This window comes from Rhizobium sp. YTUHZ045 (assembly GCF_051124255.1).
Taxonomy (GTDB): domain Bacteria; phylum Pseudomonadota; class Alphaproteobacteria; order Rhizobiales; family Rhizobiaceae; genus Rhizobium.
This window is the reverse complement of sequence record NZ_CP101432.1, coordinates 3,750,785-3,808,059: the sequence shown is the minus strand read 5'-3', so window position 1 is coordinate 3,808,059 and position 57,275 is coordinate 3,750,785. Positions and strand designations below refer to the sequence as shown.

At 58.8% G+C, this 57,275-nt stretch carries 51 protein-coding genes and 2 pseudogenes (1 of these 53 cut by a window edge); 33 read left to right on the top strand and 20 right to left on the bottom strand.

What is annotated here, in order from left to right; genetic code table 11:
* Positions 1 to 49 precede the first annotated feature (49 nt).
* Positions 50 to 340 (top strand): BON domain-containing protein, encoded by a 291-nt coding sequence (locus NMA58_RS18765; protein WP_434711574.1) that lies wholly within the window; start codon positions 50 to 52, stop codon positions 338 to 340.
* Positions 341 to 385: 45 nt separating this feature from the next.
* On the opposite strand, the gene NMA58_RS18760 is transcribed toward NMA58_RS18765, so the two are convergent.
* Together NMA58_RS18760 and NMA58_RS18755 are read right to left on the bottom strand one after the other, a co-directional pair.
* Positions 386 to 538 (bottom strand): hypothetical protein, encoded by a 153-nt coding sequence (locus NMA58_RS18760; RefSeq protein WP_176536406.1) that lies wholly within the window; start codon positions 536 to 538, stop codon positions 386 to 388.
* A gap of 116 nt (positions 539 to 654) precedes the next feature.
* Positions 655 to 936 carry a hypothetical protein gene (locus tag NMA58_RS18755; protein WP_085779661.1) on the bottom strand — a complete coding sequence of 94 codons (282 nt, stop codon included), beginning with the start codon at positions 934 to 936 and terminating at the stop codon, positions 655 to 657.
* A 146-nt stretch (positions 937 to 1,082) separates the two neighbouring features.
* On the opposite strand from NMA58_RS18755, the gene NMA58_RS18750 reads away from it, so the two are divergent.
* Positions 1,083 to 1,607, top strand: coding sequence for a DUF2937 family protein (locus NMA58_RS18750; RefSeq protein WP_221114650.1), 525 nt, complete (start codon positions 1,083 to 1,085; stop codon positions 1,605 to 1,607).
* Positions 1,608 to 2,215: 608 nt separating this feature from the next.
* Here NMA58_RS18750 and NMA58_RS18745 read toward each other — a convergent pair.
* Positions 2,216 to 2,383: a hypothetical protein gene (locus tag NMA58_RS18745; RefSeq protein WP_434713520.1), complete on the bottom strand. Its 168-nt coding sequence runs from the start codon at positions 2,381 to 2,383 to the stop codon at positions 2,216 to 2,218.
* A 12-nt stretch (positions 2,384 to 2,395) separates the two neighbouring features.
* Positions 2,396 to 2,485: pseudogene (locus tag NMA58_RS18740) on the bottom strand (hypothetical protein); the annotation flags it as partial.
* Between the two features lie 154 nt (positions 2,486 to 2,639).
* Between NMA58_RS18740 and NMA58_RS18735 the strand changes: the two are divergent.
* The 10 genes from NMA58_RS18735 to NMA58_RS18690 all read left to right on the top strand — a co-directional run bounded on the left by NMA58_RS18735 (position 2,640) and on the right by NMA58_RS18690 (position 18,623).
* Positions 2,640 to 2,939, top strand: a complete 300-nt coding sequence (locus NMA58_RS18735; RefSeq protein ID WP_434711573.1) for a DUF6634 family protein — start codon at positions 2,640 to 2,642, stop codon at positions 2,937 to 2,939.
* A 1-nt stretch (position 2,940) separates the two neighbouring features.
* A complete protein-coding gene (locus tag NMA58_RS18730) occupies positions 2,941 to 4,794 on the top strand; it encodes an AAA family ATPase (RefSeq protein ID WP_434711572.1) in 1,854 nt (617 codons plus the stop codon).
* Between the two features lie 440 nt (positions 4,795 to 5,234).
* Complete coding sequence (locus tag NMA58_RS18725; protein WP_377265512.1) at positions 5,235 to 5,417, top strand: hypothetical protein; 183 nt, start codon at positions 5,235 to 5,237, stop codon at positions 5,415 to 5,417.
* Positions 5,418 to 5,934: 517 nt separating this feature from the next.
* Positions 5,935 to 6,192, top strand: a complete 258-nt coding sequence (locus NMA58_RS18720) for a hypothetical protein (RefSeq protein ID WP_174052588.1) — start codon at positions 5,935 to 5,937, stop codon at positions 6,190 to 6,192.
* A 208-nt stretch (positions 6,193 to 6,400) separates the two neighbouring features.
* Complete coding sequence (locus NMA58_RS18715) at positions 6,401 to 8,872, top strand: N-6 DNA methylase (RefSeq protein ID WP_434711571.1); 2,472 nt, start codon at positions 6,401 to 6,403, stop codon at positions 8,870 to 8,872.
* Entirely contained in the window at positions 8,865 to 10,178 is a 1,314-nt protein-coding gene (locus NMA58_RS18710; RefSeq protein WP_434711570.1) for a restriction endonuclease subunit S, read from the top strand. The genes NMA58_RS18715 and NMA58_RS18710 overlap by 8 nt, the downstream gene beginning before the upstream one ends.
* A 15-nt stretch (positions 10,179 to 10,193) precedes the next feature.
* Positions 10,194 to 13,460, top strand: a complete 3,267-nt coding sequence (locus NMA58_RS18705; protein WP_434711569.1) for a type I restriction endonuclease subunit R — start codon at positions 10,194 to 10,196, stop codon at positions 13,458 to 13,460.
* On the top strand, positions 13,460 to 14,212 hold the full coding sequence (locus NMA58_RS18700) for a M48 family metallopeptidase (RefSeq protein ID WP_434711568.1): 753 nt from the start codon (positions 13,460 to 13,462) through the stop codon (positions 14,210 to 14,212). Before NMA58_RS18705 ends, NMA58_RS18700 begins: the two co-directional genes overlap by 1 nt.
* Positions 14,213 to 14,539: 327 nt before the next feature.
* The gene (locus NMA58_RS18695; protein ID WP_434711567.1) at positions 14,540 to 15,340 is read left to right on the top strand and encodes a hypothetical protein; all 801 of its coding nucleotides are present in this window, start codon (positions 14,540 to 14,542) and stop codon (positions 15,338 to 15,340) included.
* The gene (locus NMA58_RS18690; RefSeq protein ID WP_434711566.1) at positions 15,333 to 18,623 is read left to right on the top strand and encodes a DEAD/DEAH box helicase; all 3,291 of its coding nucleotides are present in this window, start codon (positions 15,333 to 15,335) and stop codon (positions 18,621 to 18,623) included. Before NMA58_RS18695 ends, NMA58_RS18690 begins: the two co-directional genes overlap by 8 nt.
* A 27-nt stretch (positions 18,624 to 18,650) precedes the next feature.
* On the opposite strand, the gene NMA58_RS18685 is transcribed toward NMA58_RS18690, so the two are convergent.
* The gene (locus tag NMA58_RS18685) at positions 18,651 to 19,382 is read right to left on the bottom strand and encodes a hypothetical protein (RefSeq protein ID WP_434711565.1); all 732 of its coding nucleotides are present in this window, start codon (positions 19,380 to 19,382) and stop codon (positions 18,651 to 18,653) included.
* A gap of 698 nt (positions 19,383 to 20,080) precedes the next feature.
* On the opposite strand from NMA58_RS18685, the gene NMA58_RS18680 reads away from it, so the two are divergent.
* Positions 20,081 to 20,830, top strand: coding sequence for a hypothetical protein (locus NMA58_RS18680; RefSeq protein ID WP_434711564.1), 750 nt, complete (start codon positions 20,081 to 20,083; stop codon positions 20,828 to 20,830).
* Between the two features lie 212 nt (positions 20,831 to 21,042).
* On the opposite strand, the gene NMA58_RS18675 is transcribed toward NMA58_RS18680, so the two are convergent.
* The 3 genes from NMA58_RS18675 to NMA58_RS18665 form a co-directional block, all read right to left on the bottom strand.
* Positions 21,043 to 22,449: an argonaute/piwi family protein gene (locus NMA58_RS18675; RefSeq protein WP_434711563.1), complete on the bottom strand. Its 1,407-nt coding sequence runs from the start codon at positions 22,447 to 22,449 to the stop codon at positions 21,043 to 21,045.
* Positions 22,446 to 24,275, bottom strand: coding sequence for an SIR2 family protein (locus NMA58_RS18670; protein ID WP_434711562.1), 1,830 nt, complete (start codon positions 24,273 to 24,275; stop codon positions 22,446 to 22,448). The genes NMA58_RS18675 and NMA58_RS18670 overlap by 4 nt, the downstream gene beginning before the upstream one ends.
* Before the next feature lie 364 nt (positions 24,276 to 24,639).
* Entirely contained in the window at positions 24,640 to 25,083 is a 444-nt protein-coding gene (locus tag NMA58_RS18665) for a hypothetical protein (RefSeq protein ID WP_434711561.1), read from the bottom strand.
* Positions 25,084 to 25,586: 503 nt separating this feature from the next.
* Here NMA58_RS18665 and NMA58_RS18660 point away from each other — a divergent pair.
* From NMA58_RS18660 to NMA58_RS18645, 4 genes are all read left to right on the top strand, one after another.
* Positions 25,587 to 26,030: a hypothetical protein gene (locus NMA58_RS18660; RefSeq protein WP_434711560.1), complete on the top strand. Its 444-nt coding sequence runs from the start codon at positions 25,587 to 25,589 to the stop codon at positions 26,028 to 26,030.
* A gap of 82 nt (positions 26,031 to 26,112) precedes the next feature.
* A complete protein-coding gene (locus NMA58_RS18655) occupies positions 26,113 to 27,591 on the top strand; it encodes a hypothetical protein (protein WP_434711559.1) in 1,479 nt (492 codons plus the stop codon).
* Positions 27,592 to 27,795: 204 nt separating this feature from the next.
* Positions 27,796 to 30,747, top strand: a complete 2,952-nt coding sequence (locus NMA58_RS18650) for a VPA1269 family protein (RefSeq protein WP_434711558.1) — start codon at positions 27,796 to 27,798, stop codon at positions 30,745 to 30,747.
* Positions 30,747 to 31,427, top strand: coding sequence for a hypothetical protein (locus NMA58_RS18645; protein WP_434711557.1), 681 nt, complete (start codon positions 30,747 to 30,749; stop codon positions 31,425 to 31,427). Before NMA58_RS18650 ends, NMA58_RS18645 begins: the two co-directional genes overlap by 1 nt.
* 645 nt (positions 31,428 to 32,072) lie before the next feature.
* Here NMA58_RS18645 and NMA58_RS18640 read toward each other — a convergent pair.
* Complete coding sequence (locus tag NMA58_RS18640; protein ID WP_183705336.1) at positions 32,073 to 33,236, bottom strand: M20 aminoacylase family protein; 1,164 nt, start codon at positions 33,234 to 33,236, stop codon at positions 32,073 to 32,075.
* Between the two features lie 157 nt (positions 33,237 to 33,393).
* On the opposite strand from NMA58_RS18640, the gene NMA58_RS18635 reads away from it, so the two are divergent.
* The gene (locus NMA58_RS18635; protein WP_085779659.1) at positions 33,394 to 34,527 is read left to right on the top strand and encodes a D-alanyl-D-alanine carboxypeptidase family protein; all 1,134 of its coding nucleotides are present in this window, start codon (positions 33,394 to 33,396) and stop codon (positions 34,525 to 34,527) included.
* Between the two features lie 30 nt (positions 34,528 to 34,557).
* The gene (locus NMA58_RS18630) at positions 34,558 to 35,727 is read left to right on the top strand and encodes a CobW family GTP-binding protein (protein WP_434711556.1); all 1,170 of its coding nucleotides are present in this window, start codon (positions 34,558 to 34,560) and stop codon (positions 35,725 to 35,727) included.
* 62 nt (positions 35,728 to 35,789) lie between these two features.
* Here the strand turns inward: NMA58_RS18630 and NMA58_RS18625 are convergent, their stop codons facing one another.
* The 5 genes from NMA58_RS18625 to NMA58_RS18605 form a co-directional block, all read right to left on the bottom strand.
* A complete protein-coding gene (locus tag NMA58_RS18625; protein ID WP_434711555.1) occupies positions 35,790 to 36,014 on the bottom strand; it encodes a sulfurtransferase TusA family protein in 225 nt (74 codons plus the stop codon).
* A 5-nt stretch (positions 36,015 to 36,019) separates the two neighbouring features.
* On the bottom strand, positions 36,020 to 37,246 hold the full coding sequence (locus tag NMA58_RS18620; RefSeq protein ID WP_434711554.1) for a L,D-transpeptidase family protein: 1,227 nt from the start codon (positions 37,244 to 37,246) through the stop codon (positions 36,020 to 36,022).
* Positions 37,247 to 37,442: 196 nt separating this feature from the next.
* Positions 37,443 to 38,396, bottom strand: coding sequence for an acetyl-CoA carboxylase carboxyltransferase subunit alpha (locus tag NMA58_RS18615; protein ID WP_085779655.1), 954 nt, complete (start codon positions 38,394 to 38,396; stop codon positions 37,443 to 37,445).
* A 62-nt stretch (positions 38,397 to 38,458) separates the two neighbouring features.
* Complete coding sequence (gene xerD / locus NMA58_RS18610) at positions 38,459 to 39,412, bottom strand: site-specific tyrosine recombinase XerD (RefSeq protein ID WP_085779654.1); 954 nt, start codon at positions 39,410 to 39,412, stop codon at positions 38,459 to 38,461.
* A 5-nt stretch (positions 39,413 to 39,417) separates the two neighbouring features.
* Positions 39,418 to 39,594 (bottom strand): hypothetical protein, encoded by a 177-nt coding sequence (locus NMA58_RS18605; RefSeq protein ID WP_430959667.1) that lies wholly within the window; start codon positions 39,592 to 39,594, stop codon positions 39,418 to 39,420.
* Between the two features lie 148 nt (positions 39,595 to 39,742).
* Between NMA58_RS18605 and NMA58_RS18600 the strand changes: the two genes are divergently transcribed.
* The 3 genes from NMA58_RS18600 to NMA58_RS18590 are packed head-to-tail and all read left to right on the top strand — an operon-like array spanning position 39,743 to position 42,767.
* Positions 39,743 to 40,330: a shikimate kinase gene (locus NMA58_RS18600; RefSeq protein ID WP_085779653.1), complete on the top strand. Its 588-nt coding sequence runs from the start codon at positions 39,743 to 39,745 to the stop codon at positions 40,328 to 40,330.
* Positions 40,327 to 41,457, top strand: coding sequence for a 3-dehydroquinate synthase (gene aroB / locus NMA58_RS18595; RefSeq protein WP_430959668.1), 1,131 nt, complete (start codon positions 40,327 to 40,329; stop codon positions 41,455 to 41,457). Before NMA58_RS18600 ends, aroB begins: the two co-directional genes overlap by 4 nt.
* Positions 41,454 to 42,767: an HlyC/CorC family transporter gene (locus NMA58_RS18590; RefSeq protein WP_221138011.1), complete on the top strand. Its 1,314-nt coding sequence runs from the start codon at positions 41,454 to 41,456 to the stop codon at positions 42,765 to 42,767. Before aroB ends, NMA58_RS18590 begins: the two co-directional genes overlap by 4 nt.
* Before the next feature lie 47 nt (positions 42,768 to 42,814).
* On the opposite strand, the gene NMA58_RS18585 is transcribed toward NMA58_RS18590, so the two are convergent.
* Positions 42,815 to 43,099 carry a BolA family protein gene (locus tag NMA58_RS18585; RefSeq protein WP_176536407.1) on the bottom strand — a complete coding sequence of 95 codons (285 nt, stop codon included), beginning with the start codon at positions 43,097 to 43,099 and terminating at the stop codon, positions 42,815 to 42,817.
* A gap of 102 nt (positions 43,100 to 43,201) precedes the next feature.
* Here NMA58_RS18585 and NMA58_RS18580 point away from each other — a divergent pair, with 102 nt between their 5' ends.
* The 5 genes and pseudogenes from NMA58_RS18580 to NMA58_RS18560 all read left to right on the top strand — a co-directional run bounded on the left by NMA58_RS18580 (position 43,202) and on the right by NMA58_RS18560 (position 48,709).
* Entirely contained in the window at positions 43,202 to 43,819 is a 618-nt protein-coding gene (locus NMA58_RS18580; RefSeq protein WP_085779650.1) for a J domain-containing protein, read from the top strand.
* A gap of 309 nt (positions 43,820 to 44,128) precedes the next feature.
* Positions 44,129 to 45,121, top strand: coding sequence for a cobaltochelatase subunit CobS (gene cobS / locus NMA58_RS18575; protein WP_064805316.1), 993 nt, complete (start codon positions 44,129 to 44,131; stop codon positions 45,119 to 45,121).
* Positions 45,122 to 45,134: 13 nt separating this feature from the next.
* On the top strand, positions 45,135 to 47,036 hold the full coding sequence (gene cobT, locus NMA58_RS18570) for a cobaltochelatase subunit CobT (protein WP_434711553.1): 1,902 nt from the start codon (positions 45,135 to 45,137) through the stop codon (positions 47,034 to 47,036).
* Positions 47,037 to 47,057: 21 nt separating this feature from the next.
* The gene (locus tag NMA58_RS18565) at positions 47,058 to 48,083 is read left to right on the top strand and encodes an esterase-like activity of phytase family protein (RefSeq protein WP_434711552.1); all 1,026 of its coding nucleotides are present in this window, start codon (positions 47,058 to 47,060) and stop codon (positions 48,081 to 48,083) included.
* A gap of 58 nt (positions 48,084 to 48,141) precedes the next feature.
* A pseudogene (locus NMA58_RS18560) lies at positions 48,142 to 48,709 on the top strand (ATP-binding protein).
* A gap of 6 nt (positions 48,710 to 48,715) precedes the next feature.
* Here the strand turns inward: NMA58_RS18560 and NMA58_RS18555 are convergent.
* Both NMA58_RS18555 and rpmB read right to left on the bottom strand, forming a co-directional pair.
* Entirely contained in the window at positions 48,716 to 49,351 is a 636-nt protein-coding gene (locus NMA58_RS18555) for a queuosine precursor transporter (protein ID WP_434711551.1), read from the bottom strand.
* 109 nt (positions 49,352 to 49,460) lie between these two features.
* Positions 49,461 to 49,757, bottom strand: coding sequence for a 50S ribosomal protein L28 (gene rpmB, locus NMA58_RS18550; protein ID WP_008527777.1), 297 nt, complete (start codon positions 49,755 to 49,757; stop codon positions 49,461 to 49,463).
* A 240-nt stretch (positions 49,758 to 49,997) separates the two neighbouring features.
* On the opposite strand from rpmB, the gene NMA58_RS18545 reads away from it, so the two are divergent.
* Entirely contained in the window at positions 49,998 to 50,777 is a 780-nt protein-coding gene (locus NMA58_RS18545) for a DUF3108 domain-containing protein (protein WP_430959673.1), read from the top strand.
* A 30-nt stretch (positions 50,778 to 50,807) separates the two neighbouring features.
* Positions 50,808 to 51,698 (top strand): aromatic amino acid exporter YddG, encoded by an 891-nt coding sequence (gene yddG / locus NMA58_RS18540; protein ID WP_430959674.1) that lies wholly within the window; start codon positions 50,808 to 50,810, stop codon positions 51,696 to 51,698.
* Positions 51,699 to 51,701: 3 nt separating this feature from the next.
* On the opposite strand, the gene NMA58_RS18535 is transcribed toward yddG, so the two are convergent.
* Positions 51,702 to 52,124 (bottom strand): cupin domain-containing protein, encoded by a 423-nt coding sequence (locus tag NMA58_RS18535; protein WP_183705350.1) that lies wholly within the window; start codon positions 52,122 to 52,124, stop codon positions 51,702 to 51,704.
* Positions 52,124 to 52,894: a hydroxyacylglutathione hydrolase gene (gloB, locus tag NMA58_RS18530; protein WP_434711550.1), complete on the bottom strand. Its 771-nt coding sequence runs from the start codon at positions 52,892 to 52,894 to the stop codon at positions 52,124 to 52,126. Before gloB ends, NMA58_RS18535 begins: the two co-directional genes overlap by 1 nt.
* 53 nt (positions 52,895 to 52,947) lie before the next feature.
* Between gloB and NMA58_RS18525 the strand changes: the two genes are divergently transcribed.
* The 4 genes from NMA58_RS18525 to NMA58_RS18510 all read left to right on the top strand — a co-directional run bounded on the left by NMA58_RS18525 (position 52,948) and on the right by NMA58_RS18510 (position 56,332).
* Positions 52,948 to 53,724, top strand: coding sequence for a class I SAM-dependent methyltransferase (locus tag NMA58_RS18525; RefSeq protein WP_088390792.1), 777 nt, complete (start codon positions 52,948 to 52,950; stop codon positions 53,722 to 53,724).
* Positions 53,725 to 53,846: 122 nt separating this feature from the next.
* The gene (gene hisC, locus NMA58_RS18520) at positions 53,847 to 54,944 is read left to right on the top strand and encodes a histidinol-phosphate transaminase (RefSeq protein ID WP_176536408.1); all 1,098 of its coding nucleotides are present in this window, start codon (positions 53,847 to 53,849) and stop codon (positions 54,942 to 54,944) included.
* Positions 54,941 to 55,867 carry a prephenate/arogenate dehydrogenase family protein gene (locus tag NMA58_RS18515; protein WP_434711549.1) on the top strand — a complete coding sequence of 309 codons (927 nt, stop codon included), beginning with the start codon at positions 54,941 to 54,943 and terminating at the stop codon, positions 55,865 to 55,867. The genes hisC and NMA58_RS18515 overlap by 4 nt, the downstream gene beginning before the upstream one ends.
* Before the next feature lie 9 nt (positions 55,868 to 55,876).
* Entirely contained in the window at positions 55,877 to 56,332 is a 456-nt protein-coding gene (locus NMA58_RS18510; protein WP_434711548.1) for a GNAT family N-acetyltransferase, read from the top strand.
* Here NMA58_RS18510 and NMA58_RS18505 read toward each other — a convergent pair.
* Positions 56,329 to 57,275, bottom strand: partial view of a DUF2125 domain-containing protein gene (locus tag NMA58_RS18505; RefSeq protein ID WP_434711547.1) — the 3' portion only. It continues 70 nt past the right edge of the window; the window shows 947 of its 1,017 coding nt (coding positions 71-1,017); the start codon falls outside the window, past its right edge; it ends in the stop codon at positions 56,329 to 56,331. The genes NMA58_RS18510 and NMA58_RS18505 overlap by 4 nt on opposite strands.

The window sequence follows — 57,275 nt, the reverse complement described above, 5'->3', positions numbered from 1 at the left end:
AAACCAGGCCGATGGCGTTTCTTCTTGAGATCTTTCGGAGGAACGGAATATGGTTTTCAAAGAGCCGACATTTCACGGGCTTGCGCCCGAAGTGGAAGCGGAGATCGCCAATCGCGCATCTCTCGAGGCCACCGTCGCCAATGCATTGGCAATTGCCGGCGGCATCGATGCGTCGGATGTGGAAGTGACGATGGAGGAAGATCAGGTCGTGTTGACAGGCGCCGTCGGTACGGTCGGGGAAATCGAACGGGCAACCGCCGTCGCCCGGGCGGTCGAGGGCGTGACCGCGGTGCAGAACCGAATCCTGCTCAGCGGGTCTGCCGTCGGCAACCCACATTGATATTAGCGAAACGCCTCCCGCTTGCGAGCGCCGGCGCTCGGCTGATCAACCGGCGAAGCGCTCGACGAGGAAGGATGCGCCTTCCAGGCGATCGGTCTTCGCTGTGGCCACCGACCCCTGCGGCTGATACGCGATGGCGAGCAGCAGAGCGCTGACGGCGACATAGGCGATTGCCAAAAGAGTCATCTTGATACGCATGATGAGTTCTCCCGTTTTCGCGATAAACGCAGCCGATGTTGCGAAGTTCCTGATCAGCGGAAAGGTGAAGAGCCCGGCTGGGGAGGAGCGGCCGGGCTTTTCGTGCATGGACCGCCTTATCGGCAGATCCGGGTCTCCTTGATGATCGTATGGCCGTGACGGCGGATTCTTTCCGTCTTGGTGAAGCAATCATCGGAGACGCGGCGCATCATGTGATGGCGGTAGTAGGGCCGGTGGCGATAATAAGGGCGCTCCGAATCGCGATAATAAGGACGCTCCAAATCGCCGTAATAAGGACGCGGGTTATCGGTGGTGATAGTCACGCTTGCCGCCTGGGACGGCATGGCGGAAAGGACGGACGCTGCAGCGAGCGTGCAAGCAAGAATGAACTGTTTCATGACGAGCCTCTCTTTCTGAGTTGGTCATAGTCTCAACTCGCCGGAAGCGCCGCCGGTTCAATCACATAGCGTTACCGATTGTGTCGAAGGCAGAAACCTTTGCGGCCGCGGATCGTTAGCGCAGGAAACAGCCGGAGACCACGGACGTGGGACAGATTGCAAGGATCATCGCCCTTGTCGCCGGACTTGCCGGCGGCACGGTCTTTTCGCAAGCGCCTGAATTTGCGCAGCAATATCGCCAGCGGATCGGCGGCGCGATCGATGAGCTGCGTGTCATCGTCGAGGACTTCAACCGCCAAGCCGCCCAGCATCAGCTCGACCGCGAGCAGGCGCTGAACGCCTATGCCCAATCTTCCGACGATTTCCTGCGCGACCGCGGCGTCTCGATGCAGAGCACGATCGCGCGTTACGAAACACTGCAGTCGCAGCAATTGAAACTCAGCACCGCCGCCCCCGTCGCCAAGCCCTTCGTGCTGCTGAGTAATGCGGATGATGTGGTTTTCGCCAATACCTGGCGCGATTTCGTGCCTGGGGTGCCTATGAGCTTTGCCGGCCTCTTCTGGGGCGCAATCGGTTTTGTCGGCGGATCGGTTGTGGCGGCGTTGCTGGGACTAGGGGCACGGCGGATCATAAGAAGACGAGGAGCCTATCGTCAGGTACCGCGAGCTTGAAACGAGGCAAAGTCTTCAGCGGCGATCTACAAGACGAGATCAGTCATTCCACCCATTCCCGCAGTGGCCATATGGCTCAGCGTTTGAGAATGGTGATCCCGGCGCGATTCGAACGCGCGACCCCCAGATTAGGAATCTGATGCTCATTTAAGGGCGGTTCGGATCTTACCGAGATTTACCGGTATAGACCTAGCTGCTGCCAAAGCAAGTTCCCTGTTCGATCCCCCGTGAGGGATCGAACCCGCCGTAGGCGGAACTGATGTTCCCCGTCCCGATACGCTAAGCAGGCCATGTAAGGCGATCGATGTCACCGCAGGGGAACGGTCCCTTTGGGGCCGTTGACATCGGTCGCCGTCATGGCAGGCTGGATTACGGGAAGGAAAGAAACAAGTATGCTGGCTCTGCCAGCATTCCGTGTTTATTCGAAAGTAAGCCGGGACAAACAGCGCCTTCTCACGCAAGCAGGTCCGGCTTGCTTTTGTTCGAACGAACAGAAGAGTTCGGGCGAAGCCCTCCCATCGCCCACGTAGTGGGCACTTGACCCGAGCGCAAGCGAAGGGCTTTGACAGTCCGCGAAAGCGCCTCTGGAGGGAGGTGTCGGCGAGTGATCAGCTCTTAGGAGAAGATGGCTCGTCGCCGTAGTCATAGCTCAGAAAAGTTGTTCGGATACCCCAACCCATCCCTTCGTCACGGCGGATGAACGAAACGCCACGGGCAGTGTAGTGGCGCATCAGTTTCTCAACGCTGGCAATGCCGGCCGTGCCTGCCTCCGCCATGTGGATGGTCTTCCTGCTGATACCGGACTCCCTCGACACCTCGGTCTGTGACTGACCAAGGAGAAGCCGTGCAGCAGCGAGCAAGCGAGGTGGCGGTCTCATCAAGGATTGAGTGTCACCAATTTCGTCGAGGCGCAAATAATAGTTGACAATTACTCACTGTGCGCAAATAAGGAGTCACAGTGAGTAAAAAAGGATGCATGGTGCATAATGTAGGCCTCCTACGATCCGTGCGAATCAAACGAGGGCAAGACATTTGACCTATCAGTGGCTCGATGGCGCGACGGTACTGCGCCTGCTTAATGACCTCCGCTGCGCCGAATTGGGGGAGTTCGGAAATATCTCGATTGATGAAACCCCTGTCCTTCGCAACTACAAGCCCGTAGTCGGGAAAGCGTTTGCATTGAGTGGTGTTGTTTCCGGCCATCCCCAACTCGCGGACGGACGTGAGGTCATCACCAGTCAACTCTTCTACCTAGATGAGGACCGTGGGCTCGCGCGCACAATGAACCGCTGGTACCGCCTGTACAGCAGTGTTCGGAGCCAGGGACATTGATATGAAATTCGACAACAGCGCCTCCCGTATCCAGCAGCTTTCGAAGGATCCTGGTACGCTCCTCGCTGCCTTCGGTCTGGTTCGAGCTTTGAAAGCGGCGGACCTGTTGAAACGCAGCGCCGTTGGCTTTGTGATCTTTGTCGTTCCGAAAGGCTTTCGCACCGAAGAGTACGAAACAGCGGCATTCGCCATCTTGGGGGCCAGCCGCGGCGACTGGGTGGAGCAGCACGTGAAGGTTCGCCCCGCGAACCCTCCCAGAAAGAAGCAGAGTCCCCACAAGCGCATATCAATTTTCGACGTCAAAGGTCTGGAAGTGCTGATCGCCAGGAACATCGACGAGGTACCGAAGGACGTCCGCTTTGCAGCGGCTGCCGTGATGTTTGTGGATCGACCGACGCCGGAGCATATCAACGCTGTGCGTCACTTGTCCGGAAGAAAGCCGTTGTCTCACGAGGTGGCTGCCTTAATCGCCGCGAAGCCGCAGAATGTGCTCATGGCCGCCGTTCTCAAGCCGAACCTGATCGAAGACAGGATCAATGAAATCAATGATCTAAGTCGTCGTGAAACTGGCGGAGCGAGCCTGTTCGAACTTCCGGGGTACGACGAACTGAAGCCTTGGGCAAAAAGGCTCTTCGCAGATATCGAACGTTGGCGGGCCGGGACGCTGGCTTGGGGGCTGGTGACACGGGGAGCGCTCATATCTGGCCCGCCAGGGACGGGAAAGACCCTGTTTGCGGAAGGACTCGCTAATGCTCTACGTGTTAAGCTGATTTCAACCACTGTTGGAAGTTGGCAAGCTGAAGGGCGTCTCGACGACATGCTTGCTGCCATGAGGAAATCTTTCAGCGATGCCGACGATGGAGAGGGCTCAGTCCTTTTCATTGACGAACTCGACAGCATTGGAAGCAGGTCCGCTCGAGTCGGTCAAAATGAAATCTACTGGCGGAATGTCATCAATGAGTTTCTCTCCTTGCTGAGCAACTTGGGAGACGGCGTCGTGGTGATCGGTGCAACCAATTTTCCCGAATGGATCGATCCTGCGATTTTGCGTGACGGACGCCTCGAGAACCACTTCGAGCTCACTCTGCCAGATCAAAAGCTACGGACTGAAATTCTAAAGCATCATGCCGGTGAAAGCATGTCCTTCGAATCCTTGTTCGACATCGCAGACGACTTGAAAGGCAAGTCGGGTGCTGTCCTCGAGCGGCTCGTGCGCGACGCGCGCGAAGCTGCGCGAAATGAGGATCGGGATTTGGAGCTGCGGGATATCAGGGACCGCCTTCCTGAAAAAATGCGATACACGGGAGAGCAACAGCTCAGGCTGGCCGTTCACGAAGCCGGTCATGCGCTGGTTTCCCTTTCGCTTCAACATTCCACGAGTGCGACTATCGAGATCAAGGATAGCTTTGATCCGAACGCGACCGAGTTTATGGGCGGGATGACAAGCTACACCCTGATTGACGATTATTTTCCGACGGAAACCAGTTTGCTCAATCGCATCGCGGTCAGTTTGGCAGGCATGGCTGCTGAGGCCGCGATATTCGGAGACCGGAGCATCGGGTCGGGCGGCAATGTTGGCAGCGACATCGAGCGCGCTACGACCGTCGCGCGGCGGATGGTCGGCACCTATGGGCTTGGAAAGACGCCGACATTTCTTGGTACGCCGAGAGAGCTCGGGGATGGCCCGCTGCCCGAAAGGGTGGAAGCGGAAGTATCGGATATCGTGGCGGGACAGTGGGAGCGGGTGCTTGCGATGCTCACGAAGGAGCATGACCGTGTCTTTGCCCTCGCAGTCGATGTGGTGACCCATGGAACCTTAAGGATCGAGAGGGACAGCATTGCAGCCCCGGGTTAGTCCGGATCGCGATCTCAAGGATTCGAATGCGAATCTAGGCTGTTCGGGGACGGCCCTCAAGGCGGGGGCCCTGCGATATCAACCGGGCGGTATCAGAGTGCAGGAATCCATCAAGCGACCTTTTTGGCCCGATCCAGGATAGTTCGCGGAAAATAGGGCCGCGCGTCCTGGGCTGACATTCGGTCATCCTTCCGGGACCTTGAAAGTAGGTGTGGAGGCACAGAATTGAGTACGATTAGAATTGCTCGCCGACCGATGGAAGGGCAGGTCTTCGTTCCTGCCTTGCAACGCGTGAGGTCGAAGCCGGGGAGAAAACTCCAAGATGAACTTCGGCATCTCCTGTCGGACATTTCTTTGTTGACGTCCCCCGCGATTGCGAACGACCATTAATTGCTGGTGTCGTTGCCTCGGCACCCATGGACAAACATGAAAGGATTCGAATGTTCGAAGGTCTCAACTCCAAGGAACTGCAACGACGCGAGGACGAAATTTTCTTCAAGGCGATGGAGCGGAAATGGGCTCTGGACGCCGCTGGTGTCTCGCCAACCGACGACAAACTTTTTTGCCTTTGGAAATGGCAGTTGAGTGAGATCGAAGCCGCGAAGGCCAGTGCAGCGGCCTGAGAGTCGCTGCGGGCCGCGAGTGCGAGAAGGGCGTTGCAATGGTCTCGCCCTACATCGTCTCGACATTGTGGGCGATGTCGTCGCTGACCGCTCGTTGGATTCGTCGAATGGGTCGATTTTTCCTGTGTTGATGACGAGACACCGCAATCCGGCACCCCAACTCCCCCAAAAAAACACCAAAAGAAGACGAAAAACGCTTGCCGGCGTAGGATCAAAGCGGACACCGTCCTTCAGACGGCAAGTGTCCGACCTGGATAAACGCATCCTATCGAAGATGCCGGACAGGAGCCAAAGCTTATACATTTTGTGATGGAGACCGCAGTAAACCTTACATGAAGTTTCGAAAATCGTAGACCTCGTCTACCATCTCGGGGTTTTGCTGGATGATGTCGGCGAAGGCCTTCGAATAGCCGAGAGTTATAGAGCTCTTAAGAAGCCAGACGAGTAGAATTCCGGCGACGAACCTCCTCAGCCTGCGATAGTGGTTCGGAAGCTGCGGCGATGATGGAGGTGTATGGTGACTGGCAAGCTATCAGGAGAGAATAGGCGAAAACTCTTGCGAAACTTGGCTCTTTCCACTCAAACAGTGGCCGCCTGCGGCCATGCGATGCGGGTGACGGTAGCTGATATGCTTCAGGATTTTGAGAACATCCGCGCCGTGGCGGCGTCGGATGCACAAGCATTGCGTCTTTGTGAGGCTCTTGAGCGAGCAATAGAAGACAACACTGTGCAAAACCGGCAAGTCTTTCAGATACTGGGCCTGGATATCGCGTAGGCTGCAGCGCAGTCGTGGCCTGCCCCTTCGGGTGGTCCGGTCGGAATGTTGGCCTGTTGGCCACCGCTGTAGCGGGTCCGGACGATGAGGCCTCAACTGACTACCTTGGTCTTCGATGTCGATCAAACAACGATAGGGCAGACGAATCATTGTTGTTCGTGCGATGCAGGATGCGCAGATTGCATGCGAACAGTGATGAGAAACGTAAATGCCTTTGACCCTGGCTCAGCTTGAGCGCCATCTGTTCAGCGCAGCAGACATTCTTCGCGGCAAAATGGACGCGTCGGAGTTCAAAGAGTACATCTTCGGGATGCTGTTTCTGAAGAGGTGCTCCGACGTCTTCGAGCAGGCACGGTTGGAAGTTATCGAGAAGCGCGTGTCCAGTGGCGTTTCGCCAGAGCGCGCTGCGAAGGACGCGGAAAACAAGGTCTGGTACGGACGTAGCGGAACCTTCTGGGTTCCGCCTCAATCCAGGTTCGAATTCCTCGTCAACGAAGCCCATGAAAATATTGGCGACACGCTGAACAAAGCCCTAGGTGGGATAGAGTCCGAGAACATTGCGCTCGAAGGTGTTCTTGACCACATCGATTTCACCCGGAAGGTCGGCCAGAGCAAAATCAGCGACCTGAAACTTCGCCAGTTGATTACGCATTTTGGCGAGATCCGCCTTCGTAACGAAGACTTCGAATTTCCGGATCTCCTTGGGGCGGCTTACGAATATCTCATCGGAGACTTTGCGGATTCAGCCGGAAAGAAGGGTGGCGAATTCTACACACCGCGTTCTGTTGTGCGGATGATGGTTCGGCTCCTGAAGCCCTCGCTCGAACATGACATCTACGATCCGTGCTGTGGTTCCGGCGGGATGCTGATTGCCGCCAAGGAATACATCGACGAGCATGGTCAGGACGGACGCAAGGCCAACCTCTTTGGTCAAGAGAACGCAGGCACAGTCTGGTCTATCGCCAAAATGAATATGCTGCTGCACGGGATCAACAGCGCTGATCTCCGGAACGAGGACACCCTGGCCGAGCCTCAACACGTCGAGAACGGTGAGCTTCTGCGGTTCGACCGTATCCTGACGAATCCCCCCTTCTCGATCACGTGGGGCACGAAGGACAAGGATCGGGCAGGCAACCCAACCTGGCAGCCGAAGTTCCGCGAACGCTTCTTCCACGAGGTTCCGCTCGGCTCCAAGAAGGCCGATCTCATGTTCCTGCAGCACATGCTTCATGTGACTCGTGACGGCGGCATGATCGCCACCGTCATGCCGCACGGCGTGCTGTTTCGTGGTGGGGACGAAGGCAAGATCAGGAAAAAGATAATCGAGAATGATCAGATCGAAGCGGTCATCGGCCTCGGTCCGCAGCTCTTCTACGGCACCGGTATCCCGGCATGTGTGATCGTCCTGCGTCAGCGTGTTCATAACGGCCCGAACCTCGTCTCGGGTAAACCAAAGGAACGACAAGGCAAGGTGCTCTTCATCAATGCCGACCGCGAGTATCTCGAGGGACGTGCGCAGAACCACCTGCTGCCCGAGCATATCGAGAAGATCGCCACGACCTTCGAGGAGTACCGGGAAATCCCTGGATTCTCGGCCATCGTCGAAATCAAGACCCTAAAAGAGAACGACTGGAACCTGAATATCCGCCGCTACGCCGATAACGCACCACCGCCGGAGCCGCATGACGTGCGCGCCCATCTCTTGGGCGGCATCCCCAAGGCCGAGGTCAAGGCAAAGGCCAGCCTGTTCGTCTCCCACGGCCTGGATCCAATGGATCTGCTTGTCGCTCGCGATGACCGCTATCTGGACTTCGCGCAAGGTCTTGATGCCAAGGCCGACCTGAAACCTGCTGTCGAAACCAATGCCGGATTGCTGGCCCGCGAGGCGGAGGTCAAGGACAGGTTCAACTCATGGTGGGCCGCCCATCAGGCGAATATCGTCGCTTTGGCAAATGCCAATGATCCAGCGGCGCTAATTACGCTGCGCGACGGACTTCTGTCCAGCTTCTCGGAGACGTTCGAGAGTCTCGGTGTGCTGGACCCGTTCACCGTGCGCGGGATCATCGCGCAATTCTGGAACCAGTCGCGGTTCGACTTCCTCACCCTCATGGCCCGCGACACTACAGGCGTGGTTGATGCCTGGCGCATCTCGATCGTCACAGCACTTGAGGAGAAGGGGAAAAGGGAAAACCCGCTGGATCACAAGCTGGTCACCTTCCTGATGGGCAGCTTCGTGGCCGATATTGCCGAGCTTGAAGCCCGCAAGGCCGGGTTGGATGCACAGATCAAGGCCGCCACTGCCACGCCCGATGAAGGCGAGGAGAACGAAGAGGAGGTCGACGCCGATCCGGTGGATGAGGCACAGATCAGGCTGTGGAAGAAGGAACTGAGCGAGGTCAAGAAAAGCCTCAAGGCCAAGCACGCCCAGTTCACCGCCGAGATCAACAGGTCGGTTGACGGCCTCACGCCGGAGGAGGCCGGCGACCTGCTGCTGAAGATCCTGCATGACGACATGGAAAAGATCCTGGCCCGATATATTACGGTCCAGCGCGGCCAGATCGTGGCGGCGTTCGAGAACTGGTGGGAGAAGTATCGCGTAACCTTGACCCAGATCGAGGGCGCACGGGCCGAGGTGACCGAGAGACTGGCCGGGTTCCTGAAGGGATTGGGTTATGTCTGAGGGGAAGCACGCGCAACTTGGCGACCTTGTTAGCTCGCCACAATCGGGTGTCAGCGTTAATTCCGAAGATCGCCCGCATCGGGCTGGAGAGATTGGCGTTCTGAAAACCAGCGCAGTATATGCCGGGCAGTTCCGTCCAGGTGAGAATAAAGCCGTATTGCCGGGTGAGCGCGACCGTGTCCGCGTCCCTGTGGTGAAAGGCTCGATCATCATCAGCAGGATGAACACGCCGGAGTTCGTCGGAGCATCATGCTACGTGGATCAGAACCACGACACGCTTTTTCTGCCTGACAGACTGTGGCGTGTCCTCCCTAAGGATGGCGCCAGCACAAACATGCGCTGGCTTTCTTACGTGCTGCTTTCAGATCAATTTCGGCGTCACGTGGATACTTATGCGACCGGCACCAGTGGCTCGATGAAGAACCTTTCGAAAGCCAACCTATTGGGATTCGAGTTCGCGTCACCGCCGCAAGATCATCAATCCAAAATCGCCGAAATTCTCGACACGCTGGATGAGGCGATCCGGGGGACCGAGGCGGTGGTGGCCAAGTTGAAGGCGATAAAGCAGGGGCTGCTGCATGACCTGCTGACCCGCGGCATCGACGCAAACGGAGACCTCCGCCCCCCTCACACCGAGTCCCCCCACCTGTACAAGGAAACCCTGCTCGGCTGGCGGCCGAAGGAGTGGGATGTGGAAAGCTTGGGAGACGCGTCGGAGAGCATCATTGACGGCCCATTCGGGTCAAATTTGAAAACCGAGCATTACGTTGAAGAGCCGGGTGTTCGAGTGGTGCGCCTCCAAAACATTCAAGACGGTTATTTCGATGACACGGAGAAAGCCTACATTCGGGAAAGCCACGCAGCAAAACTTGCCCGGAATGAAGTTGTGCCCGGCGACGTGTTGATTGCATCGCTCGGTGACGACGGGCATCCGGTGGGGCGGTCCTGTCGTTATCCGTTCGAATACCCCTCTGCCATCAACAAAGCAGACTGTTTTCGCTTTCGCGGAAAACCCTGTTGCCGCAATGGTTTCGTTACTCTGTTCCTCAACGGCGAGATCGCAAGAAGACAGGCCCGAGGATATGAGCAAGGCGTCACAATGAAACGTATCAACCTCGGCAACCTCCGAAAGATCAAGATTTGGCTACCCAAACCCGCGGAACAAGAAGCGATTGAACAAAGGGCCGAAGCAGCGAACGCATCGCATTCAGAATGGTTGAGTGAGCTAGTCAAACTCCGCCTTCAGAAATCCGGCCTGATGGACGACCTGCTAACTGGCCGTGTCGCTGTCACTCCGCTTTTGTAACCGGAAGATCTGCCCATGGGTCACGAATACATCGATGTCGAAAAGCCGTTCATCGACCAATGCGTCAGCATGGGCTGGCAGGCGCAGACTGGCAACAAGGATGACGCGAGCCTGACCGGACGCACTAGCTTCAAGCAAGTCATTCAAGAGACGAACCTGCGCGAGCGGCTGCGCGCCATCAACCCCGGCCCGGATGGTCAGCCCTGGCTCGACGATGTACGCCTCTCCGAGGCAGTCAGCGCGCTGACGCGCCACGGCCAGCGCGGGTTGATGGAGGCGAACCAGGCGGTGACGGACCTGCTACTCAAGGGGCTGACAGTCGAGGGCCTGCCCGGTTGGGACGGCGGGCGCGGCCAAACTATCCGCTACATCGACTGGTCCACCCCCACGGCAAATACCTTCACCATTGCCAACCAGTTCCGCGTCGACTGCCCGCCTGGCCATGATGTGGGCAAGGGCTTCATCACCCCCGACATAGTGATGCTCGTGAACGGCATCCCACTTGTCGTAGTAGAGGCCAAGAGCCCAGGCATCCCAGAGCCCCTAGCCGAGGCGGTCAAGCAGTTGCGCCGCTATCACAACGCCCGAAAGGCCGCACTTGAAGTGGAGGAAAACGAGGGCGCCCCCGCGCTCTTCGGCTCGGTCCAGCTATTGATCGCCACCAGTTTCGATGAGGCCCGTGTGGGCTGCATCGGCGCGGGGCTGGAACATTACGGACAGTGGAAGACGGTCGTCGGGCCGGATGGCACAGGATCCGAGGCCGATGTGGCGTCAGATTTAGGAAAAAACGCGCTTTCGGAGCAGGAACGCCTTGTCGCCGGCGTGCTACGCCCTGCGCATCTGCTGGATCTCCTGAGGCACTTCTTGCTGTTCATGCAGGTCGGCGGGCAAACCATTAAGACAGTGTGTCGATACCAGCAATACCGTGCCGTGAACCGTGCTGTCGAGCGGTTGCGGACGGGCAAGACACGATTGCAGGATGGCGAATACGACCGCCGAGGCGGCATCGTGTGGCATACCCAAGGCTCGGGCAAGAGCCTCACCATGGTGTTCATGATCCGCAAGATGCGCACCAACCTCGACCTACGGAAGTTCAAGGTGATCGTCGTCACCGACCGACGCGACCTACAACGGCAGTTGTCGGAAACGGCGGCGCTCTCGGGGGATGTGGTCGAGCTGGCGACAGACGCGGGAGCGCTTAGAAAATTGGCGCGGCGCAAGGGGCCAGGCCTGGTCTTTGCCACGATCCAGAAGTATCGGACGGACGAGGATGTGCCCGAGGTTACAAGGGGACCCGCCTTCGAGGTGCTCAACGAGGATGAAACGATCCTTGTCGTGGTTGATGAGGCTCACCGCACGCAAGCAGGTGATCTACACGCAAACCTGCTGGCTGCCCTGCCAAACTGCGCTCGGATCGGCTTCACCGGCACACCCATCATCATGGGTGAGAAGAAACGCACAACTCAGATCTTCGGTGATTTTATTGACAGGTACACCATCAAGGAAGCGGAGGCGGACGGCGCCACGGTGCCAGTTCTTTACGAGGGGCGCACGGCAGAAGGTGCGGTAAAGGATGGCGCTACGCTCGACGATCTTTTTGAGGACATGTTCCAAGAGCGTAGCGAGGAAGAACTGGAGGCGATCCGCAAGAAGTACGCGACCAAAGGCAACATCCTCGAAGCGCCCGCAATGATTGCCGAAAAGGCACGCGATATGCTTCGACATTACGTGACCAACATCTTGCCGAACGGGTACAAGGCTCAGGTGGTAGCCTATAGCCGGACTGCCGTCGTGCGGTACCATGCGGCTTTTCTCGAAGCACTCGACGAATTGCTGGCCGAATCCACAGCGCTCTCCGATCATGAGAAGGCCTTGGATGACGAGGCGCTTTGTAAAAAACCGCCTCGGCTTCAAGCTCTCGTGCAGGCTTGGCGTTACCGCGACACTCTGGCGCGGATCGAGTTCGCCGCCGTCATGTCCGGAGGCAATAACGATGATGCGGGTTGGAAGCAATGGACTGATGGAAGCACGCAGGAGGTGCGGATAAAGCGCTTCAAGAAGCCGCTGCTCCACGCTGATCCTTCCAAAACGGATCCCTTGGCATTCCTTATTGTGAAATCAATGCTGCTGACCGGGTTCGACGCCCCAATTGAGGGGGTGATGTATCTTGACCGCTCAATCCGGGAGGCCGAGCTTTTGCAGGCAATCGCCCGCGTGAACCGGACTGGCCATGGAAAGACCTGCGGCATCGTCGTCGATTACTTCGGCGTTGCCCACCATCTGAAGGCAGCTCTCGCGGCCTATTCCGATGAAGAGGTCGATGGTGCTCTTGTCAGTCTGAATGACCAGATACCCATTCTTCGAGATCGCCATATTCGTGTGGTGGACATCTTCCGACGTGCGGGTCTCGATGATCTAGCGGACGATGAAATATGTCTGAATGTCCTCGCGACCGAAAAGGCGCGCGCCGAGTTTTCTGTGAAACTGAAGGATTTCTTGAAGTCTCTGGAGATCGTTCTTCCCAGGCCTGAAGGCTTGCCTTTTGTTAAGGACGCGAAACGACTTGCCTATATCTATGCACGGGCGAGAAACCGATATCGGGATATTGTGCCGATCGGATCTGACGTCGGGGCAAAAGTACGGAAGCTCATTGATGACCACGTGATCTCGCTAGGGATCAATCCAAAGATCCCGCCCGTCCAGTTGACGGATGCTGAATTCGAGCACCAAGTTGGCCAGGCATCCGGCAGTCGTGCGAAGGCTTCCGAAATGGAACATGCTATCCGTTCTCATATTAGGAAAAATCTCGACACAGACCCTGTCCGTTTCAAGCGAATGTCTGAACGACTTAACCAGATCCTTCGTAGCCTGGGACAACAGTGGGAGGAAATAGTCCAACAACTGCAAACGATCATCGACGAATTGCGCTCAGGCAGCAACCCTGACAATGATCATCCATCGGACGTCCCTGCCGTTTACCTTCCGTTTCTTCGGACCGCGCTGGACGCTTTTACCAGAGACCAGAACATTTCGGACGCTGAGCTCCAAGCAATCCACCGGATGACTATCGAAGTTGTGGATCGAGTTATCGAAGAAATCCGCGCAAACCGGTCAATTTGGAACTCGTTCAAGATGGCCGATCAAGAGAATCTGCGCTCGGAGATATTCGAGATCATATTCGACAAACAACTGCCTGGCGTTGGAGTTGGCGACGCTGAACGCCTTGCAGATCAAATTCTGCAGCAGGCCAAGGCCAACGATGACATCCTCCGGAGCGTCTGATGCCATTGCTTCCGCTTTCACCTGTTCGAACCGGAGGGAAGTTAGCCCGTTCGTCGGGTCATACGCTGCAAATCGATGGGCTGATCTTCGAAGTTCACCGAAGCGACAGGCGCAAGACACTGCAGATTACGGTAGAGCGGTCCGGAGAGCTCTCGATCACTGCTCCCACCAGAGTACCGGAGAAGGACTTGGCGTCTTTCGTTGAAGAAAAGCTGCTGTGGATCCACACCAAAATCGAAGAGAAAGCGCGACTGCAAAAACGCGCTCCGATCAAGGAATTTGTGAATGGTGAGGGCTTCCTGTATCTCGGCAAGAGTCACCGCCTCCGGCTAGTCGAGAACCAGCTCGTCGATCTTTGTTTGAAGAATGGCCGCTTCTGCCTCCGCGCCTCCTCAGCTCACCGCGCTAGAGATGTCTTCATCGCATGGTACACAAGGCGTGCTCTGAAATGGTTCTCGCAGCAGGTCGCTGAACATGCCAACCGGATGGGTGTCCAAGTAAACGAAGTTAAGGTTCAAGATCTCGGCTTCAGGTGGGGATCGTTCAGCGCCGACGGGAGGGTTTCGTTTCACTGGAAAGCGATCTTGTTGCCTCCAAGGATTGCGCAATACGTGATGATTCATGAGCTTGCTCATGCGCACCACCCAGACCATTCGGCTAGTTTCTGGACTAAGGTCGAGCAACACCTGCCCGATTGGCGAACTCGGAAATCCTGGCTGGCGGAAAACGGAATTCAAGTTGAAGGACTGTAAGCTCCGCATGCGGACCATCCGAATCGGTGCGGGTGCTCGAGAGGGCAAGTCCTCCATCCGCAGATAATAGCCAAGGCGAACTCAATGCGCGGCTCTGCTAAATTGTTGCGATAAGCAGCTATAAAGTCGCTCGGATGTCAGATTCTAGGTCACCATTCAGGAAAACTCGATGCAATTGAATCCGGTCGCCATTGCGTTGAACGCTTCACTCAGCAATAGCTTTGTAACTCAACCTACAGAAGTGATTCCTGATCAAATCTGCAGTCGAAGTCGCTGTTTTAGTGAAGCTTTCGGGTAAAATGAACGGGAGCCTGCGGGCCAAACTGCATGAGTTTAATTTTGACACCGGTCTCGCACGGAGATCTCTGCCATGGAAATAGATGGGAAGTTGATGACCTCGATCTTCTTGTCGAACGCGTCGCCCGTGTGGCGATGGGTCAGTACCGACATGTGTCCAGGATTCTCAATGGCTTGAACGTTGCTGCCCCGAAAGGATCGAAAGTTCACGCAGAGAATGCCATCCAGAAGATGCAAGTTGCGAAGAACGGGGATCCCTGGCAACGCGATGGATGGATCTTTCAAATCATATCGTGGATCGCCGCAAGCCAGCAGAAGGCGGGCAAGGCCATTCTGAAGCCGCCGCACATTTTCCATGCGCACAAAGGATTCGACGGCATTCAACTAGAGATTACCGACGATGGCCAATCGGTGATCGCACTCATCATATTCGAAGACAAGGCGACCGATAATCCAAGAGCCACCATTCGGGAGGATGTATGGCCAGGAATCGTTAGTATGGAGGCTGGCGAAAGGGTCGCTGAACTCACGCACGAGGCGGCCGGTCTCTTGGAAGCGCAGCAACACGTCTATCCTGGCATGGATATCGACGGCGCGGTCGATCGGATTATCTGGCAGGAAGCGCGTCGGTATCGCGTCAGTATCACTACGGGCAATACGCACAAGACAGAGAATGCTCGCGCAGGCCTTTTTGCAGACTATGACACGACTGCGGCTGGAGACACGCTTCGTCGACAAGCAGAGACAATGCATTTCGACGACTTAAGGGCCTGGATGGCTGCCTTCGCTGCCCAAGTGATCATCAAGCTGGAAGAGTTGGGGAATGTTTGATCCAATCACATCCGCAATCATTGCCTCGGCGCCGGCATTGTCAGGTCTCAACCTCGGAGACCTTCCCAAGCGATTGACACAGGCCTTCTCCGAAATCGTTGCCGCTCGTATCGAGCTTCGGGGCGAGAAACGGGACGAGCCGCCGGAAGCGCTTGTACAAACCATTCGCGAGATGCAGCGGCTTGCGTCGGCCCACGAGAGCTACGTCGCCCTCTTGCCGGATCGCGATAACAGATCTGCGGCAGCCTTCGTCGCCGCGTCTGCACATCAGGTTTGCCTTTTGGGAACATACAAGCCCGATGGTTACGTGTCGTACCTAGATGGCGCCAGCCTCTCCGCAGAGGTATGCGCGAGCTTACTGTTCCTGATTGCTGAGGCGCATGCGGACGCTGCGGAATGCGCGAAGCGGATATCTGCACCTACGGATCCTGAACGTGCTGTCGAGGCGTCTCTGTTGAACGCAATCCGATGGCTTTGCATAGGTCGAGTGCATCTGGTCGCTGCCATCACGGTTCCCGAACTTCCGATCTACGCGGAGTCCAGCGATACAGCCGTCAGTGCGCTCTACCTCGAACTTTTGAAGGGTATCAAGAATCTTGCTCTGCGTATCCAGCGCAGAGCGGATCTACCCTTGGAGGTGGGCGGTATCGAACCGTCGGTGAACTTCTTCAACCGTGTAAAGCAGCTCAGCATCGGGCAGCTTGATGACATCTTCGGGACCGGCGATCCGGTCTTCAGCCTTTTCCCGGGGCCACTGCATCTTGCGAACCTTCTCCTCGCGGTCGATCGCGACCTCATCGGTTCCGCTCTGAGCCGCATTCCGACCCCCGATCAAGTCCCCGACCAGGATTGGTGGCGAATCGTAAAGCGCATGTCAGGGGGGCGACCTTTCTTGTGGCGTAACCACAGGGACGCGATCGATAGCGGCTATCTCAATAAGGGCGTCTCTGCTGCAATCAGCTTTCCGACCGGAGGCGGCAAATCGACACTGTCTGAGTTGAAGATCGCCACGGCGCTGTTGCGGGAAGAGAAGGTCGTATTTCTGGCGCCAACCCACGCGCTCGTGGACCAGACTGCTAGATCGCTGCAAAAAACCTTCAAGACTTTCGACTTCGAAATTTTTGGCGACGTTGCCGATGATAGTTCGGATGGGTTGATCGAGCTGCCGGAAGCAATCGTCACGACACCGGAGCGGTGCCTCATGCTGCTGACCACGCAGCCCGAAGCCTTTAAGGATCTTGGGCTTGTGGTGTTCGATGAGTGTCATCTTCTCCACCCCCGCGATGCCGAGAAGAGCCGGCGCAGCGTTGACGCCATGCTCGCGCTATTGAACCTGTCTCTCGTTGCGCCGAATGCTGATTTCCTTCTCCTCTCGGCTATGATGAAAAACACGGAGGAGATCGCAAGTTGGGTGGGCGATCTGACGGGGCGAGATTGCCTGGCTCTTAACCTTGCGTGGAAGCCTACCCGTCAAGTCCGTGGCACCGTAGTTTACGCAGCTAAGCGTATCAACGAGCTCAACGAGACGCTGACCGAGGCCCGCGCAAACCTTTCGAACGTGAACGCGCCCAAAGCGGTTACCGACACTCTTACCGCGCGGCCATTCGGTTTCTTCGGCTTGCTGCAAACATGGGCTACGCGAGACCGGAGGGACTATGCGTTGCTCCCCCTTCTGGCCGATGAGCATGCTCTATCAACGGGAACAACGAAGAAGCGGAAGACCTGGTATCTTACGCCGAACGGAAATCACACCAGCACTCTTATCGCTGCTGCTGCAGCGGAAGCCGATTTAAAGACACTTGTGTTTGTCCAATCCGTTGTACTTGCGGAATCTGCTGTGAGGGAGTTCCGCGAATTGGACACTCGCCCTCCGGTAACGCTTACCGAAGCGGAACTGGATCATTACCGTATCGCCTCCGAAGAGATGGGCGGTGCAGGATACTGTTACATCAGCGTTGATGAACATGGGAATTATTCAGGCGGTGCCGCGGGGCACCATTCGCTTCTGCTTCGCGACGAGCGCTTGCTGCACGAGTCCCTGTTCAGGCGGGCTGACGGTCTCAAGGTTCTATTCGCAACCTCGACTCTGGCCCAAGGCATGAACCTTCCTAGCGAGCTGGTGATCATAGCTGGAGATAGCCGTTTCGATCCCGAGAAGGAGAAGTTGGCTCAACTAGAGGCACATGAACTTCTGAATGCGGCAGGACGCGCTGGCAGGGCGGGGGAGAATTCTCAGGGTATGGTCCTGGTCGTACCCAGCAAGGTCGTGGAATTTGACGAGGAAAAAGGCCTTATCAACGCCCATTGGATGACGCTGCAGTCGATTTTTTCACAAAGCGATCAATGCCTTGAAATCGATGATCCCACCACGGTACTTCTCGACCGCATTCAGGCGGGAACTTGGGGCGACGCCATGTCCACCTACTTCGTGAGCAGGCTTCCACCCGCGGACGAAGATGGCAGCGACGGCAGGCTTCGGAATGTACTCAATAAATCGCTCGCGGCGTTCAAGGCGCGTCAACGCGGAGACGAGCAATGGATGGAGGATCGGATCAGCGCGGTTTTCTCAGCGCGAAACCAGATCCCGGTTGCTGCAGAGGATGGGTGGCTAGACAGGGTTTCTGGTTTGACGGGTGTCGGAATCGAATCCTTGCGCCAGATCGCCGCCGCCTTCGAGCCGGTCGAGACATTCGCGTCGACTGACGCGGCTATCTCGACACTGCTGAAATGGTTGATGGCCGACCCCAAGAGACTGTTCGAGGTTATGCGGCCGGAAAACGTGGACGACTTCTTCGGAGTCGCCTTCGGCAAACTCAGCATTGAAGCGAAGGCTACACACGCTTTGCCAATAATATGGGAGTGCCTCGGGGTCTGGATGAGCGGTGCCCCCCTAAAGGACATCGAGGCGAAATACCCCGGCGGCGATTCCACTCGTTGCAAGCATGCCCGGCACTTCGTCCTTCGAATGGTTCCGGATCTGGCGTTCTTTGCAGGACTGCCGGCCCGGCTCTCTGCCGCACGTCAGACAGACAAAGGCGAAGAGGAAGCCTTGTCGATCGTCCTCAGTACGCTGGGATCAGCGGTTCGCGAGGGATGCGATAGTCCGGAGGCATTGGCGGTGCGGATGATCTCAGCGCGTCGAACGACTTCACGGGTCGCCGCGCGCGCGGAGTTTGACCTACTTAACGCGTACTTTCCAGCAGGATCCTGGAACGAGACTTTCGAGAAGACGCAAGAGCGCGCTCGCAACGCGAGAGTTCTTCGAGGCTTTATGGGATCCTAGCGAAGTCCGATTTTACCTCGCAAACGATCAAGCCGCTTCCGGGGCGGCCCTTAGAATGGCGATAGCATCGCGATATTTATCGGCAGAGATCCAATCCGGGCTTCTCCTTTCGATGATGGTGAAAATTTCGTCGTCTGATGCCGTTCTGATGCCATGGAGGACATTGTTAAGAAAGTAGTTCTCGTGACCGCCGGTCTGGCACAACATGGCTCTGGCGATAGCCTCCGGGCTGGGCGGGACTTTTTCCGGAACCGTGGCTGTCGCGAGCAGTAGGTCAAGCTCTGCCGCGGCGCCGCCCTCGGTCACAGGCCACGGAATGTTCAAGTATCCATTGCTGCCCACAACCGCGAGAGACTTCGTCCCCATCTTCTTGAAGTATGCCTGCCATGACTCGGCAAGGCCCCCGTTCGACGCGCCCTCTCGGAAGAGTACTCCGACGCTGCCCCAACCTGAGCCTAGTGCTCCCGTCTTCGCTTTCGGCGCTTCGGCTTTCCAGAGTGCGGAAGCCTCGGCGACAAGGTCGTCAATCGTGGCAACATCGCGTCGGCAAGGCACAAGTATCCCAGTACCCTGAGGACCTTCGGATCGTAGAACCATCGTGAACGTGTTGGATCTGCTCGAGGAAATCCTTCCATAGTCGATGGGAACGTGGACTCTTATGGCATTGGTAAGATCAAGTCGATCATCTCGCCACCTCTTTCGCCCCTCCGTCTCGTCGTCCCAGAGGAGCGAGCCGATGATCAGAATACCGCATTTCATACCAAGCGCCGCCCCATTCGATCCATGTATGCTCTCCAAGTGTAACGTGCCGCATGGTTCGCCGCCAGGTCGGCTCAGTTAGAGCCCTGCCTGCCGCATAAGCTCTGCCAATGCTTCTCCGCACGACATCCCCGTTTCGTCGCAGTATGCCTTGAGCCTGTTGATTACAGAGATCGGAGCCCTCACGTAGGCGGTGTCGAAAGGCTCGTCGCTTTTTCGACGCCCGCTCAATCGCTCGACTGGTTCACGGCTGACAAAGCCGGCGCGACCAGCGGCCTTGTCGGACGTCTCTCGATCCCCAGGAATCCTGTTGCCTCTTGCGCGGTTCGAATCCTGAAAGATCCAGCTTCCCTTTATTGAACCCCAAGTCTTTGGCCATCAAGCCGTTGGGGCAATGATCTGAGTGGGCCGCTAATGGATCCTTGAAAGACAATCGCAGCTCCAATTTGCGCAAGGATTCAAGTGTCAACAATTAAACCACATACCCAAGAATCATAGATAAGTCAATGTTTTTATTGTATTATGCACTGAACATGAAAATTGCGTCGCCCAGCTTTCAAGGCTAATCGTTTCAGCAGCAGACCGGTTTGCTGGCCGCGAAAGCGGTGAAATTTACGGACGGCCGAAAAGGCGACTGGAAAGGCCGCGCGCACGTCGCCCGGCGTAGATCGACACGTCCGCCCACACATGGAGGGAATATGAACACGCTTCGCGACCATCTTTTCACTGGAAGTCCCATGTCTAAATACGAGTTTGCAATAAGATTCCTAGCTGAGGGAGCGGCAGCCCCAAGCGGCGGCATCTATTCCGCGGGAACACTGATTATGGCACAAGCGCTCTTCAACTCGGTCCCGCCCGACACTCTCATCAGGATGGGAGGAGCCTCCACTGCGGACGACGCTCGCATCTTCCGCACGATCAGCAGACGACGACGCGGGAAATTCAAAGAAATGGATCGCGATGGAAGTGGACCATGGCCACATCACCCATCTGGAGTTCGCGATTTCCTGGCTCGTGAGGTCGTGAGGTACGTGGAGGAAATCCGGACACGGCTGATGTCAGAGAGATGTGCCGCGGGATTCCCTGATCATGAACATATGTTTGTCACGTCTGGAGTAGACTCATCTGAGATCGCCGCTCCGTACTCTGTGTCAATCCTCGACGGGGAGTTTCGCCGAGCGCTCGGCGTGATGGAAAACCTATACCCGGAATCCTACCTCCGCCATAAGGAGGAATTGTCTTCGGTTGACCGGCTGGTTTCCTTCTTGCGATGGACCATCACCCCAAGCGGGCGGGTAATCGACGATCCTCTGAACGATGTGCAAGCTTCGCTGCTGCTTTACACCAATTCACCCATCCGGATCGAGGCAGGGGATGCCATGCGATACATCGACGAGATAACTAATGCGCACATGGTGAAGGGAAAGCTTCCGGGACTGGGCGGTTGACCTCTGAAGCCGAGCCACTCGAGCAATTCGACAATAACACGTTCACCGTGCTTCTAGCGGCAGCGTCTCTGGCCTTGCCCCCAAGTTTTATCCAGTTTTGAGTTCGCTCCAGCGGTTGGGTTGCTGTTTTCGGAGCGGTAGCGGCGGGTTGCGGTGCGGAGCCACGCAGTTTAGGTGCTACCTTGAGAGTTAGCTGTTGCGGTGCCGTGCAGTTACATGAAGTTCCTGAAATCGTAGACCTCATCAACCATCTCAGGATTCTGCTGGATGATGTCGGCGAAGGCCTTTGAATAACCGAGGGTTACAGGTAACTTCTTGTATAGGGTGTTGTTGTTCCAATCCATCTTCGTCAGACCAAGGATGCCGTAACACGTGTCATGCCAGCCACCTTCTCCGGAAAAACGCCGGACGAGTACTGGCGAAGGAGTGGGCTTCAAAGAGCCCTCCTTGTAGACGTCTCTAGTCGGGCCCTCAGTGTGGACGCCCTTAACACTGCCCTGTGTCCAGAGCAGAGCTTCATTCGGACTGATGGGAACGTATGTGCCGCGTCCAACCGGATAGCCGGAACTATTTCCACCCTGATCGAAGCGGACACCCTGCCAGGAGACGTTCTTGACGATCTGCACGAGTTCCACGTCAGTGCCGTCACGGAAGCTGTCGAGTGCACCAAGAATCTCTTCCTCTTTGAACTCGGTGTTCTTGTGGATCGTTATCCGCGAGGGCGACTTCCCAAAATGGGCATTCTGATAGATCTCCAAGCTTCGTGAAAGCACGGCCTGCATTTCGACATAAGATAGGTAAGGATTCTTCTTGGAGTCCTGGGTAAACTCCCGTGTGTCGTAGGCTACGAACCGGAATCCCGTGCCGTCGGGGTCAAATACCTGGCTGCAACACGTGGTGTACTGGTTACCCGAGTGGTCGGTCTTCATCGCATAGCTGATCCCGACGAACGCCTCGTTGGGGTTCAACCCGACCAGCTTCCACGGAACGCCCCCTGCCTTTGCATACATTGCCACGCTCAATCCCCAGAGTACGTTGGCCCGGCAACCGCGTTCGAAGCTATTCTGCCTGACGATCTGAATCGGGATGTCCGATGGGGCGCAGTAGGCCTTTAGATAGTCGTGAAAGTTGAAGTTCTCGCCCTCGAAGCAGGCAGCCCAAGTCGGAGGAAGATAAACGAGCGCGACATCGAAACTGCTTCGAAGTATACGCAATCTCGCGACGCACTGGAAAAGCTCAGCGGCTAGACGAACCTTGTCACCCCGCCGTGCATGATCGTCCAAGGCATCCGGAAACGAGAGGACAAGCCGGGGGTCCTCGGCCGCGATGGGTATCCGCATGAGTTCTGCGAACCCGGGATAATCCGGATAATAGTTCTTTGCCTCCCTGGGCTTGGCAGGGCGCTGCAATTCCAAGACCAGACTGCGGAGCCTCTTGAGGTCACCGGAGGGCGCCAGCAGGGCTATTCTCAAGGAATTGGGGGCGCCATAGCGCAGTCCGTACGGCCCATGCTGCAGCAACCCCATTAAAGGATGCTTGTGTTGGCCGTCGCTGGCAAACACAAGGGTTGGCTCTGGAACCGTAAAGTAGTCGCTTACTTGGGAAGACAGCTTGGTCATCGGGCGGAACTCATCGCGAAGGCCGTCCGACTGCCTATTTGAAAAGTCGGATTTTCAGCCGAGGTGCCGGAGATGAACGGTCGGACCTCGAGTGTCACATTGCGCTCGGTTGTGCCCAATGCAACCTCAGTCCAAGCGTTGAGTAACTGATTGTGGACTCCATTGAAACGCTTAGCCTTTCGACCCTCGAGAAACTCGGTCGCTACCCTGCGAGCATGAGGAGGCCAGATCCAGACATCCGGTTCGAGAAGAAGCCAGGTCCGCCCGTCCCTAGCGTCCAAGGATACCCGAAGCGCTTCGGCCCACGACACCGGCGCGGCCTCCGGATGGTCGTCGACAGGACTTAAAAGGCCGGGGATTCGCCCGGAGACCTTGCCTACAATTCGCTGCAGCGGTGCAAGCGCACCCACATCGACAGCGTGGGTGTCTGCGATGAGGAATCCTGCCGATGGTTTCAAGCGTGGGATCAGGGGCTTGCCCGCGGCGAGCGACAGGGTGATCGCTTCCTCGAAGAATGCCTTGTAGTGCAGGTTTTCATTGGAATGGAAATCGGGCGGAACGGTCGCCTTCGAGATACCCTTCAGCCTCTTTCCGAAGGCTTGCCGAATGTCAGCCTCCTCGCCCCAGCACCATACGGCATCTGCCTTGGTGACGATGATGTCGCGGCGGTAATCGGCAATGATCGTCCGCAAGCTCCTCCAATCCATCATCTCGTCGAGATCAAGCTGCAGGCAGCGATCCGGAAGTGTAATGGGCAGGGCATTAAGCCTCAGGATCGGCTTCTTGTTTCCGGCCTGCGGCATTGGGATACTGACACTCGATATCCGCGCCTTACGGACCTTGGCGTCGATAGCTGCAGGCCGTCCATCGATATTGCGCCAGATGCGAGACATCAGAGCATCGAAGGTCTCGATTTCCACGAACTCGGCCTTCACCCCAGCCGACCTTGCCTTTGTCAACAAGGACTCGACGGACGGATGAGGTGGCGAGCCCTTAAGTCCGGTCCAATAGAGACCGTGCGGGAACGGTGTCGGAGCTTCGAGGACCTTCGACAACAACGACATGACACTTGCGTCGCGTCCGCTGTAACCAGCGACAACAAGGCCGAAGCGCGATCCCGCTGCCAGCAAGGATTTGGAGAGATTTTCGTTTTGGGTTGCGAGGTCGACGCTCAGGTTCTTCAGGCTTTCGAACCGGAAATCCCCATGAAGCTTGCAGTAGAACGGAAACTCCTCATTGTGGATCGCATTCAGGGCTGATCTGGTTCCCTCGAGGGAGTAGGCTTGCAGCGATGCACCGCCGACCTCGGCGATGGCCTTTTCCACCACGCTATCGAAGTTGGTCGTGAAGACCGCCCGGGTCAATCCTGCGGCCATTAGGCCGCCAAGGACGCGGTTTCCCACGGAAAGTGTGACTTTATCTTCCGAAAGGATACTCTTCAGATAGTTCCTCTGCCGTTCGCGGTCGTCGCCGAAGATCTTCTCAAAATAGGTCGTGTATTCCTCGTCTGCCCATAGGGGTGGAAAGCCCTGCGAGTCCAAGAAGGCTTGGATACGTGTCCGCACCGCCTCGTTCTGGATATCCTGTGGGGAGACGTCGCGGTCTTGTTCGAGGCGATAGTACCGTCGTTTCAGATCCCAGATCACGTCGCCCGCTGTCGGAAGGCCCGCCGTTCTTGATGTCCCGGCTCCCAAGAACCACGCGAACTGCGCCGGACGTTCGCAGAAGATGGATATGAACTCAGACTGAAGCATCGAACCCTCGCTCAAGCGGTACCCATCGCCGCTGTCGGACAGAATCGCTCTCACCTGGGCGAAGATTGCCATAACTACGGCGTCCCGGGTGAGTGATCGAATCTCATATCGGTGCCAATTGCGCGGATAACCACATGAATTGTCAAATCGTGGGCTCCGTGCAATCTGGCGACCGCCAAGTGAAGGACGTCCGCAAGGATTCAATCCTTTTGTACGAATCCTTGGAGTTCGCAATTCGTACAATTTTAGTGACAAGGCAAGGACTGAATCCTTGAATTCTACGTTTCTTGTTCGAAGGAAGTCTCGTAGACCGATGGGAAGGTCGAGCACTGGCTGAACATGGGCGTAGTCGAGATCGACTGTCAGACCACAATAGAGAGCATGACCACTGCTCGTCGCTAGGTGGCGGCTGGTGCTGCAGCCAAATCTAAGAGCTCTAATCGAGGGCTATGTAGCCTTCATCGCCAACCCGGCGGAACTCGTCCTTGGCTCTGTTCAGATAGATGCGGATCAGTTCCACGGGCTTTTCGTTGTCAATGACAAAGCCCATCTCGTCCATCTTCTGCTTGATCGCCCGTTGCGTCATTGGGCGCCCGGCCTCACGAAGGATAGTCCTCGCCGTCTCGCGGATACGATGGGCGGCACTATTGTTTTCGTCGTCCACCGAGGTTTTCTGCTTTTTTGGATGGCGACGACTGGGTCCAGTTGTGGGCTGGCTGTCGACATTCATTTCGTCGATCACTCGCTTGAGGCTGTCGATATGCTCAACCTTCTTCGCGATTTCGCGTTCCTGCTCCAGGCAAACAGCCCTCAGCGACCCGAGCACCATTTGCTGCTCATGCAGTTGAGCTTCGAGTGCTTTCAACACTGTACGAAGCATCTCTTTTGGCTCGTGAGGCAAAATCCAGTCCGTGTCCGAAAATTGGTTTGTTTATGTCCGCGCTTGCGGCTATGGTCCCTAAGCGATTCGGTCAAGCAAGTGTCGAGTGAGTACGCAGCAACGTACTCACCCGAGCGATCCGGCTCCCAAACCCGTTTAAGAAAGGAGGCCGTATGCATCCCATTTAGCACCATCAGCCCCCACGCGCCATCTTTTTCCGGACAAAGCTGAACGATCGTTTGCAGATGCCCTAAGCATCTGCAAACGCTGGATTCACTGGGATATTCCGTGCGAGTTCGCGCCGCTGCAACGCCTCATGGCGTCGCCGTGACGGTCCGACCTGTGCGATATCGCCTCTTTGTCCGAATCAGCGGCACTCGGCTCTCGGGCCAAGAGATCAGTTTCAAACACAGATCCGGAGACACCGCATCGCGCGACGCGCCGCGGAGTGACGCTGTTCGCGTCCAAGGCAACTCGGACTTCTACGCAACAATGGAGATGAGATGAACAACGAAGATGAAGACCAAACCCGACGTCCAGACGGCATCGACAAACCCTGTCCGAAATGCGTAGAGGCGCCCGAATTTATAGGGACGACGTCCCGCACCTATGAGTTGTCGCCGGCTCAAGAGCGCTGGCTAACCGCTAAGCTCGAACACCTGTGGGAAGAAAGTGGAGCCCTAGAAGACCCGGCCTCAACTTCCACCTCGGACAAGAAACGGTCGGTGCGATGGATGCCCTTGCTCCGACAGGGAGAGGAAGCGGCGACAAGGGAACCTGCACAAGTCTACAATCGTAAAAGTGTGGTCGGGTCGGCTGCCAGTGAGCATGGACATAAGGATCGAGCTGGTAAAGACGGCTTGGCGTCACCGGGAGTGGCGCGGACAATTTTGCGCTTACTGAAAGGCAACGACATCAGTTCGGACGCTACCAATGACGAACAATAGGTCTAGCTCTTCACTGAATTTTAGAACACTCGAGCGCGGACGCTTTCATCTCATTGTACGGCAGAGTGTACGGGAGGACGGCATGCGGGTAAAACGGCCCGTCTTGTATCTGGCGATCCCCGACGCCACGGGTATCAGGATCTCGCGGTATCAGCCACTCCTGGACTACTACGCTGACCACGCGGCCATGTCGTTCAAGTGGATGCATAACGCAGCCCGCGCCATGGGAACGCTGGTCGACCATTCCCTCTCGGTTGCCGAATCCCCGGACTATCATATCTGGAAAGCACAAGGGGTCTTGCAGCGGCGGCTACTGCGCGGCCTGGCCAGATCCTTGGTGAACGGGACTATGCAGCTTGCGCCCAACGGTCGGGTCGTTGACGCCACCAAGCTTTATTGGAACGGACTCGGAAAAGGTCAAGCGAAGGTCCTGCTATCGGCGCTAACGCTCCACTTCAGATGGCTCCGCGACGACCCGGCTGCGTCAAGTTGGGTGCAAGCTGCCGCTACTGATGCGACGGCGACCATCCCAAGCGTTGCCCTTGGGCTTGCGATGGAACTGGCGATACGCAAGCAAAACTCGCTCCTTACTCACCTGAAGGGTACGAAAAAGGAGCCGTCTCATGCCTTTCCCGGCGTGATACGCCGAGCAGCGAAGGTCATCGATGCGGTTCCCGCATTCCCGTCCAAATACGTTGCTCCCTTCCTCCATCGGGCGTTCATCGACGAGGCTGGAGATGGAGACGAAGCAGCCCAGATCGTGTCGCATCTGATTTTCGCGCTCGGGATTCGCGCGAGCGAGGCCTTTCACCTCTATGCGACGGACATCCAGTTCATCCGGGACGATGCCTTCATCTTCTTTCATCATCCAGAGTCCGGGAAGATAAATAGAGCCGGTACTGAAATCACGCGCACCGATTACCTCCGTGATTTCGGCTTCATCCCGCGCAATCTCGACGAGGGAAGCCCCTTTAAAGCAGGGTGGAAAGGCATGGCGGGCGACGATGTGGGAACGCCCGGCTTTTTCCTGCCGATCGGGTCGCTTCGACGCCGAACTTCAATGCTTCTCAAGCGGTACCTCCTCATAACACGCCCGGCGATAATGGCGAGACGACCAGCATCGGCCGGAGATCATCCGTTTCTACTTGTGACTGCTCGACGACACGACACACCGCACGGTGTCGGGGTGGGCGATCCATACACGATGTCCGCCTTCGATTATATGTGGACCCAGGCGATCAACCGGCTCGGCAAGCGCTACGACGATCCACAGATGCTCGCCCCAGAAAAGGAACGCGGTACGACGAAACACGGTGGGCGGCATTTCTACGGCAGGTTTTTGCATTCTCTGGGGGTGGAGGGGCCGATAATCCAGCGTTGCATGCATCATGCGTCCCTCAAGTCGCACCACGTCTACACGCGCCTGACGGCATTCGAGATCAACTACTTGCTCCAAGAGGTGATGGAGAGGCCGTCGTCGTCAAAATCGAAATTCAGCGACATGCGGATGGCCTTCATGGCGCAATTCGATGACCCGGCGTTCTTCACACAGCAACGCTGATCGGAGCCAACTAATGCAAGCGAAACCAAGCGAAGGACTGCCAATGAGGGGGCGCCTGGATGGGCGGTGCATGCACCACACAACACTCAAGTTGCAGCAGCTCTACACGCGGCTAACGGTCGCCGAGATAGAAGACCTGCTCCGAGAGGCGATGGAACGGACATCGTCCAAATCGAGTGTAGACGCCCGGAGCGAGGAAGACTGATGACCTTTTTTACCAGCAAGAACGGCGAAGAGATCTACCTTAATCTTGAAAGAGACGACTTAAGGGACGGCGAGAAGGTCTTTCAGCCGAAAATTATGAGTGCGCTTGATTTGGTAAAGTCGGCGGGAGCAACTAAACGCATCACCGCGGAATATCTTGTGGCGGCCGATGAAATCTATGATGCTGGCGTTTGCATATCTCCCTTCGCGATATTCGAGCTCCCCCTGCATAGAGAACTCTGCAAACACTTCAACGACTTATCGGAAATCGGGTGGGAACTTCGCGAGGCGCTTGATGCTGCCGGCGCGTTTGCTTTCCTGGACGGGGTAAACAACCGTGCCACATCGCAGGGGACTGTCGAGCGAATTTTAGCGGTGTTCAGCGTTTCCGCATCGGGACTAACCTCGATCGAGGAAATGCCGTTGGAGTTCGTCCATGCGGTTGTCGATTTCTTCCGGTCGCCTGATGGGCTCAGTTGGAATCAACAGATCCTGGGAAAAGGAGGGGTAGCCGCTCAGTGTATACTGAACGTCGTTGCTGGCCTGGCCAAGATATTCAACGAGGGCTCGCTCCTTCAAAAAGGGCGAAAACATCGTGCTCCCTCGGTAAAAACACCGATGAGTTGGCACGGTTTTCAATATTCGACCGATATCCTCGATCGGGAAATGTTGCATTTCTTTGACGAGTTCCGTGAAGAGACACGGATGAGGCCTGCTTTGGCTCAGTCCGCAGCATTGAACTTGACAGCATACCTCCGAGAAAATTTTCCAACCGAGACAATTCGTCGAGTTGCGGCGACGGCAGCGCGTCCGGAGACTTTTGTCTCGTTCATGAAGAGAAAAGGCGACGGCAAGGCAACAAGGAACATGCTCACCACGGTGAGAGCGGCGAGAAAGCTTTCGGTAAGCATTAGCGAACAGCTTGGTGACACTGGCGGCAAGACAATCTTCGACCTTGTCACCGCGAAGGAGGTCGCCAGACTCGAAGCTGAGGTCAAGAAAATTAAAAAGCCGAGTAGTAGTCGGTCCCGGCCGCTGCCCGAAAAGCTTATACCGCTGATGAGAGAGATCCTGGAAGAAGGCGGAAGCGGGTGGCCAGGGGAAAACTTCCGCGTGGATGTTCAAGTTGATGGCACGTTGCGAAACATCTACTGCCCTGTGATCCCGTCGCTTTTCCAAGTCATGCTTGAGCTCCCGCTACGCATGGGGCAGATCCGTCGTCTGGACAGTGGCGAGGGCGATAGCAGAATTTTTGATGGCGACACCCTGAAGTGGAAGCATAATTCGGGACCACTTTCCGGTTACTGGGCCGATCGCGCCGGGGAAGCGGCGGACGGCTTTCCGACCAGAGGGTACGCGATTGAAATCGAAGATGAGATCAAGCCGATCACCGGTGTCTGGGTGAACACAAACAAGACCGGAAAACCATTCGCCGTTCCATGGCACATTCCGAAAGTGTTCAAGATCCTCTCGGACCTCCGAAAGTGGCAGGCTCGATACAATCCGATCACTGCTCCGATCGGTCCCGAAATATATCTGGATGCGCCTCAGCACTATTCTGACGCGACGAAAGAAGAGATGCCGGAGATTTTTCCGCTCAGCCGCCTATTCCCAAACAAATACTGGCCGACCCCTGGACGCACCGTAACGCGTTCCGAACTCGATCACGCTTGGTGCTCACTGCTATACGAAATCGAGAAAAGATATAACCAGCGACATCCCGCAAACCATTTAACCTTGGTCGATATCCATCCGAAGGCCAACCAGCCCTATCGACCAAGATACAATATCCACGGTCTCCGCGTGCGCGGACTAACGAACCTACGACGCGGAGGGATGCCGCTCGATTTGCTGAGCAAGTTCATAGCCGGACACGCCAGCCTCTTGATGACGATTTACTACACCGAGCCACATGCATCGGAGGTGGCCGACGAGGTCGAGAGGGCTGCCGCCCGGTCACTTGCCCAGCGCGATTTCATCGACGATCTTCGGCGCTGGGAAATCGAGGAGGCGAGAAAGAATACGGTTTCCCTTTCGCCAAATGCAGTGCGGAACGCAATTGAATCAGAATCGCAAATGCAATTTATCAACGTCGCCATCGGCGTCTGTCCATTTGACGGCAGCCGGTGCAGCGACGGCGGCGCAGTCAGCCGAAAGGACGAAGGAGACGGGACCTCGAAGACTGTCTACGAACCTGTGGAACCGCGCAACTGTGTCATGTGCCGGCATTTCATTTCTGGGCCACCATGGCTCAACGAACTCACGGAGTATGGCACGAAGCTGTGTGCGCGTCGCCGCGATCTCGCCCGGGAAGAGGCGAGGCTTAACCAGATCGCAGGTGAACGACATGACGCCCACCTGGCCGGCCTGCTAACGGCGGATGCTTTTGACAATGAATGTGATGACCACGGCGCTGAAATACAGAAGGTCAAAAATGAACAGGAAGTGGTCGAAAATTCGATCTTCAACATCGAACTCCTATGCAATGCGAGCGTGAAGTTGCTTGACCAGAACCCCAATCAGGACGTTGGCATCATGCTGGTCGCGAATGCCCGATCTTCGGTAGTGGAATTCAAGGAAGTGTCGGAGTTCGAGCAGGCTGTCCGCATTACTGCTGCGGGCCGTGTGCATCGAATTCTTGGTGATGACCGCATCGAGGCTCGCCGTGACGAGTGGATTGCCCAGATGTTGTTCAATAGTGGAATCACCCCTCCTCAGTTGTTGACGCATGTGAGCCCCGAGCATCGTCGGCGGGCGTTGGACCAATATGCGCTTTATGCGAACGCGCGAATTCAAGCCGATGCGATAGATAGGCTGATTGATGGAACCCTGCGCCTGCACGACTTAGGAGTTGAGGATCAGGTGCGAAAACTTATCGATACGGCTCTTTCCGATCCGATCACATTCGGAAGCTTGCCGGGCGGAAAAACCGGTCTGCTGGAGAGCGTTTGATGGCAAGTCGCATCGGAGCCATCATCGCCATTGCTGATAGGAAGTCTGAAAGCCTTCTTGAATCCTTGCCCGACGAAAGTCGGGCAAGGTCAAACATTGAAGGCATAAACAGTATCTGTCGAAGCTTGCTACAACGGCGGACTCCCATTCTTCCGACCGCGAAGGTCGTGTCGGAGGAAGGGAGGAAGCATAACCCCTACTTCCCGCTAGAGCGGACGATCTACAACTCCTACCAACAGCCGCTGAGAATTTGGAGGAAAGCCTATCACGATGTCATGAATATCGACGCCGATCCGGCGATGTCTGTGGACGAGGTCGCCAAGATCGACACTTCGGTGATGACACCATCGATGAGTAACCTCGTCGATCACCTGAAGGCGATAGTTGCCGAAGTGACGCAGCGAAACAACGTACTCAAAAAGATCATCGACGAAGGCGTTCCAGTTCAAGCTGCCGATGCTCCGGAATCGCCAGATGCGGACGAGGTCATGAACGCACTCGGAATCTGGCTTCGAGACGCTGTAGATGGTCCTTTCAAGCTCGATGAAATCGGGCTGCGCGTCACAGCGAAGACGCCGCCCGGGACACGCGTGATGAGTGCCACGCTATTCGGTGCCCTGAAGAAGTTCACCGACGATCACGAACGTATCCGGAAAACGAGAAAAGCTCGAGAGCGATGATTTTCGCGGTTCAAGCTTTCCCATCGGCCCACCAAACTGACCAATTCTGCTGAAACTAAAAAAAGGGACTTACAGGCTCGGCTCAATCGGCAGAGGGAGTACGCCCCAATGCCAATCTACACAGGAAATGGTGTCCACGAGAGGATTCGAACCTCCGACCCCAGGATTCATACCACTTCGACTTTCGCCGCCGCTTCCGCGTTCGTGGTCTGGACTGTCCCTTCACCATGAGCACGAATGCTTTTAGGTGCTGCCCGTCCAGTCTCTACACACTTCCCTGAATTTCTTCAGGGCTTGGCTCGGGATTGGCATGCTGGAAGCCCAGCGAAGCGTTCCCCGACTTTGAGCAGTTAGATTGTAAGAGTTTCCTAATACAACCCCCAATTGAGGAATCCTGTGCTCTATCCTGCTGAGCTACGTGGACTTCTTCCTGTGTTTGCGGAGCCGTCGTAACTCATACCTCCGCAAATTTCAATCCGACCTCGTCGGTAAGTTTACTGGCTCCACGTTCCAGCGCGACGCAGGCCCATTTGCGCCAACAGGTAAAAATCCTCCCCTAGAAGGTGCTCTATCCTGCTGAGCTACGGGACCACTTGGATGCCATGCATACAAAAGGCTTGGCGCGAAGCCAAGCCTTAATTCTTGTCAAAGCCCGAGGCGTTGTTCGGCAAGGCGCACCCAGTAGGAGATGCCGTGGGCGATGGCTTCGTCGTTGAAGTCGTAGGCCGGGTTGTGGAGGCCGGCGCTGTCGCCGTTGCCGATGAAGATGAAGGCGCCGGGACGGGCGTTCAGCATATAGGAGAAGTCCTCGCCGCCCATCATCGGATCGATTTCGGCATTGACGTTTGCTTCGCCGGCAATGGCGCTCGCAGTGGCGACCGCGTGCTCGGTCTCATCGGGATGGTTGACGGTGACGGGATAGTTGCGGTTGAAGCTGATTTCGGCCTCGGCCCCATGAGCCGCGACCAGGCCCTCGATGATCTGCCGAAAGCGCGTCTCGGCAAGTGTGCGCATCTCAGGGTCGAGGGTGCGAACGGTGCCGGCGAAGGTCGCATCGTTCGGGATGACGTTATGGGCGAAACCGGCATTGAACTTGGTCACCGAAACGACGACCGAGCGGATCGGATCGGCAGTGCGCGAGGCGATCATCTGCAGGTTGTTGACGATCTGGGCGGCGATGGCGATCGGGTCGATCGTCCGGTGCGGCTGGGCGGCGTGGCCGCCGCGGCCCTTGATGGTGACGGTGAATTCGTCGGTTGCCGCCATGATGGCGCCCTTGCGGATCGCAAACTGTCCCACAGGCAGGCCCGGCAGGTTGTGCATGCCGTAGACTTCTTCGATCCCGAAGCGCTCCATCATGCCATCCTTGACCATCAGATTGCCGCCGCCGCCGCCTTCTTCGGCGGGCTGGAAGATGACGGCGACATTACCATTGAAATTGCGGGTTTCGGCGAGATATTTCGCGGCGCCGAGCAGCATGGCGGTGTGGCCGTCATGTCCGCAGGCATGCATCTTGCCCGGCGTCTTCGAAGCCCAGGGCTTACCGGTGATCTCAGTCAGCGGCAGGGCATCCATGTCGGCGCGCAGGCCGATCGTGCGGCGGCCTTCGCCCTTGCCCTTGATTAGTCCGACGACGCCGGTGCGGCCGATGCCGGTGACGATCTCGTCAACCCCGAAATCCTTGAGTTTCTCAGTGACGAAAGCGGCCGTGTTTTCCACCGCGAAAAGAAGCTCGGGCCGGGCATGGATATGGCGGCGCCATTCGGCGACTTCGTCCTGCAATTCGGCGGCTCTGTTCAAAATCGGCATCTTGGCGTTCCTGTTATCAAATTCCGACAATCGTTCGTCGCTTCAAATGGGCGTGAGGCCCGTGCAATTACTTCGTCAATGACCTTTGCCATGTCATAGCCATATAGGCTAGATAGATGAAGGTTGCGAGATTTTCCGGACATCTGAAGGACGAACCGTGTCGACGAGCCACTTCCGTTTGTTTGCCGCCATGCGGCCGTTTCGTTTCATGGTTGCGGCGACTGCCGCTTTTGTCGCTTCCGTTTCGCTCGTCCAGGCCAATCCGCATATTCTCGTCGACGTGCAGACAGGCCGCGTTCTCGAACACGAAGAAGCCTTCCGAAAGTGGTATCCGGCCTCACTCACCAAGCTGATGACCGTCTATACCGTCTTCGATGCGATCCGCGCCGGCCAGATCAGCCTCGATACGCCCATCGTCATGAGCAAGCGCGCCGCCGCGCAGCCGGCCGCTAAGATGTATTTCAAGCCGGGCCAGAAGCTGACGCTCGACAGTGCCTTGAAGATCCTGATGGTGAAATCGGCCAACGATATTGCTGTCGCGGTCGCAGAAGCCGTCGGCGGTACGCAGGAAGGTTTCGTGACCCGGATGAACGGCGAGGCGCTGAAGCTCGGCATGACGGATTCGCATTTCGTCAATCCGAACGGCCTGCCGGGCAAGGGGCAATATACGACGGCGCGCGACCTGGCGGTGCTGACGGTGGCGCTGCGTCGCGAGTTTCCGCAATATGCCAGCTATTTCGCACTTGAAGGCTTCACCACCGGCCAGCAGAACGTGCCGAACCTCAATATGCTGATCGGCCGCTTCGCCGGTGCCGACGGCATGAAGACCGGCTTCATCTGCGCATCGGGCTTCAACCAGATCGGTTCGGCGACGCGCAACGGCCGTACGCTTGTTTCCGTCGTGCTCGGCACGGACAGTCTCGCGGCGCGTGCCGATGCGACGGCGAATCTGTTGCAGAAGGGCTTTACCACCCAGTTTCCCGGCAATGAGACGCTGGGTTCGCTAAAGCCTTACGGACCAGGGCAAGACCAGGTGACCGACATTACAGCCGATATATGCAGCGCCAAGGGCGCCAAGATACGCAGCGAAACGCGAGACGAGGTCGGCCGCATGAAGGTGCACTCGCCCTACATTCTGGAAATGGACCACGACCCGCAATTCGTCTTCGCCGGCCTCATTCCGGGGCAGGACCCGCAGCCGTCTCAGCAGCCGGAAAAGGTGGCGACCGGCGATACGGCTGGCGGCATCGCCAACGTGCCGGTGCCGCTGCCGCGCCCGACCGCGTTTTGAGACAAGATGGGCTTCTAAGGTAAGGCAGATATGAGCGCGTTTAACGACAGGATTCCGGTCACCATCCTGACCGGCTTTCTCGGCGCCGGCAAATCGACGCTGCTGAACCGCATCCTCAAAGATCCTGACATGAAGGATGCGGCTGTCATCATCAATGAATTCGGCGATGTCGGCATCGACCATCTGCTGGTCGAAAGTTCCGGCGATTCGATCATCGAATTGTCCGACGGCTGCCTCTGCTGCACGGTGCGCGGCGAGCTTGTGGATACGCTGGCGAACCTGATGGACGCCGTCCAGACGGGCCGCGTCAAGCCGGTGAAGCGCGTCGTCATCGAAACGACCGGTCTTGCCGATCCCGCGCCCGTCATGCAGGCAATCATGGGCAATCCGGTCATCGCCACAAATTTCGAACTCGACGGCGTCGTGACGGTCGTCGATGCGGTCAATGGGCTGCAGACGCTCGACAATCACGAAGAAGCGCGCAGGCAGGCTGCGGTTGCAGACCGGCTGATCGTCTCGAAGAGGTCGATGGCCGGCGCAACGGCGGAGCTGGAACAGCGCCTGCGGACGCTCAATCCGCGCGCGGCGATGATGGATGCCGACGGCGCCGAGGCCGGCGGCGCCGCGCTCCTGGTGAACGGTCTCTACGACCCGGCAACGAAGATCGCCGATGTCGGGCGCTGGCTGCAGGACGAGGATGCGCATGAGGCGCATCATCATGATCATGACCACGATCACGATGGCCATCACCATCATCGTGATGACCACGGCCACCACCATCATGATCATGCGCAGCAGGATCCGCACGACGTCAATCGTCACGATGCCTCGATCCGGTCTTTCTCCATCGTCGAAGAAAAGCCGATTGATCCGATGGCGCTCGAAATGTTCGTCGATCTCCTGCGCTCGGCCCATGGCGAAAAGCTGTTGCGGATGAAGGCGATCGTATCCGTCTCCGACCGACCGGAACGGCCGCTGGTGCTGCAGGGCGTCCAGAGCATCTTTCACCCGCCGGTGCGGCTGCCGGCGTGGCCGAATCCGCAAGACCGGCGCACGCGCATGGTGCTGATCACTAAGGATCTGCCCGAAGCTTTCGTGAAGGATCTTTTCGACGCCTTCCTCGGCAAGCCGCGGATCGACACACCGGATCGTCAGGCGCTGTCCGACAATCCACTCGCCATTCCGGGTTTGCGCATCTAAAGGCGCGCCGCGTCGTTCTTATCGAGTCCGATTTTTCAGGCTGCTACGTCAAGTGAGATGTTTTACCGCTTGCGGATCAGGAAGCGGTGGCCGTCTTCGGTCTTTTCCGTCGCGACCAGTTCGTGACCGTCCTCATTGCAGAAATGCGGCATATCGATCACTGCCATCGGATCGCTGGTATCGACGAGGACGAGCGTGCCGCTTGTCATGGCGGCAAGCTTCCGGCGCGTCTTCATCACGGGGAGTGGGCATTTTAGGCCGCGGAGATCGTAGAGAACGGGGTTCAAGCCGTTCAGTTCCGCGCCCAGAATTTCCAGAACGGCTTCTTTGCCGCGGCGTCTGCCGTCTCCTGCGGCTCGGGCGCGGTATAGGCGAGCGGGTTCGGCATCGGCACCGGCACGACCGCAGGCGTTGCGGCGGCGACGGTCGTTGCCTGCGGCTGGGCCGGCGTTGCGGGTGTGGCGCCGGCCGCGGAGTTGGCGGTGAGGCTCTGCGTCGTGCGCTTGGCCATCAGGTCCTCGAGTTCGGCGACCTTGACCATGCGGCCGGCTTCCAGCGAGGTGCCTGTCGGCGCGAAAGCGAGTTCGCGGCCCTTGCGCAGCTTGGCGACCACGGCCTTGCGCTCGGCTTCGGACGGGTCGTACCAGGCCATGCCGTCATATTTGCTCATCGCCTTGGCATAGTCGGCGTCATAGGTCTTGCCGTAGGAGGCAAGGGCTGCCGTCAGCGCCGGCGGCGTCGACATGGCAGGGCATTTGCCGGCGGCGTTGAAGGCGCCGCCATCGGTTGCCTGCTGGTTGAAGACATATTTCTTCTCGCAGACGTTCACCTCCGGCGGGCGCTTCGTCACTTCGAAATTGTCGTAGCCGACCTTCAGCATCTTCCAGAAGTCATAGTTCGGGTCGAGGCGATGCTTGACCATGTTTTCCGCCGTCATGCGGAACGGGAAGGCCTGCAGTTGCACGGTCGACTGGCCGCCCTTGAAGGCGTCACGGGCAAAGGCATAGATCTCCAGCACCTGCTGGTCGGTCATCGAATAGCAGCCGGATGACGAGCAGGCGCCGTGGATCATCAGATCGGAACCGGTGCGGCCGTTCACTGCGTCGTAGCGGTTCGGGAAGCCGGTGTTGATCGCCAGATAATATTTGGAATTCGGGTTCAGGTTGGCGCGGGTCAGCTCGTAGAAGCCTTCCGGCGCCTGCCGGTCGCCGGTCCTGACCTTCGGACCGAGGCGGCCGGACCAGGCGCAGATCTTGTAATCGGCGATCTTGTCAAAACGGTTGTCGGTCTTCGCTTTCCAGATCTCCATTGCACCTTCTTCCTTGAAGATGCGGATCATGATGGGCGAATTGCGGTCCATGCCCTTAGCGGCCATGGCGTTGAGGATATGGGGAGGGAGCGGCTGTTCGACCTTGTTCTTGACCTTGGAAAGATCGACCTGCGCCACTTCCAGCGTATCGTTGCAGCCGGCGAGAGCCAGCGCCATGACGGAAACATAGGCAAAATGACGTATGCGCATCCAAACTAGCCCATAAAGATAGTGCGACCCGGTCCGCCTATGGAGTTCGGGCATTGGAGGGAATCATAGGCGGCTTATACTTTATAAAACCTTACCAGCCTATGACGTGCCTCGAACATCCCCGCAAGCGCGAATGTTACAGATAATATCAATGTGGCCAAGATTTGGCCCCAATCGCTGAAAAGCGCAACTTGTCTTAGAGGTTGCGGCCCATATTGAGGAATTTCTGACGCCGCTCATTGCGCAGCTGTTCGCCGGAACGCGATGCCATTTCGCCGAGCGCATTGGCGATCACGTCGCCGGTTGCGGCGATCACGCTATCGGGATCGCGATGGGCGCCGCCGAGCGGCTCGGAAATGATGCCGTCGATGACGCCGAGCGATTTCAGGTCTTCGGCGGTGATCTTCATGTTGGTCGCCGCTTCCCGGGCGCGGGTCGAATCGCGCCAGAGGATGGAGGCCGCCCCTTCCGGCGAAATGACGCTGTAGATCGAATGCTCGAGCATATAGACCCTGTTGCCGGTGGCAATTGCGATCGCGCCGCCCGAGCCGCCCTCGCCGATGACGACGGAAACGAGGGGAACCTTGACGCCGAGACACATTTCCGTCGAGCGGGCAATCGCCTCGGCCTGGCCGCGCTCCTCGGCGCCGACGCCGGGATAGGCGCCTGCCGTATCCACCAGCGAAATGACAGGCAGGCCGAAACGGTCAGCCATTTCAAGGATGCGGATCGCCTTGCGGTAGCCTTCCGGCCGGGGGCTGCCGAAATTGTGCTTCAGGCGAGTCTTGGTGTCGTTGCCCTTTTCCTGACCGATGACGGCGACCGGCTGGCCGCGGAAGCGGGCAAGGCCCGCCTGGATCGCGGCATCCTCGGAAAACTTGCGGTCGCCGGCAAGCGGGGTGAATTCCTGAAACAGCGTCTTGGCGTAATCCACGAAATGCGGGCGCTGCGGGTGGCGGGCGACCTGCGTCTTCTGCCAGGCATTGAGCTTGGAATAGATTTCGACGATCGCTTCGCGGACGCGAACCTCCAGCCTGCCGATCTCATCGGTGGTGTCGATGCTCTCGTCTTCCATTGCGAGCTTCTTCAGCTCGATGATCTTGCCTTCGAGGTCGGAGATCGGCTTTTCGAAGTCGAGATAATTGTGCATGAGGTGCGTTTCCGTTCCTTGTGCCCGGGGCGTTTTCCTGGCTCCGCCCCTTGTCGCCGGTCCTATTCGTGCTTTTTCGCCTGTTTGGCAAGGGGGTGATGCATCTGGACGAGCTGCTGCAGCCGCTCTTCGAGGACATGCGTATAGATCTGTGTGGTCGAAATGTCCGAATGGCCGAGGAGTTCCTGCACGACGCGCAGATCGGCGCCGTTGGCAAGCAGGTGGCTGGCAAAGGCGTGGCGCATGACGTGCGGCGAGATCAGCGACGGCGTCAGGCCGGCGCGGATCGCCAGGTTCTTGAGGTCGCGCGCGAAAACCTGGCGCGGCAGGTATCCCTCCTTGGAGGCGGCAGGAAAGAGCCAAGGGCTTTCCTGCGGCTCCTTCGCCGCGGCGGTCTCGGTCGCCAGTAGGCGCCCATACGATTTCAGGGCCGCGATCGCGGAGTGCGACAGCGGCACCAGCCGCTCCTTGTTGCCCTTGCCGCGGATCATCAGGAAACGGCCCTCCTGGTCAAGTACGCGGGCCGGTAGCGAGACGAGTTCGCTGACGCGCATGCCGGTGGCATAGAGCAGTTCCAACAGCGCCAGCATGCGCAGGCGCTGCAACTGGCCCGGAGCCGGATCGTCGGCCTCGGCCTGCGCTTGCGACAGCAGCCTGCCGACCTCCTCGACCCCCATCGTCTTCGGCAGCGGACGCCCCTTCTTCGGCGCATCGAGAACGCCTGTGGGGTCGTCGGTCCGCAGGCCCTCGGCATAGAGGAACTTGTAGAATTGCCGCATCGCGGCGAGCCGGCGTGCTTGCGAGGAGGGCTTGAAGCCCTGGCGGGCGAGCGAGGCGAGATAGGCGGCCAGGTCGGCGGAACCGGCTTCGGTCAACCTTATGCTGCGGCCGTTCAGGAAAGCGCTGACATCGTCGAGGTCGCGCTGGTAGGATTGCAGGGTGTTGGCGGCAGCGCCACGTTCGGCGCTCATCATTTCCAGGAAGGACTCCACGTGGACGCGGCTTAGATCCATCATCTCACTCACTTCCCGGTCGTGCCGATTGTGCCCGTCGCCGGCGGGTTGACCCGCTCGGAGGGAAGACGAATCGTCACGTCGCGCGGCTCGGGCTCGACGAAGGTCACGAGCGCCCACATCGCTCCGTAAACCGTCCCGGCGAGGATCGCGCAGAAGAACAGGAAACGGAACAGGGTCGGCATCCGGCAACTCCTTCATGCTGTGCTTCTGTTATAAGAAGCGTATTCGCAAGTGCAAGAAGCGCCATTCGAGCCATGATTCCCTTGTCCGCGACTTGACGCTCCACCTGCATTTGTCGATACGGTTTGCAAACAAAGTGTGAATGGACCGATGAGTGAACCACTGCTGACCGTTGCTGACAGCCTGAAAGACAGAGCTCGCGCTGCGCTCGGTTCACGCAATCTGATCCTCGTCGGCCTGATGGGCGCCGGGAAATCCTCCGTCGGGCGCATCGTCGCCAGCCAACTCGGCATTCCCTTCATCGACAGCGATCATGAGATCGAGCGGGTGTCGCGCATGACCATTGCCGAACTTTTCGCAGCCTATGGCGAGGAAGAGTTCCGGGCGCTGGAAACGCGAGTGATGAAGCGGCTCCTGAAGAGCGGACCGCGCGTCGTCTCCACCGGCGGCGGCGCCTTCATCAATGACCGCACCCGCAGGCATATAAAAAAGGGCGGGCTGTCGATCTGGCTGAAGGCTGATCTCGACGTGCTTTGGGAGCGGGTCAACAAGCGTGACACGCGGCCGCTGCTCAAGACCGAAAATCCCAAGCAGACCCTCGAAAATCTGATGAAGGCGCGTTACCCGATCTATGCGCAGGCAGACCTCACCATACTCTCGCGTGATGTGCGCAAGGAAATCATGGCGGACGAGGTGCTGAAGGCCGTGGTCGAACAGAAAGAAAGTGCAGCGTCATGAATGCGATAAGCTCCACCTCATCAGTCCAGACGGTGCATGTGCCGCTCGGCGAGCGCGCCTATGACATCCTGATCGGGCCAGGGCTGATTGCGCGGGCCGGCGCCGAGATCGCCTCGCGTCTCAAAGGCCGCAAGGCGGCCATCATCACCGACGAAAACGTCGCTCCGCTCTATCTCGAGGCCGTCGTCGCGAGCCTCAATGCGGCAGGTATCGTCTCGGCCGAGGTCGTGCTGCCGCCCGGCGAAAAGACGAAGAGCTTCGAACATCTCATTGATGTCTGCGACAAGGTGCTCGAAGCCAGGGTCGAGCGCAACGACTGCGTGATCGCGCTCGGCGGCGGCGTCATCGGTGACCTCTCGGGTTTTGCCGCCGGCATCGTCCGCCGCGGCGTGCGCTTCGTGCAAGTGCCGACTTCGCTGCTGGCGCAGGTCGATTCCTCCGTCGGCGGCAAGACCGGCATCAATTCTCGCCACGGCAAGAACCTGATCGGCGTCTTCCATCAGCCGGACCTGGTCCTGGCCGATACGGATGTGCTGAATACGCTGAGCGGGCGGGAATTCCGCGCAGGCTACGCCGAGGTCGCAAAGTATGGGCTGATCGACAAGCCGGATTTCTTTGCCTGGCTGGAAGCGAACTGGAAGTCGGTGTTTACGGGCGGCTCGGCCCGCATCGAGGCCATCGCTGCCAGCTGCCAGGCGAAAGCCGATGTCGTCGTTGCCGACGAGCGGGAAACCGGCCAGCGGGCGCTGCTCAATCTCGGCCATACGTTCGGGCATGCGCTGGAAGCGGCGACCGCTTATGACAGCCGCCGCCTGGTGCACGGTGAGGGCGTGTCGATCGGCATGGTGCTGGCGCATGAATTTTCCGCACGAATGAACTTTGCGAGCCCGGACGATGCGCAGCGCGTCGAGCGGCATCTGAAGGAAGTCGGCCTGCCGACCCGCATGGCGGATATCATGGGCGAGCTGCCGCCGGCTGAATCGCTGATGGATGCGATCGCGCAGGACAAAAAGGTCAAGAGCGGCAAGCTCACCTTCATCCTGACGCGCGGCATCGGTCAGTCCTTCGTCGCCGACGATGTTCCGGCATCCGAAGTGCTCAGTTTTCTCCGGGAAAAACATCCTTGACGACGATCGAAGGCGCTTTGGCGTTTCTTGCGACCTACTGGCCGGAGATCCTTTCGATCACGGCGCTCGTGCTGACGTCCGCCTTTTTCTCCGGCACGGAGACGGCGCTCACCGCCGTTTCGCGCAGCCGCATTCATACGCTTGAGGTCAACGGCGATGAACGCGCCGGCCTCGTCAGGCAGTTGATCGAACGGCGCGACCGGCTGATCGGTACGCTGCTGATCGGCAACAATCTTGCCAACATCCTCTCTTCCTCGATCGCCACCAGCCTTTTTCTCGGGCTGTTCGGCAGTTCGGGTGTGGCGCTGGCGACGCTCGCCATGACCATCATCCTCGTCATCTTCGCGGAGGTGCTGCCGAAGAGCTGGGCGATCTCGGCGCCGGAACGCTTCGCGCTCGCCGTCGCATTTCCCACCAGATTGTTCGTCGCCATCGTCGGCCCGGTGTCCTCCTTCGTCAATGCGGTTGTGCGACAGATCCTGGCGCTGTTCGGCATCAATCTTTCGCGGGAAGTTTCGATGCTGACGGCGCATGAGGAGCTGCGCGGCGCCGTCGATCTGCTGCACCGCGAGGGATCGGTGGTGAAGGCCGACCGCGATCGCCTCGGCGGCGTGCTCGACCTCAGCCAGCTGGAGCTATCAGACATCATGGTCCACCGCACCAAGATGCGGGCGATCAATGCCGACGATCCGCCGGAAGCGGTGGTGCGCGCCATTCTTGAAAGTCCCTATACGCGCATGCCGTTGTGGCGCGGCACGATCGACAACATCATCGGCGTCGTCCACGCCAAGGATCTTCTGCGGGCACTGGCCGAGCCGAACATGGAGCCGCAGAATCTCGATATCGTGAAGATCGCGCAGAAGCCGTGGTTCGTGCCCGACAGCACCAATCTTGAGGACCAGCTCAACGCTTTTCTGCGCCGCAAGCAGCATTTCGCCGTCGTCGTCGACGAATATGGCGAGGTGCAGGGCATCGTCACGCTGGAGGATATTCTCGAGGAAATCGTCGGCGACATTTCCGACGAGCACGATATCGAGATGCAGGGCGTGCGTCAGGAAGCGGACGGCTCTGTCGTCGTCGATGGCAGCGTGCCGATCCGCGATCTCAACCGCGCGCTCGACTGGAACCTGCCCGACGAGGAGGCGACGACCATCGCCGGCCTCGTCATCCATGAATCGATGACCATCCCGGAAGAGCGTCAGGCTTTTACCTTCTACGGCAAACGTTTCGTCGTGATGAAGCGGGAGAAGAACCGCATCACCAAGCTGCGCATCCGCCCCGCGCAGGAAGACGACACAAAACCGGTGTGATCCGGTTGGATTGCCTGCGCCTTATACCCATATAGGCTGCTGTGCCGCTACCAGCGGGTGGGTTCACCAGGTGCCGCTGGTTCGACGGCCAGCGCGTGCAGGCCGGCATCGAGCTCCGGTTTCAACAGATCGGTGATCGCCCGGTGGCGCGCCAGGCGGGAGAGGCCGGCAAATTTAGTCGAAACGATCCTCACCCGCATGTGGGTTTCGCCGGTGCCCGTGATGTCAGGCTGGTGGCCGGCATGCAGATGGCTTTCGTCGATGACGCTCAAGCGTTCGGGCGCGAAGGCTTCGATAAGTTTTTCTTCGATGCGGGTCCGCAGGGTCATCATCCGGTCTTGCTGCTTCGCGAAAAGGGTTCCCACCAAGCCAGCAACATTCCCATTTGTCAATTCTTGTTGTCGCCTCGCGACAGCCCCATAATTAGCGCCGCCATGAGACTTGATTCAAAATACTTCGATCGCATCCGCACACGCCGCAAACGCGAGCAGGAGACAGAGCAGGCGCCGCCTACCTGTCAATGGGACGGCTGCGATAAGAAAGGTGCGCATCGCGCTCCTGTCGGACGCAATGCGGAAGGCCAGTTCTTTTTGTTCTGCTTCGAGCACGTCAAGGAATACAATAAGGGCTATAATTATTTCTCCGGCCTTTCGGACGGCGAGATCGCGCGCTACCAGAAAGAGGCGATCACCGGCCATCGACCGACATGGACCGTCGGCGTCAATAAGTCGGCCAAGGACAGCCCGTTGCATTCCGAGGTGCGCTCCGGCGCCTACTCGCGCGTTCGCGATCCCTTCGGCTTCGTCAAGGAAGGCGGCAAGGGCAGCGGGCCGCGCTTTCCCCAGGCGCGCAAGCTGAAATCGCTCGAAAGCAAAGCCTTCGACACGATGGGTCTCCACGCCAATGCGACCTCGGCGGAGATCAAGAGCCGCTACAAGGAGCTGGTCAAGAAGCACCATCCGGATGCCAATGGCGGCGACCGCGGCTCGGAAGAGCGTTTCCGCGCCGTCATCCAGGCGTATCAATTGTTGAAGCAGAACGGTTTTTGTTAATTCCCGTCCTTGCTCTTGGGCTTCAATCGGGTATGGTCCAAATCGGCTGAGGCCGCAGGCAAACGCGGCTCCTATCTGCGTGTTTTCCCGACATCGCCTCGGCCGACCTTCCGGACGCGGCGTTTCTTGTCCGGGACTCTTTCAAGAATGCTCGCACGCGGTCATCATCCCGCCGAGGTTTCGTTTCAGTCCCGGAGAAGTATCGCCGACGTTCCGACCTGGACGGGCGCGGAATAAAATCGCGGCGTCACGGTTGCGACATGGCCTGAGACAGTTTGGCCGGGTGGCTTCACCCGCCTTGGAGACATGATGAGCAAGATCGACCTCGATATTTCAGAACTGCCCGACACTACCGTTTCGGTCCGCGAGACCTTCGGCATCGATTCCGACATCCGCGTTCCTGCCTACAGCAAGGGTGACGCCTATGTGCCGGATCTCGATCCCGACTACCTGTTCGACCGCGAGACGACGCTCGCCATTCTCGCAGGCTTCGCGCATAACCGCCGCGTGATGATCTCCGGCTATCACGGCACGGGCAAATCCTCGCATATCGAGCAGGTGGCGGCGCGCATCAACTGGCCCTGCGTGCGCATCAACCTCGACAGCCATGTCAGCCGTATCGATCTCGTCGGCAAAGACGCGATCGTCGTCAAGGACGGGCTGCAGGTCACCGAGTTCAAGGACGGCATCCTGCCTTGGGCCTATCAGCACAATGTCGCGCTCGTCTTCGACGAATATGATGCCGGCCGTCCCGACGTGATGTTCGTCATTCAGCGCGTCCTGGAATCGTCAGGCCGCCTGACACTGCTCGACCAGAGCCGCGTCATCCGGCCGCACCCGGCCTTCCGTCTGTTTGCGACCGCGAACACCATCGGCCTCGGTGACACCACCGGCCTCTATCACGGCACGCAGCAGATCAACCAGGCACAGATGGACCGCTGGTCGATCGTGACGACGCTGAACTACCTGCCGCATGATCACGAAGTGAATATCGTCGCCGCCAAGGTGAAGAGCTTCGGCAAGGACAGGGAAGGGCGTGAGATCGTCTCGAAGATGGTCCGCGTCGCCGATCTCACGCGCGCCGCCTTCATGAACGGCGATCTTTCGACCGTCATGAGCCCGCGCACGGTCATCACCTGGGCCGAGAATGCCGAAATCTTCGGCGATCTCGCCTTTGCCTTCCGCGTCACCTTCCTCAACAAGTGCGACGAGTTGGAGCGCCCGCTGGTCGCCGAGCACTATCAGCGCGCCTTCGGCGTGGAGCTGAAGGAAAGTGCTGCCAACATCGTCCTCGGAGCCTGAGGCCCGACCGATCATGGCAGCTCGCGGTGACAATTCGAAAGCAAAGCCCGGTGCGCCCGTCGACGTCGAGCCGTTGCGCCGGGCGATATCCGGCTGCGTCCGCTCGATCGCCGGCGACGGCGATGTCGAGGTGACCTTCGCCAACGAACGGCCTGGTATGACCGGCGAGCGCATCCGGCTGCCGGAGCTTTCCAAACGGCCGACGGCGCATGAGCTGGCGGTCACCCGCGGGCTAGGCGATTCCATGGCATTGCGCCTCGCCTGCCATGACGAGAAGATGCATACGACAATGGCGCCGCAGGGCTCCGACGCCCGGGCGATCTTCGATGCGGTCGAGCAGGCGCGTGTCGAATCGATCGGGACGCTGCGCATGGAGGGCGTGGCGGCGAACCTGCGTTCCATGACGGAAGAGAAATATGCCAAGGCGAATTTCACCGGCATCGAGCGCCAGGAAGACGCGCCGATCGGCGAAGCCGTCGCCATGATGGTGCGCGAGAAGCTGACCGGCCAGCGTCCGCCCGCCTCCGCCGGCAAGGTGCTCGATCTCTGGCGCGGTTTCATCGAAGACAAGGCGGGGGCTGAACTCGGTAACCTGTCGGGTGCGATAAACGACCAGCAGGCCTTCGCCAAGGTCGTCCGCAACATGCTGTCGGCGATGGAAATGGCCGAGGAGTATGGCGACGACGACAGCGAAGCTGACAATGACGATCAGTCGGAGCAGGAAGACCAGCCGAGCGGCGAGGAGCAGGACCAGGACGAGGTCGACGAGGATGCCGGCACCGATGCCGCCCCGGTCGAGGACAGCGAGGTTTCCGACGAGCAGATGGAGGACGGCGAGACTGAAGGCGCCGAAATCTCCGACGACGACATGATGGAAGAGGGCGAGGACGATTCGGAAACGCCTGGCGAGACCCGCCGCCCGAATACGCCTTTTGCCGATTTCAACGAAAAGGTCGATTATCACGTCTATACCGAAGAGTTCGACGAGATCATCACCGCTGAGGAACTCTGCGACGCCGCCGAGCTGGAGCGCCTGCGCGCCTTTCTCGACAAGCAACTGGCGCATCTGCAGGGCGCGGTCGGGCGCTTGGCCAACCGGCTGCAGCGCCGCCTGATGGCACAGCAGAACCGCTCCTGGGATTTCGATCTGGAGGAGGGCTATCTTGATACGGCGCGGCTACAGCGCATCATCATCGACCCGATGCAGCCGCTCTCCTTCAAGATGGAGCGGGACACGCAGTTCCGCGATACGGTCGTCACCCTGCTCATCGACAATTCCGGCTCCATGCGCGGCAGGCCGATCACGGTAGCCGCTACCTGCGCCGACATTCTCGCCCGCACGCTGGAGCGCTGCGGCGTTAAGGTCGAGATTCTCGGCTTCACCACGAAAGCCTGGAAGGGCGGGCAGTCGCGTGAAACCTGGCTTGCCGGCGGCAAGCCGCAGACGCCGGGTCGTCTCAACGACCTTCGCCACATTGTCTACAAATCGGCCGACGCGCCGTGGCGGCGGGCACGCGCCAATCTCGGGCTGATGATGCGCGAAGGCCTGCTCAAGGAAAACATCGACGGCGAGGCGCTGATCTGGGCGCATAACCGCCTGCTCGCCCGCCGTGAACAGCGCCGCATTCTGATGATGATCTCGGACGGCGCGCCGGTCGACGATTCGACGCTGTCCGTCAATCCGGGCAATTATCTCGAGCGGCATCTGCGCGCCGTCATCGAGCAGATCGAGACGCGCTCGCCCGTCGAACTGCTGGCAATCGGCATCGGTCACGATGTAACGCGCTACTATCGCCGCGCCGTGACGATCGTCGATGCGGACGAGCTTGCAGGCGCGATGACCGAACAGCTCGCCTCGCTCTTCGAAGATCAATCCGCCCAGCCTCGCGGCGGCCGGTTACGCCGTGCCGGCTGACGCGGGAAGGAAACATATCGAATGATGGTCAAGCGCCTGTGCCGCGCGGCATCGATCTCGCTCTGCCTGGTAGGGGGAGCTTCCGCGGCGATGGCCGGCGACGAAATACCCATAATTAGCCGGCAAATTACCGATTACAGGATCGGATCGTCGGAGACGACGTTCGGCTCGCTGGAATTCCTCGGCGGGCTGGAGATGGTTTCCAGCCGAGCGTTGTTCGGCTCGCTTTCCTCCATCCGTTTCCGTCAGGACCAGAAACACTTCATCGTCGTGCTCGATACCGGCCAGTGGCTGACCGGCAGCATCGAGCGCGATGCGAGGGGCAGGCTTTCAGGCCTTTCTCAGGTCGAGATCACCCCGATGAAGAACCGCGCCGGCCGCAGCCTCGAGGGCAAGGGCTATATGGATGCCGAGGGCGTGGCGCTCGATGGCGACCGGATATTGGTCTCTTTCGAGCAAAATCATCGCGTCGACGTTTATCCCGATCCCGGCTTTGCCGCATCGCGCGCGACCGCTACCCTGCCGATCCTCATCTCGCGCAAGATGCTGAGCGACAATCGCGGTATCGAAACCATAGCCGTGGCACCCGCCTCCAGTCCGTTGAAGAGCGGCGTGGTCATCGTCTCCGAGCGCGGTCTCGACAGCGAGGGCAATCGGATGGCGGCTATTCTCAGCGGCCCGCTGAAAGGGCTGTTCTCGATCAAACGCGATGGCAGCTTCGACGTCACCGACGGTGCTTTCCTGCCGGACGGCGACCTGCTGCTCCTGGAGCGGCGCTTCAACATGGCCGAAGGCATCGGCATGCGGCTTCGGCGCATCAAAGGCGCCGATATCCGGCCGCAGGCCGTCGTTGATGGCGAGTTGCTGCTCGAAGGCAATTTCAACTCGCAGATCGACAATATGGAAGGGCTTGACGTGTTTCAGGCCGCCGACGGCACGACCCATATCATCATGGTGTCGGACGACAACCATTCGATCCTGCAGCGCAATCTGATGCTGGAATTCCGGCTCTCCGATAGCCGCATGCTCAGCGCGGCGTCAGATTGACGTCACATGTCCCGGCTATGCCATTGTTGCGTCGAGAGCAGCTTTCGGAGGGACAATCATGGTGCATATTCATATCATGGGTGCATCCGGTTCCGGCACGACTTCGCTCGGTCATACGCTTGCCGAACGGCTCGATATCGCCCATCTCGATACTGACGATTTCTTCTGGCTGCCGACCGACCCGCCATTCACGACGCCGCGTGACGCCGACGAACGCATTCGGCTGCTGCTTGCAGAAGCGGCACGGCATGACGGCTGGGGTCCTCTCCGGATCGGCGCTGAAATGGGCGAGGCCGATCGAGCCGTTCTATGATCTGATCGTGTTTCTCAGGATCGAGCCGGAGCTGCGGATGGCGCGGATCCGCGCGCGGGAGATTGCCCGCTACGGAGACAGGATCGGGCCTGGCGGTGACATGGAAATCAAAAGCGGGGAATTCATGGAATGGGCGGCAAGTTACGACACGGCCGGTCCGGAACGCCGCAGTCTTGCAGCGCATGAGCAATGGCTAGAAACGCAGACGGCCCCGGTCCTGCGGCTTGATTCGTCACGAGAGATCGATGATCTGGCTGCAGAGGTTCTGCTGCATCCCGCAATCGCCGCCGGCGCGGTCCGGCAGCGCCGTTGAAAGGCTTTAGCTGACGCGTGCGGGCTGCATCGGCCGCAGCACGTTCATCAGCGCGCCATAAGGCAGCAGCATCACGAGGCCGACGATCATCTTGACGGCGAAATCGCCGATCGCCCAGGAAATCCAGCGCGGGGCCTCTATGGCGAAGATGCCGAGGACAGGAGCTGCTTCGAGCGCAAAGGGCTCGTTCGGGCCGAGGAAGACGAAAAACGCGGCAAAGGACAACGAGAAGAACATCACCGTGTCGAGCGCCGAGCCGATCAGCGAGCCCAAGAGCGGCGCGCGCCACCAGGCCTGGCGGCGAAGGCGGTTGAAGACGGCGATATCGAGCAACTGACCGGCGAGATAGGCCGAGCCGGAGGCGATGGCGATGCGGTGCACCGAGGTGAAGAAGGACAGCGTCACGCCGACGACGAAGCCGGCAAAAACGACCTTGCGGGCTGCCCGCGGGCCGAACTGACGATTGGTCAGATCGGTGATCAGGAAGGCGATCGGATAGGAGAAGGCGCCCCAGGTCAGGATGTCGGCCAAGTTGATGCCCGCGACTTCGGCGTTCAGCGGAAACTGGACGAGGAAGTTGGAGGCGACGACGACAAGCGTCATCAGTGCGACATAGGCAAGCGTATAGCGGGTCTTCAGCATTTTTTTATCCTGGGTGATGCCACCAGTTGGAGTGCCTAGGCAAAGCAAAAGGCTTGTCCGGCATCATCCGTTCAAGCCTTTTGAAGCCGTATGAAAGAAGGTCAGAAGCTTACGCAGCAGCGGCTTCGGCGGTCTTCTTGACGATCTGACGGCGCAGCAGGCGCGCGCGCATCGACAGTTCGTTTTCGCTTGCCTTGATCAGGAAGGCATCGAGGCCGCCACGATGTTCGACGGAGCGAAGAGCCGCAGCCGAAACGCGAAGACGATAACGCTGGTTGAGAGCGTCGGAAATCAGCGTTACCTGGCACAGGTTCGGCAGGAACCGGCGCTTGGTCTTGTTGTTGGCATGGCTGACATTGTTACCAGTCAGGACGGCCTTGCCGGTCAATTCGCACACGCGGGACATTGAACACCTATTCTTGTTTTTCTCGGGCCATCGAATTGCTATCCCCGGCAAAACCGGGCTCGCAATCCAACAGGCATGATTGGAAAGTTGCGGTTCTATAGTCAGAGAGGCTGCGCGCGTCAAGCCAAACCTTGGCCTTTCCCGCAATTCTGTCAAAAAGCTGCTGTTTTCTTCTCTTTACGGCAGGAGTATAGAGCGTTCGGCAGGGCTGCCGGCGCGCGGCAAGACAAGGCTTCACTCATGGCTCATTCGGGCAGACGCATTTTCATTTCGGCCATCGCCGCACTCCTTGCCATACCGGCATCGGCGGCCGAAATCCAGCATCAGACCGTCTATCGGGTGACGCTTGCCGGCCTGCCGATCGCGCGTGCGGCGTTTCTGACGCAGATCGAGGACGATCACTCTTACAAGATTGCCGGCGATATCAAATCCGCCGGGCTTGCCGATCTCGTCAAGACGATCTCGGCAAAGACCAGCGTCACCGGCGTCGTCCGTAACGATCGGCTGCAGGCGCTGAAATATTCGCTCTATTACAAGAGCGGCAAGAAGGCCCGCGTCTACGAGGTCAGCTACCGCAACGGTAACATCATCTCGGCAACGACGACGCCGCCGCCGAAACGGCCGAAGAACTGGATCGACGTCACGCCGGGCGACATGCGTTCGGTGCTCGATCCGATCTCGGGCCTTGTTTTCACCGGGGATACCAAGGTCTGCGCGCAGACGCTGCCGATCTTCGACGGTGAGACGCGCATGGACCTCGTGCTTTCGCCGAAAGGCGACGAGGATTTTTCGACCGACGGCTTCAAGGGCAAGGCGGTCGTCTGCGGCGTGCGCTTCGTGCCGCGCTCCGGCTACAAAAAAGGCCGCAAGGACATCGACTATCTCAGCAAGAGCGACCGCATGGAGATCTGGTTTGCCAAGTCGGAGGCGGCCAATGTATATGCTCCGGTCTATGTGCGCATTCCCACGGAATATGGAATGGTGACGATCACTGCCGTCAAATATGGCAGTGTCAGCTGACGGAGCTTTCGCCTCCGTGAAGGGGGACAGGTGAAGCTTCGTGCGACGGTGGTCGGTTTTACGGCTATTCTGATGTGGTCGTTCCTGGCACTGCTGACGGCCGGCTCCGGAAAGATGCCGCCCTTCCAGCTTTCGGCCGTCTGCTTTGCGATCGGCAGCATTCCCGGCCTCGTCATGCTTGTCCTCAATCCGGCGCGGCTGGCGTTGCTGAAGCAGCCGCCAAAGGTCTGGATAACCGGTATTGCAGGCTTGTTCGGCTATCATTTCCTCTATTTTACCGCGCTCAGGAACGCGCCGGCGGTGGAGGCGGGACTGATCGCCTATCTCTGGCCGCTCTTGATCGTGGTCGGCTCAGCGCTGCTGCCGGGCGAACGGTTGCGCTGGTATCACGTGGCGGGCGCGCTTGCCGGGCTTTGCGGCACCTTCCTGATCGTCGGCCGCAACGGCATCGATTTCGACGGCGCCTACGCGATCGGTTATGGGGCTGCCTTCCTCTGCGCCTTCACATGGTCGGGCTATTCGCTGCTGACCAGGCGTTTCGACGCCGTCTCCACAGATGTCGTCACCGGTTTCTGCCTTGCAACCTCCATCCTGTCCTTCTTCAGCCATCTCTGCCTGGAGGCGACCGTCTGGCCGGAAACCAGCCTCGAATGGGCCGCCGTCGTCGGGCTCGGCCTCTTCCCGGTCGGGGCGGCTTTCTATGCCTGGGATTACGGCGTCAAGAATGGCGATATCCAGATTCTCGGCGCGGCAAGTTATGCCGCGCCGCTGCTTTCGACGCTCATCCTGACGTTGTTCGGATTTGCCGAGCCGAGCTGGCGCATTGCTCTCGCCTGCCTGCTCGTCACCGGTGGAGCGGTGCTCGCCGCCCAGGAAATGTTCCGCCGCAAAATTCCGGCGCAATCTGCGGCAGCGGAGTAGCCCTCAGTCGCCCGGCTTCCAATCCGCCGGCGCCATCTCAAAGCTCGAAAATTCGAAGCCGGGCGAGACAGTGCAGCCGACCAGGGTGAAGTCGCCGAGCGGTTCGGCCGATTGCCACCAATTGGCGGGGATGATTGCCTGCGGCCGCTCGCCGGCGGCAAGGTCTGTTCCGAGCGTCAGGGTTTCGCTTGTCATCCCGTCCTGCGAGCGGTGCAGCGCCAGCGGCGCACCCGCGTGATAATGCCAGACCTCGACCGCGTCATGGACGCGATGCCAGTGCGAACGCTGTCCTTTTGTCAGCAGATAATAGATCGCCGTCGAATGGCCGCGCTCTCCACCCGCCGTGTCGCGGAACGTCTGCACGTACCAGCCGCCTTCGGGATGCGGCTGCATGCCGAGCTCGCGAATGATCTTCTCAGGCGACATCAGAAATTGTCCTTGCGCTTGCGGATCTCGGCAAAGACCTCCTCATTCGTCTTGCCTTCCATGATCAGATTGCGGCGGATCGCGGGATCGGCGGCGCGCAGAAACGGGTTGGTTTCCTTTTCCAGCCCGAGCGTCGTGGGGATGGTGAATTTGCCTTCGGCGCGCCGAGCTTCGATCTCGGCAGCGCGGCTTTTCAGGCGCTCATTGTCGGGATCGACCGTCAGTGCGAAGCGGGCGTTGGACAATGTATATTCGTGGCCGAAATAGACAGCGGTCTCGTCCGGCAGCACCGCGAGCTTCTGCAGGGAATGCCACATGTCGGCGGCGGGGCGTTCGAAAAGGCGGCCGCAGCCGAGGGCAAACAGGGTGTCGGCGGCAAAGAGCAGCTTGTCGTCGACGAAGTGATAGCAGATGTGACCGGCGGTGTGACCGGGGGTCTCAATGACCTTGACCGTGTGATCGCCGAAAAGAAAGCTGTCGCCATCGGCCATCGTTCGGTCGAGACCGGGAATGGCGATGGCCTCGTTGATCGGGCCGATGATCTCGCAGCCGAACTGCTCCTTCAGCGTCAGGTTTGCGGCGACATGATCGGTGTGGTGATGCGTGGTGAAGATGTGGGTGATCTTCCAGCCGCGCCGTGTTGCCGCTTCCAGGATCGGCGCCTCCTCCGGCGCATCGATCGACGCGGTAAATGCTGTCTCCGGATCGTGCACGAGCACGCCGAAATTGTCGGTGCGGCAGAGAAAAACGTCTAATTCCAAAGGTTTCATCTTCAAACAATCCCTTGTCCCACGACTCTCGCGGGAATGTAGAGACTCCGGCCTTGAAGTCCAACCGCCCGCTGATAACATTTATCGCGATGCACGCGGATATCGTCGACCTACGTCAGTTCTACCACTCCGACCTCGGGCGTCTTGCCGAGCAGTCGATCGCCATGGCGCTCTCGTCGCTCTGGGTGCGCCTGCCACAGGAGCGTCTCGTCGGGCTCGGTTATGCCGTGCCGTTCCTCGATCGCTTCCAGGCCGATACCGAACGCACCTTCGCCTTTATGCCGGCCGGACAGGGGGCGGTGAACTGGCCGATGGGCTCGCTGTCGTCGACGACGCTGATTTTCGATGAGGAACTACCGCTGCCGGATTCCTCGATCGACCGGGTGCTGATGGTGCATTCGCTCGAGTTCGCGGAAAGCCCGCGCGAGACGCTGAAAGAGCTTTGGCGGGTGCTGGCACCGGGCGGGCGGCTTGTTATCGTGGTGCCGAACCGGCGCGGGGTCTGGGCCCGCATGGAACACACGCCCTTCGGCTCGGGCCGGCCCTATTCCCGCGGTCAGCTGACGCATCTGCTGCGCGAGACGAATTTCACGCCGGGTGCGACCGCCGAAGCGTTGTTTTTTCCGCCCTCGAAACTCAGAACCATCCTGCGCCTTCGCCGCGCCTTCGAGCGGATCGGCCGCACTTTATGGCCAGCCTTTTCGGGTGTCATCATCGTCGAGGCGCAGAAGCGGCTCTATCAGGGGTTGCCGGTCGCCGCCCGCGCCTCCCGCCGTGTCTTCGTGCCCGTTCTCGCGCCGCATGGCGTACCGACCACACGCAACAGCTGAAGAGCGTGGGACATTCTCCGGTTGCTTGTGTCACGCCCATGCCTCTCGACAACAATCACATTCCGCTTTAATGCCACTTGGTCATTTTCCGGAAAATCCAAGGTCGACCCATGAGCGTTGAGATGAGCAAGCCCGTTCCGCGTCCCGGTATTCTCGATATCGCATCCTATGTGCCGGGCAAGGAACATGCGCCGGGTGTCGCCCGCGTTTACAAGCTCTCCTCCAACGAGACGCCGCTCGGCGCCAGCCCGAAGGCGATAGAGGCCGTCAAGGCAGCTGCCGACAATCTGGGACGTTATCCCGACGGGCAGGCGGTCGAACTGCGCGAGGCGATCGCCGCTGTACATGGCCTCAATCCGGCAAACATCCTCTGCGGCAATGGTTCCGACGAGCTGCTCGGCCTGTTGTGCCATGTCTATCTGGGGGCCGGTGACGAAGGCATCATCACCGAGCACGGCTTCCTTGTCTACAAGATCCAGATCATGGGCACGGGCGCCATGCCCGTCATCGTCAAGGAGAAGGACTATACCGTCGACGTCGACGCGATCCTGGCGGCGGTGACGGAAAGGACGAAGATCGTCTTCATCGCCAATCCCGGCAATCCCACCGGTACATACGTTCCCGTCAGCGAGATTCGCCGCCTGCAGGCCGGCCTGCCTAAGCATGTCGTCCTCGTGCTCGATGCGGCCTATGCCGAATATGTACGCCGCAACGATTATGAAGCCGGCATCGAGGTCGTATCGTCCAGTTCCAACGTAGTGATGACCCGCACCTTTTCGAAAGCCTACGGTCTTGCGGCTCTGCGCGTGGGCTGGATGTATGCGCCAGTGGAGATCGTCGACGCCGTGAACCGCGTACGCGCTCCGTTCAACCTGAATGCGGCCGCGATCGCCGCCGGTGCCGCGGCCATCCGCGACCAGGCCTTCGTCCAGCAGGCCGTCTCTTTCAACCAGATGTGGGTGGAGACGCTCACGGAGGCTCTCGAAGCGATCGGGCTGAAAGTGACGCCGTCCGTCGCCAATTTCGTCCTTATCCACTTCCCCGACATCGATGGAAAGCGCGCGGCCGATGCCGACGAGCTTTTGACGAGCCGCGGTTATATTCTCCGCGCCGTGCGCAGCTACGGCTTTTCCAATGCGCTGCGCATGAGCATCGGTCCGGAAGAGGCCAATCGCGGCGTCATTGCCACGCTGCGTGAGTTCATGGGACGGCAGGCATGAGCGTGCTGTTCGATCGCATCGCGCTGATCGGCATCGGCCTGATTGGCTCTTCGCTCGCCCACGACATAAGGCGGCTCGGGCTTACCAAGGAGATCGTCGTTGCGACACGCAGCGCCGAGACGTTGAAGCGCGCCGAAGAACTCGGTCTCGGCGACCGCTATACGACCTCTTCGGCCGATGCTGTTCCAGATGCCGACCTCATCATCGTTTCGGTTCCGGTCGGCGCTTCGGAAAGCGTGGCGAAGGAAATCGCCGGCAATCTCAAGCCCGGCGCTATCGTCACCGATGTCGGTTCCACCAAAGCATCCGTCATCGCGCAGATGCAGCCGCATATGCCCGACAATGTGCATTTCATCCCCGGCCATCCGCTGGCCGGCACGGAAAAATCCGGCCCGGATGCCGGTTTCCCCGGCCTCTTCGAAGGCCGCTGGTGCATCTTCACGCCGGTTGCCGGCACCGACGAGACGGCGCTGAAGCGGCTGCGCGGCTTCTGGGAAGCGGTCGGATCGAAGGTCGACGAGATGGATGCGGAGCATCACGACAAGGTGCTCGCGATCGTTTCGCACCTGCCGCATATCATCGCCTACAACATCGTCGGCACCGCCGACGATCTGGAGACGGTGACGGAGTCCGAGGTCATCAAATATTCGGCCTCCGGCTTTCGCGATTTCACCCGTCTTGCCGCTTCCGACCCGACGATGTGGCGCGACGTCTGCCTGCACAATCGCGATGCGATCCTCGAAATGCTGGCGCGCTTCTCAGAAGATCTCGCCTATCTGCAGCGCGCGATCCGCTGGGGTGAAGGCGACAAGATTTTTGAACTCTTCACCCGCACGCGCGCCATTCGCCGCTCGATCATCCAGGCCGGCCAGGATGTCGACGCCCCCGATTTCGGCCGCCCCCACGCGCTGGATAAGAAGTAGACTCTCGCGATGGTGGAGGTGGCGAGCGCAAGTCAGGCGGATATCGACTGGCTGGCTCGCGAGGATGCCACTGCAGGCAAGGTGTGGGTATCGCGATGCGTCGCGCTTGGCGAATATCTCGTTGCCAGGGAGGCCGGCGAGATCGTCGGCTTCCTGCGCTTCTCCCGCTTCTGGGGCAGGGTTCCCTATATGGAGATGATCCGCGTTCTGCCCGGCCATCGCCGGTCGGGCGTCGGCACCGCGCTGTTTCTCGCCTGGGAAAGAGCCATGCGCGGCGAGGGCGCTCGGCTGCTGATGACGTCGAGCGAATGCGATGAGAGCCGGCCGCAGGACTGGCATCGGCGTAACGGATTTACAGAAACCGGTGCGATCGAGCTGCCTGGTCTGCAATCGGTGCCTGAGGTTTTTTTCATCAAGCGGATTGATTACGGCCTTCCCAGCACTCTAGCCCCGGAAAAGCCTTAGATCGGTGGGATCTGACCGAGCGGAATGAAGCCGCTGACGGTGGCATTGCCGCGATCGACGACGAGATCGACTGAGACCTTGTCTCTACCGCCGGCCAGCGCCTTCAGCATCTTCGTCGCCGTGTTGACGGTCGGAGCAAGATCCGGGAAAGCCTGTTTCAGGCTGTCGCCCCAGGGGCCGAGCCGTTCAATTTCCAGCTTGAACTTCCCGGAGAGAAAGCCTCGCTCGTCGAAGGAAAACGGGCCGGTGAGCGTCATCACCTTGCCGTCGCCGATGTCGGCAACGATGCGACGCAGTTCGCCGGCAGAACCATTGAGGCCGTTCGGGTCGCTGCCGTCGATCAGGCCGGCCTTGCCGGCAATCGTGAGATCGATGCTGGCAGAGAGTTTCGGGAAGAGGTGCGGCCAGTCCTTGATCGCGGTGTTCGCATCCTGCAAGGAGATCGCGCCGTCGAGATCGGCGCCGTTCTGGCGCAGGTGAATTTCGGTGCGAGCCGCGTCGAAGCTGATGGTCTGGCCGGTATAGGAGGAGACCGCCGTCGCCTTCAGGCCCTCGATGACAGTCGAGCTGCGATCGATGCCCTGCAGCCTTGTCGTCAGGCTCGCCTGCAGATTCGTCCACTGAGCCGAGACCGAAAGGCCGTTTGTGGTGCGGATTTCGGCCGGTGAATCGAGCTCCCAGACGATATGGCTTGGCGCGTAGACCTGCGCGGCGGAGCGCAATGCGCCGAAGGTGGCGGAGACGCCATTGACATTGTCGTCGACGTCCACCTTGGAGCAGAACAGACCGATGCGGAAAGGATAGCCGCGGAATTCGATATCGGAGCATTCGCCGGTGACGCCGGCCTGATCGCGCGGCGCGATTGCTTTCAGCACCGTCGTTTTCAAGGCCGATGCGGCATAGAACCAGCCGCCGGTATAAAGCGCGATCACCAGGAGGATGC

Excerpts from the sequence above, each read along its gene's own strand:
- NMA58_RS18585 (WP_176536407.1), bottom strand. The coding sequence starts at position 43,099 with ATGATGACCCTGCGGACCCGCATCGAAGAAAAACTTATCGAAGCCTTC.
- gloB (WP_434711550.1), bottom strand. The coding sequence starts at position 52,894 with ATGAAACCTTTGGAATTAGACGTTTTTCTCTGCCGCACCGACAATTTC.
- NMA58_RS18630 (WP_434711556.1), top strand. The coding sequence starts at position 34,558 with ATGAGCGCGTTTAACGACAGGATTCCGGTCACCATCCTGACCGGCTTT.
- NMA58_RS18660 (WP_434711560.1), top strand. The coding sequence starts at position 25,587 with ATGAACAACGAAGATGAAGACCAAACCCGACGTCCAGACGGCATCGAC.
- NMA58_RS18620 (WP_434711554.1), bottom strand. The coding sequence starts at position 37,246 with ATGCGCATACGTCATTTTGCCTATGTTTCCGTCATGGCGCTGGCTCTC.
- NMA58_RS18600 (WP_085779653.1), top strand. The coding sequence starts at position 39,743 with ATGAGTGAACCACTGCTGACCGTTGCTGACAGCCTGAAAGACAGAGCT.
- NMA58_RS18730 (WP_434711572.1), top strand. The coding sequence starts at position 2,941 with ATGAAATTCGACAACAGCGCCTCCCGTATCCAGCAGCTTTCGAAGGAT.
- NMA58_RS18510 (WP_434711548.1), top strand. The coding sequence starts at position 55,877 with ATGGTGGAGGTGGCGAGCGCAAGTCAGGCGGATATCGACTGGCTGGCT.
- NMA58_RS18580 (WP_085779650.1), top strand. The coding sequence starts at position 43,202 with ATGAGACTTGATTCAAAATACTTCGATCGCATCCGCACACGCCGCAAA.
- NMA58_RS18695 (WP_434711567.1), top strand. The coding sequence starts at position 14,540 with ATGAGTTTAATTTTGACACCGGTCTCGCACGGAGATCTCTGCCATGGA.
- NMA58_RS18725 (WP_377265512.1), top strand. The coding sequence starts at position 5,235 with ATGTTCGAAGGTCTCAACTCCAAGGAACTGCAACGACGCGAGGACGAA.
- NMA58_RS18535 (WP_183705350.1), bottom strand. The coding sequence starts at position 52,124 with ATGTCGCCTGAGAAGATCATTCGCGAGCTCGGCATGCAGCCGCATCCC.
- NMA58_RS18680 (WP_434711564.1), top strand. The coding sequence starts at position 20,081 with ATGAACACGCTTCGCGACCATCTTTTCACTGGAAGTCCCATGTCTAAA.
- NMA58_RS18690 (WP_434711566.1), top strand. The coding sequence starts at position 15,333 with ATGTTTGATCCAATCACATCCGCAATCATTGCCTCGGCGCCGGCATTG.
- cobT (WP_434711553.1), top strand. The coding sequence starts at position 45,135 with ATGGCAGCTCGCGGTGACAATTCGAAAGCAAAGCCCGGTGCGCCCGTC.
- NMA58_RS18685 (WP_434711565.1), bottom strand. The coding sequence starts at position 19,382 with ATGAAATGCGGTATTCTGATCATCGGCTCGCTCCTCTGGGACGACGAG.
- NMA58_RS18755 (WP_085779661.1), bottom strand. The coding sequence starts at position 936 with ATGAAACAGTTCATTCTTGCTTGCACGCTCGCTGCAGCGTCCGTCCTT.
- rpmB (WP_008527777.1), bottom strand. The coding sequence starts at position 49,757 with ATGTCCCGCGTGTGCGAATTGACCGGCAAGGCCGTCCTGACTGGTAAC.
- NMA58_RS18650 (WP_434711558.1), top strand. The coding sequence starts at position 27,796 with ATGACCTTTTTTACCAGCAAGAACGGCGAAGAGATCTACCTTAATCTT.
- xerD (WP_085779654.1), bottom strand. The coding sequence starts at position 39,412 with ATGATGGATCTAAGCCGCGTCCACGTGGAGTCCTTCCTGGAAATGATG.
- NMA58_RS18515 (WP_434711549.1), top strand. The coding sequence starts at position 54,941 with ATGAGCGTGCTGTTCGATCGCATCGCGCTGATCGGCATCGGCCTGATT.
- aroB (WP_430959668.1), top strand. The coding sequence starts at position 40,327 with ATGAATGCGATAAGCTCCACCTCATCAGTCCAGACGGTGCATGTGCCG.
- NMA58_RS18555 (WP_434711551.1), bottom strand. The coding sequence starts at position 49,351 with ATGCTGAAGACCCGCTATACGCTTGCCTATGTCGCACTGATGACGCTT.
- NMA58_RS18745 (WP_434713520.1), bottom strand. The coding sequence starts at position 2,383 with ATGGCGGAGGCAGGCACGGCCGGCATTGCCAGCGTTGAGAAACTGATG.
- NMA58_RS18615 (WP_085779655.1), bottom strand. The coding sequence starts at position 38,396 with ATGCACAATTATCTCGACTTCGAAAAGCCGATCTCCGACCTCGAAGGC.
- NMA58_RS18545 (WP_430959673.1), top strand. The coding sequence starts at position 49,998 with ATGGCTCATTCGGGCAGACGCATTTTCATTTCGGCCATCGCCGCACTC.
- NMA58_RS18760 (WP_176536406.1), bottom strand. The coding sequence starts at position 538 with ATGCGTATCAAGATGACTCTTTTGGCAATCGCCTATGTCGCCGTCAGC.
- NMA58_RS18765 (WP_434711574.1), top strand. The coding sequence starts at position 50 with ATGGTTTTCAAAGAGCCGACATTTCACGGGCTTGCGCCCGAAGTGGAA.
- cobS (WP_064805316.1), top strand. The coding sequence starts at position 44,129 with ATGAGCAAGATCGACCTCGATATTTCAGAACTGCCCGACACTACCGTT.
- NMA58_RS18700 (WP_434711568.1), top strand. The coding sequence starts at position 13,460 with ATGCCATTGCTTCCGCTTTCACCTGTTCGAACCGGAGGGAAGTTAGCC.
- NMA58_RS18565 (WP_434711552.1), top strand. The coding sequence starts at position 47,058 with ATGATGGTCAAGCGCCTGTGCCGCGCGGCATCGATCTCGCTCTGCCTG.
- hisC (WP_176536408.1), top strand. The coding sequence starts at position 53,847 with ATGAGCAAGCCCGTTCCGCGTCCCGGTATTCTCGATATCGCATCCTAT.
- NMA58_RS18645 (WP_434711557.1), top strand. The coding sequence starts at position 30,747 with ATGGCAAGTCGCATCGGAGCCATCATCGCCATTGCTGATAGGAAGTCT.
- NMA58_RS18665 (WP_434711561.1), bottom strand. The coding sequence starts at position 25,083 with ATGCTTCGTACAGTGTTGAAAGCACTCGAAGCTCAACTGCATGAGCAG.
- NMA58_RS18705 (WP_434711569.1), top strand. The coding sequence starts at position 10,194 with ATGGGTCACGAATACATCGATGTCGAAAAGCCGTTCATCGACCAATGC.
- NMA58_RS18640 (WP_183705336.1), bottom strand. The coding sequence starts at position 33,236 with ATGCCGATTTTGAACAGAGCCGCCGAATTGCAGGACGAAGTCGCCGAA.
- NMA58_RS18715 (WP_434711571.1), top strand. The coding sequence starts at position 6,401 with ATGCCTTTGACCCTGGCTCAGCTTGAGCGCCATCTGTTCAGCGCAGCA.
- NMA58_RS18710 (WP_434711570.1), top strand. The coding sequence starts at position 8,865 with ATGTCTGAGGGGAAGCACGCGCAACTTGGCGACCTTGTTAGCTCGCCA.
- NMA58_RS18605 (WP_430959667.1), bottom strand. The coding sequence starts at position 39,594 with ATGCCGACCCTGTTCCGTTTCCTGTTCTTCTGCGCGATCCTCGCCGGG.
- NMA58_RS18655 (WP_434711559.1), top strand. The coding sequence starts at position 26,113 with ATGCGGGTAAAACGGCCCGTCTTGTATCTGGCGATCCCCGACGCCACG.
- NMA58_RS18670 (WP_434711562.1), bottom strand. The coding sequence starts at position 24,275 with ATGGCAATCTTCGCCCAGGTGAGAGCGATTCTGTCCGACAGCGGCGAT.
- NMA58_RS18675 (WP_434711563.1), bottom strand. The coding sequence starts at position 22,449 with ATGACCAAGCTGTCTTCCCAAGTAAGCGACTACTTTACGGTTCCAGAG.